The 57671-nt window shown below is 61.6% G+C and carries 51 protein-coding genes and 1 pseudogene (2 of these 52 cut by a window edge); 31 read left to right on the top strand and 21 right to left on the bottom strand.

Going from position 1 to position 57671, the window contains the following annotated elements:
• Positions 1 to 413, bottom strand: the start of a protein-coding gene (locus BBD46_RS02255; protein WP_071400136.1) for a helix-turn-helix domain-containing protein. Its footprint begins 427 nt before the window's first position; 413 of the gene's 840 nt are visible here — the first part of the coding sequence; its start codon is at positions 411 to 413; its stop codon lies beyond the left edge, outside the window.
• A 127-nt stretch (positions 414 to 540) separates the two neighbouring features.
• Here BBD46_RS02255 and BBD46_RS22495 point away from each other — a divergent pair, with 127 nt between their 5' ends.
• Positions 541 to 696 carry a DUF7560 family zinc ribbon protein gene (locus tag BBD46_RS22495; RefSeq protein ID WP_169331423.1) on the top strand — a complete coding sequence of 52 codons (156 nt, stop codon included), beginning with the start codon at positions 541 to 543 and terminating at the stop codon, positions 694 to 696.
• Between the two features lie 188 nt (positions 697 to 884).
• The gene (locus tag BBD46_RS02250) at positions 885 to 1253 is read left to right on the top strand and encodes a winged helix-turn-helix domain-containing protein (RefSeq protein WP_071400135.1); all 369 of its coding nucleotides are present in this window, start codon (positions 885 to 887) and stop codon (positions 1251 to 1253) included.
• Positions 1254 to 1303: 50 nt separating this feature from the next.
• Here the strand turns inward: BBD46_RS02250 and BBD46_RS02245 are convergent.
• Positions 1304 to 2639 (bottom strand): annotated as a pseudogene (locus BBD46_RS02245) (RNA-guided endonuclease InsQ/TnpB family protein).
• Positions 2640 to 2890: 251 nt separating this feature from the next.
• Here BBD46_RS02245 and BBD46_RS02240 point away from each other — a divergent pair.
• The 8 genes from BBD46_RS02240 (at position 2891) to BBD46_RS02205 (ending at position 12408) form a co-directional block, all read left to right on the top strand.
• Complete coding sequence (locus BBD46_RS02240) at positions 2891 to 4522, top strand: bacterio-opsin activator domain-containing protein (RefSeq protein ID WP_071400134.1); 1632 nt, start codon at positions 2891 to 2893, stop codon at positions 4520 to 4522.
• Between the two features lie 110 nt (positions 4523 to 4632).
• Positions 4633 to 5601 (top strand): phytoene/squalene synthase family protein, encoded by a 969-nt coding sequence (locus BBD46_RS02235; RefSeq protein ID WP_071400168.1) that lies wholly within the window; start codon positions 4633 to 4635, stop codon positions 5599 to 5601.
• Between the two features lie 157 nt (positions 5602 to 5758).
• Positions 5759 to 7468, top strand: coding sequence for a thiamine pyrophosphate-binding protein (locus BBD46_RS02230; protein WP_071400133.1), 1710 nt, complete (start codon positions 5759 to 5761; stop codon positions 7466 to 7468).
• A gap of 152 nt (positions 7469 to 7620) precedes the next feature.
• A complete protein-coding gene (locus tag BBD46_RS02225) occupies positions 7621 to 8040 on the top strand; it encodes a hypothetical protein (RefSeq protein WP_071400167.1) in 420 nt (139 codons plus the stop codon).
• Between the two features lie 128 nt (positions 8041 to 8168).
• Positions 8169 to 9329, top strand: a complete 1161-nt coding sequence (locus BBD46_RS02220) for an MFS transporter (protein WP_071400132.1) — start codon at positions 8169 to 8171, stop codon at positions 9327 to 9329.
• A gap of 83 nt (positions 9330 to 9412) precedes the next feature.
• A complete protein-coding gene (locus tag BBD46_RS02215; RefSeq protein ID WP_071400131.1) occupies positions 9413 to 10687 on the top strand; it encodes a M24 family metallopeptidase in 1275 nt (424 codons plus the stop codon).
• Between the two features lie 107 nt (positions 10688 to 10794).
• Complete coding sequence (locus BBD46_RS02210) at positions 10795 to 11199, top strand: plastocyanin/azurin family copper-binding protein (protein ID WP_253184472.1); 405 nt, start codon at positions 10795 to 10797, stop codon at positions 11197 to 11199.
• Positions 11200 to 11400: 201 nt separating this feature from the next.
• On the top strand, positions 11401 to 12408 hold the full coding sequence (locus BBD46_RS02205) for an LLM class flavin-dependent oxidoreductase (RefSeq protein WP_071400129.1): 1008 nt from the start codon (positions 11401 to 11403) through the stop codon (positions 12406 to 12408).
• A gap of 38 nt (positions 12409 to 12446) precedes the next feature.
• On the opposite strand, the gene BBD46_RS02200 is transcribed toward BBD46_RS02205, so the two are convergent.
• From BBD46_RS02200 to BBD46_RS02185, 4 genes are all read right to left on the bottom strand, one after another.
• Positions 12447 to 12836: a hypothetical protein gene (locus BBD46_RS02200; RefSeq protein ID WP_071400128.1), complete on the bottom strand. Its 390-nt coding sequence runs from the start codon at positions 12834 to 12836 to the stop codon at positions 12447 to 12449.
• A gap of 106 nt (positions 12837 to 12942) precedes the next feature.
• Positions 12943 to 14001, bottom strand: coding sequence for an alpha-ketoacid dehydrogenase subunit beta (locus BBD46_RS02195; RefSeq protein WP_071400127.1), 1059 nt, complete (start codon positions 13999 to 14001; stop codon positions 12943 to 12945).
• A complete protein-coding gene (gene pdhA / locus BBD46_RS02190) occupies positions 13998 to 15146 on the bottom strand; it encodes a pyruvate dehydrogenase (acetyl-transferring) E1 component subunit alpha (protein ID WP_071400126.1) in 1149 nt (382 codons plus the stop codon). Before pdhA ends, BBD46_RS02195 begins: the two co-directional genes overlap by 4 nt.
• 629 nt (positions 15147 to 15775) lie before the next feature.
• Positions 15776 to 17224, bottom strand: coding sequence for a sodium-dependent transporter (locus BBD46_RS02185; RefSeq protein ID WP_071400125.1), 1449 nt, complete (start codon positions 17222 to 17224; stop codon positions 15776 to 15778).
• A 375-nt stretch (positions 17225 to 17599) separates the two neighbouring features.
• On the opposite strand from BBD46_RS02185, the gene BBD46_RS02180 reads away from it, so the two are divergent.
• Entirely contained in the window at positions 17600 to 17983 is a 384-nt protein-coding gene (locus BBD46_RS02180; RefSeq protein WP_071400124.1) for a hypothetical protein, read from the top strand.
• Between the two features lie 38 nt (positions 17984 to 18021).
• On the opposite strand, the gene BBD46_RS02175 is transcribed toward BBD46_RS02180, so the two are convergent.
• On the bottom strand, positions 18022 to 19155 hold the full coding sequence (locus tag BBD46_RS02175) for an MFS transporter (RefSeq protein ID WP_253184473.1): 1134 nt from the start codon (positions 19153 to 19155) through the stop codon (positions 18022 to 18024).
• Positions 19156 to 19343: 188 nt separating this feature from the next.
• Positions 19344 to 20102, bottom strand: a complete 759-nt coding sequence (locus tag BBD46_RS02170) for a hypothetical protein (protein ID WP_071400123.1) — start codon at positions 20100 to 20102, stop codon at positions 19344 to 19346.
• Between the two features lie 298 nt (positions 20103 to 20400).
• On the opposite strand from BBD46_RS02170, the gene BBD46_RS02165 reads away from it, so the two are divergent.
• The 3 genes from BBD46_RS02165 (at position 20401) to BBD46_RS02155 (ending at position 22243) form a co-directional block, all read left to right on the top strand.
• Positions 20401 to 21027 (top strand): DUF502 domain-containing protein, encoded by a 627-nt coding sequence (locus BBD46_RS02165; protein WP_071400122.1) that lies wholly within the window; start codon positions 20401 to 20403, stop codon positions 21025 to 21027.
• Positions 21028 to 21131: 104 nt separating this feature from the next.
• Positions 21132 to 21761, top strand: coding sequence for a TetR/AcrR family transcriptional regulator (locus BBD46_RS02160; protein WP_071400121.1), 630 nt, complete (start codon positions 21132 to 21134; stop codon positions 21759 to 21761).
• A 74-nt stretch (positions 21762 to 21835) separates the two neighbouring features.
• A complete protein-coding gene (locus BBD46_RS02155; protein ID WP_071400120.1) occupies positions 21836 to 22243 on the top strand; it encodes a DUF7575 domain-containing protein in 408 nt (135 codons plus the stop codon).
• Positions 22244 to 22493: 250 nt separating this feature from the next.
• Here BBD46_RS02155 and BBD46_RS02150 read toward each other — a convergent pair whose 3' ends face one another.
• Positions 22494 to 23939: an MATE family efflux transporter gene (locus BBD46_RS02150; protein ID WP_071400119.1), complete on the bottom strand. Its 1446-nt coding sequence runs from the start codon at positions 23937 to 23939 to the stop codon at positions 22494 to 22496.
• Positions 23940 to 25088: 1149 nt separating this feature from the next.
• Between BBD46_RS02150 and BBD46_RS02145 the strand changes: the two genes are divergently transcribed.
• Both BBD46_RS02145 and BBD46_RS02140 read left to right on the top strand, forming a co-directional pair.
• Entirely contained in the window at positions 25089 to 25931 is an 843-nt protein-coding gene (locus BBD46_RS02145) for a ParA family protein (protein WP_071400118.1), read from the top strand.
• Positions 25928 to 26575 carry a hypothetical protein gene (locus tag BBD46_RS02140; RefSeq protein WP_071400117.1) on the top strand — a complete coding sequence of 216 codons (648 nt, stop codon included), beginning with the start codon at positions 25928 to 25930 and terminating at the stop codon, positions 26573 to 26575. The genes BBD46_RS02145 and BBD46_RS02140 overlap by 4 nt, the downstream gene beginning before the upstream one ends.
• An 11-nt stretch (positions 26576 to 26586) precedes the next feature.
• Here BBD46_RS02140 and BBD46_RS02135 read toward each other — a convergent pair whose 3' ends face one another.
• Positions 26587 to 26895 (bottom strand): hypothetical protein, encoded by a 309-nt coding sequence (locus BBD46_RS02135; protein WP_071400116.1) that lies wholly within the window; start codon positions 26893 to 26895, stop codon positions 26587 to 26589.
• A gap of 243 nt (positions 26896 to 27138) precedes the next feature.
• On the opposite strand from BBD46_RS02135, the gene BBD46_RS02130 reads away from it, so the two are divergent.
• Both BBD46_RS02130 and BBD46_RS02125 read left to right on the top strand, forming a co-directional pair.
• Positions 27139 to 28329, top strand: a complete 1191-nt coding sequence (locus BBD46_RS02130; protein WP_071400115.1) for a CaiB/BaiF CoA transferase family protein — start codon at positions 27139 to 27141, stop codon at positions 28327 to 28329.
• 175 nt (positions 28330 to 28504) lie between these two features.
• Positions 28505 to 29725, top strand: a complete 1221-nt coding sequence (locus tag BBD46_RS02125) for an acyl-CoA dehydrogenase family protein (RefSeq protein WP_071400114.1) — start codon at positions 28505 to 28507, stop codon at positions 29723 to 29725.
• 37 nt (positions 29726 to 29762) lie between these two features.
• Here BBD46_RS02125 and BBD46_RS02120 read toward each other — a convergent pair whose 3' ends face one another.
• Positions 29763 to 30911, bottom strand: coding sequence for an ABC transporter ATP-binding protein (locus BBD46_RS02120; protein ID WP_071400113.1), 1149 nt, complete (start codon positions 30909 to 30911; stop codon positions 29763 to 29765).
• A 5-nt stretch (positions 30912 to 30916) separates the two neighbouring features.
• Complete coding sequence (locus BBD46_RS02115; RefSeq protein WP_171908137.1) at positions 30917 to 31582, bottom strand: RraA family protein; 666 nt, start codon at positions 31580 to 31582, stop codon at positions 30917 to 30919.
• Between the two features lie 90 nt (positions 31583 to 31672).
• Between BBD46_RS02115 and BBD46_RS02110 the strand changes: the two genes are divergently transcribed.
• The 7 genes from BBD46_RS02110 (at position 31673) to BBD46_RS02080 (ending at position 39395) form a co-directional block, all read left to right on the top strand.
• Positions 31673 to 32488, top strand: a complete 816-nt coding sequence (locus BBD46_RS02110) for a carbon-nitrogen hydrolase family protein (RefSeq protein WP_084777644.1) — start codon at positions 31673 to 31675, stop codon at positions 32486 to 32488.
• Between the two features lie 200 nt (positions 32489 to 32688).
• Positions 32689 to 33483, top strand: coding sequence for a TrmB family transcriptional regulator (locus tag BBD46_RS02105; protein ID WP_253184469.1), 795 nt, complete (start codon positions 32689 to 32691; stop codon positions 33481 to 33483).
• Positions 33484 to 33761: 278 nt separating this feature from the next.
• A complete protein-coding gene (locus BBD46_RS02100; protein WP_071400111.1) occupies positions 33762 to 35153 on the top strand; it encodes an ABC transporter substrate-binding protein in 1392 nt (463 codons plus the stop codon).
• Between the two features lie 2 nt (positions 35154 to 35155).
• Positions 35156 to 36103 (top strand): carbohydrate ABC transporter permease, encoded by a 948-nt coding sequence (locus BBD46_RS02095; protein WP_071400110.1) that lies wholly within the window; start codon positions 35156 to 35158, stop codon positions 36101 to 36103.
• Complete coding sequence (locus BBD46_RS02090; RefSeq protein WP_071400109.1) at positions 36100 to 36954, top strand: carbohydrate ABC transporter permease; 855 nt, start codon at positions 36100 to 36102, stop codon at positions 36952 to 36954. The genes BBD46_RS02095 and BBD46_RS02090 overlap by 4 nt, the downstream gene beginning before the upstream one ends.
• Before the next feature lie 148 nt (positions 36955 to 37102).
• Complete coding sequence (locus BBD46_RS02085) at positions 37103 to 38068, top strand: agmatinase family protein (protein ID WP_071400108.1); 966 nt, start codon at positions 37103 to 37105, stop codon at positions 38066 to 38068.
• A 118-nt stretch (positions 38069 to 38186) separates the two neighbouring features.
• Positions 38187 to 39395 (top strand): NAD(P)/FAD-dependent oxidoreductase, encoded by a 1209-nt coding sequence (locus tag BBD46_RS02080; protein WP_071400107.1) that lies wholly within the window; start codon positions 38187 to 38189, stop codon positions 39393 to 39395.
• A gap of 48 nt (positions 39396 to 39443) precedes the next feature.
• On the opposite strand, the gene BBD46_RS02075 is transcribed toward BBD46_RS02080, so the two are convergent.
• Positions 39444 to 41303, bottom strand: a complete 1860-nt coding sequence (locus tag BBD46_RS02075) for an aldehyde ferredoxin oxidoreductase family protein (RefSeq protein ID WP_071400106.1) — start codon at positions 41301 to 41303, stop codon at positions 39444 to 39446.
• A 140-nt stretch (positions 41304 to 41443) separates the two neighbouring features.
• On the opposite strand from BBD46_RS02075, the gene BBD46_RS02070 reads away from it, so the two are divergent.
• Both BBD46_RS02070 and BBD46_RS02065 read left to right on the top strand, forming a co-directional pair.
• Positions 41444 to 42886 (top strand): amidase, encoded by a 1443-nt coding sequence (locus BBD46_RS02070; protein WP_084777643.1) that lies wholly within the window; start codon positions 41444 to 41446, stop codon positions 42884 to 42886.
• 55 nt (positions 42887 to 42941) lie between these two features.
• Positions 42942 to 44243 (top strand): ArgE/DapE family deacylase, encoded by a 1302-nt coding sequence (locus BBD46_RS02065; protein ID WP_071400105.1) that lies wholly within the window; start codon positions 42942 to 42944, stop codon positions 44241 to 44243.
• Positions 44244 to 44409: 166 nt separating this feature from the next.
• Here BBD46_RS02065 and BBD46_RS02060 read toward each other — a convergent pair whose 3' ends face one another.
• From BBD46_RS02060 to BBD46_RS02045, 4 genes are read right to left on the bottom strand one after another with little or no spacing between them, the layout of a single operon-like run.
• Positions 44410 to 45249: an ABC transporter permease gene (locus tag BBD46_RS02060; RefSeq protein WP_071400104.1), complete on the bottom strand. Its 840-nt coding sequence runs from the start codon at positions 45247 to 45249 to the stop codon at positions 44410 to 44412.
• Positions 45246 to 46166, bottom strand: coding sequence for an ABC transporter permease (locus tag BBD46_RS02055; RefSeq protein WP_071400103.1), 921 nt, complete (start codon positions 46164 to 46166; stop codon positions 45246 to 45248). Before BBD46_RS02055 ends, BBD46_RS02060 begins: the two co-directional genes overlap by 4 nt.
• Positions 46163 to 47245: an ABC transporter ATP-binding protein gene (locus tag BBD46_RS02050; RefSeq protein WP_071400102.1), complete on the bottom strand. Its 1083-nt coding sequence runs from the start codon at positions 47243 to 47245 to the stop codon at positions 46163 to 46165. Before BBD46_RS02050 ends, BBD46_RS02055 begins: the two co-directional genes overlap by 4 nt.
• 9 nt (positions 47246 to 47254) lie before the next feature.
• Positions 47255 to 48406, bottom strand: a complete 1152-nt coding sequence (locus BBD46_RS02045; RefSeq protein WP_071400101.1) for an ABC transporter substrate-binding protein — start codon at positions 48404 to 48406, stop codon at positions 47255 to 47257.
• Positions 48407 to 48692: 286 nt separating this feature from the next.
• Between BBD46_RS02045 and BBD46_RS02040 the strand changes: the two genes are divergently transcribed.
• The gene (locus BBD46_RS02040; RefSeq protein WP_071400100.1) at positions 48693 to 49811 is read left to right on the top strand and encodes a class II histone deacetylase; all 1119 of its coding nucleotides are present in this window, start codon (positions 48693 to 48695) and stop codon (positions 49809 to 49811) included.
• A gap of 146 nt (positions 49812 to 49957) precedes the next feature.
• On the opposite strand, the gene BBD46_RS02035 is transcribed toward BBD46_RS02040, so the two are convergent.
• The gene (locus tag BBD46_RS02035; RefSeq protein WP_071400099.1) at positions 49958 to 51307 is read right to left on the bottom strand and encodes an aspartate aminotransferase family protein; all 1350 of its coding nucleotides are present in this window, start codon (positions 51305 to 51307) and stop codon (positions 49958 to 49960) included.
• A 173-nt stretch (positions 51308 to 51480) separates the two neighbouring features.
• The gene (locus tag BBD46_RS02030) at positions 51481 to 51972 is read right to left on the bottom strand and encodes an SAM-dependent methyltransferase (RefSeq protein WP_071400098.1); all 492 of its coding nucleotides are present in this window, start codon (positions 51970 to 51972) and stop codon (positions 51481 to 51483) included.
• A gap of 130 nt (positions 51973 to 52102) precedes the next feature.
• Here BBD46_RS02030 and BBD46_RS02025 point away from each other — a divergent pair, with 130 nt between their 5' ends.
• Together BBD46_RS02025 and BBD46_RS02020 are read left to right on the top strand one after the other, a co-directional pair.
• The gene (locus tag BBD46_RS02025) at positions 52103 to 52657 is read left to right on the top strand and encodes a pyridoxamine 5'-phosphate oxidase family protein (RefSeq protein WP_071400097.1); all 555 of its coding nucleotides are present in this window, start codon (positions 52103 to 52105) and stop codon (positions 52655 to 52657) included.
• 243 nt (positions 52658 to 52900) lie between these two features.
• Complete coding sequence (locus BBD46_RS02020; RefSeq protein WP_071400096.1) at positions 52901 to 54286, top strand: glutamine synthetase family protein; 1386 nt, start codon at positions 52901 to 52903, stop codon at positions 54284 to 54286.
• A 9-nt stretch (positions 54287 to 54295) separates the two neighbouring features.
• Here BBD46_RS02020 and BBD46_RS02015 read toward each other — a convergent pair whose 3' ends face one another.
• Positions 54296 to 55549, bottom strand: coding sequence for a methyl-accepting chemotaxis protein (locus BBD46_RS02015; protein ID WP_071400095.1), 1254 nt, complete (start codon positions 55547 to 55549; stop codon positions 54296 to 54298).
• Positions 55550 to 55653: 104 nt separating this feature from the next.
• On the opposite strand from BBD46_RS02015, the gene BBD46_RS02010 reads away from it, so the two are divergent.
• Entirely contained in the window at positions 55654 to 57654 is a 2001-nt protein-coding gene (locus BBD46_RS02010; protein WP_071400094.1) for an FAD-dependent oxidoreductase, read from the top strand.
• Between the two features lie 14 nt (positions 57655 to 57668).
• Here the strand turns inward: BBD46_RS02010 and BBD46_RS02005 are convergent, their stop codons facing one another.
• On the bottom strand, positions 57669 to 57671 hold the final stretch of the coding sequence (locus tag BBD46_RS02005; protein WP_071400093.1) for an ABC transporter permease. 819 nt of this gene lie beyond the right edge of the window; 3 of the gene's 822 nt are visible here — the last part of the coding sequence; its start codon lies off the right edge, out of view — the gene reads right to left on this strand; it ends in the stop codon at positions 57669 to 57671.

The following is a 57671-nucleotide window of genomic DNA, read 5'->3' as shown; positions in this document are numbered from 1 at the left end:
CGGTAGAGGTTTGTCTCGCCGTAGGAGAACACCGGGCCGAACACTGATTCAGTAGCGAGGGGGTCGTCCGCTGGTGTGGTTGACTGTGATTGCTGCGTGTCGACATCGGTGGTGGCGTTTCCGTCGGTGTTGTCTTCGTCTGTCTCGCGGTGTCCACTTTGTTCGGGCGCATGAGGTCCACTTCGTTCGGATCCGTGGTGTCCACTTCGCTCGGACTGGTGGTGTTCATCGACGAGTGCCGCAACCGATACGTTGGTCTTCGCCAGAAACTCGGTCGTACTCTGGTCGTCTGCTGGTTGCGTGGCGGTCGTCGAGAGCTGATCGATCGTCGTCTCCGTGCGTCTCGAGAAGGCTGCAATCGGGCATCCGACCGGCGTCTCGAACGACACGGTCGCACGGATTCCAGACGACATGCGTGTTGGCAGTGGTTTGTCCTCCGGTATCTTGAACGTACGGTTCGGTCTCGCCTGTCCGGAGGCTTCTCAATGAGCAGTACAAGAGATGGGAACTTATTAGCACACGGCGTCTCAGCAACTACCAATGAGCACCTGTGAGGACTACACCTTCGTCTGCCCGGAGTGTACGCAGTCCATTACAGTCAACGCTTCCATGCGGGAGGCTCTCGTCGAAAATGGGTGCGTTATCTGTGGGGCGTCAGTCACGCAGAGCGCGTTCGATACTGCGTGTGACGAGTAGTTGCATTGCAGCGGGAGCCACACCGACCTGTAGCGTTGTGGACTGTTCGTACACGTCTTTTCGGTAGTGTTCCAGTCAGTTCTGTCCCCTTCGATCAGTCGCGCGTTCACCGATTCCCGGCATTGCTTATAAAGGTCCCACCATATCTGTGGATCACACTGGTTGGCTCCCCGCGACTATCCAGTAGTATGAGCCACTCGATGCAGGCGACGTCGCACCGAACCGCACCTACCGACCACAGCGATGACCAGCTCGCCGCCGACGGCGACGCCGACAAACTCCTCTCGATCCTTACTGACACTGACTGCCGAACGATTCTCGAAACGATCAGCGACACCGACGACTACCTCTCGGCGAGCGAGGTGTCCGACCGCTGTGACGTTCCGCTCTCGACGACCTACCGCAAGCTCGATCTTCTCACCGAGGCAGGCGTCCTCGAGGAACAACTTCGGATTCGGCGCTCCGGTCAGCACGTCAGCGAGTACACGCAGCGACTCGGCGCGGTCAATATCGCCATCGAGATGGACGACGGGATTGCGGTCGAACTCATGCATTGACATCCTCCACACGGCTGAAGCCGTGGGATTCCTCATTGGGATATTGTGGTTTACGACGTGATCTGTTCTTGAGGTGCAAACGCACCAGTTTCCTTGTCAAACAGGAACGTCGATGGCTGTGCCAACCAGCCGTTACTCCTATCACCACCATCCGTGGCGAGACTCGGAGATACTTTCTGGCGAATGTTCTCAGCACCGTTCACATCAGCGTTCGTCACCGCCCCGCACTCGTCGCAAACGTACAACCCGTGTTCAACACGGTTCGCCTTGCGCTCCCGACCACAGCACGAGCACGATTTTGATGTATCACGCTCGGATACCTGATCAACCGTGATGCCGTCCATCTCGGCTTTGTATTCGAGCAGGTTGGTGAAGCGGTCGAACGCCCACGAATGCAGGTCGAGGTTCCCGTGCTTACCCCAGTCCTTTGATTCGCTGTTCTCCTCATCCTCGCGGATATCGGAGAGGTTACCAACCACGATCGTTCCAACTCCCTCGTCAACACACCGCTGGACGATGTGTTTCGAGAGGGTGTGGAAGTAGTGGGTGCGGCGAGCCGATTTCTTCTGATTCAGGCGTGTGGCTTGCTCGGAGTCCGAATCGTCACACCGAGCGATGCGCTTGCTGAAGTAGTAGTCATCTTGCTTCAGGCAGTTGAGCGGGTACAGCTCGGCATGGCCATCTTCGTAGGCGAGGGCGGCGAAGTTGCTGATGCCGAGGTCAACACCCACGGTCTTCTCACCCGGTGCTTCGGACACTTCAACCTCGACGTTGCACACGAAGTGCAGTTCCCACTCGTCATCCGTCCAGACCGCTCGTACTTGTTGGACGCTCTCGACTGTAGAGAGGTCAACGTCGGGGCGAGTCTGGTATTCGCAGAGGATGAAGTCCGACCAGTACTCCTTCAGATTCGACCCTTTTGAGAGTCGAACGCGGTCGTACTGGGTGTCGAGTTTAAAGCCAGCGGCTTTGAACGTGACCGTGCTTCGTGGGTGGTCGTCGCCGTGTTTGCGGTAGCCGGGTGGGTTCGCTCTCGTATCTCCGTTGCGTCGTTTGCCGTACCAGCCGTTGAACGCCTCAGCGAGTTCTTGTAGGACTCGCTGTGCTCAATGAGCTTCGCTCATTGGCATCACGAGACGGCTTCGCCGTCTCGAACGAGCTTGACTGAGAATGGAGGTCATCGTAGCGTTCGTGGCTCTTGAGGTAGGCGGTGAGTTCGTCGTGTTCAGGGATGTAGTCGATTTCGTCCCTGACGCGACTGATCGTCCACCGGCCGACATTCCAGAGTTTACTGGCGGCGAACCCGAGCGAGTCAAGGTCGTCAGACACCTGTTGCTGGTTCCTGACGGAAGCAGTGTAGGTGCGAGTGACGACCTGTTTCGCCATACGTAATCTATGTAGAAAAACCTACTTGAAGGTATGGATCGTGCAACGTGGAATATCCGGCTTGTTGTGAAGCGTGGAACGGTGCAGCAGTGACGGCTTCATCCGCACGGCTAAAGCCGTGGGCTTTCGCCTGCAAATTCTGTAATCAACGGCCAAGACAGCACACAATTCGTTTCCGTTGGAAACAGACTGTAGTTACGAATCCACGACTTTCGCGCTCGTTAAGGGGGCGCTCTTCCTACCTCTCACCGATGGCAACCAGGAACGAACTTGCGGCAGCGACACTCGAGACGTTGCCGGTTACGGTCGCTGTTCTTGGGGGCGATGGCGAGATCCTGTTGACGAACGAGGAGTGGCGAACGTTCGGTCCGAACGAACAGCCGTCGGATCACGTCGGCGTCGATTACCTTGCCGCTGCGTCGACCACTGACGACGAACACGCAGCGCGCGCAGTCGACGGACTCGAGAGCCTTCTCGCGGGCGAGCAGCAGACGTTTGTGATGGAGTATCCGTGTCACTCGCCCGAGGAGAAGCGATGGTTCTCGATGTGGGCGCGGCAGTTCACCGTCGACGGCGAACGCCACGTCGTCGTCGTTCACCTCGATATTACGGAGCGGAAACTGGCCGAAATCGACGCCGAGGAGTCGGCGGCCCGCGTTCGCGCCGAACGGCAGGCACTCGCGGACGTCCTCGAACGAGTCGACGGACTGATCAGAGACGTCACCGACGCAGCCGTCACCGCAGGCACTCGCACCGAGATCGAACGACGCGTCTGCAGGCGACTCGCCGAAGAATCGTCCTACGAACTCGCCTGGATCGGCCGCGTCGACGTAACGAATCGCAAGATCACGCCCAGCGAGTGGGCCAGCCGAGACGAGGTGCCACTCGAGAACGACCGGCTCACGCTCGGTCAGGACGAGAGCCATCCGGCGGTCGAGGCACTCGAGACGGGTGACTCTCGCATTATTAGTGATCTCGACTCCTTCGAGGCGGCCGAGCAGTGGTGGCCGATCGCAGCGGGCGAGTACGTCGACGCCGTCGCTGCGGTCCCCATCGCCTACGGCGAGGTTACCTACGGCGTGCTCGTCGTCTTCGCCGCGGAGGCGGACGCGTTCGCAGACCGTGACGTGCTCGTCCTCGAGTCGCTGGCCGGAACGATCGCGACCGCGATCAACGCACTCGAGACCCGTCGGATGCTGACCACCGAGGCTGTCGTCGAACTCGAGTTGGCCATCGAGGACTCCTCGCTGTTCGTCACTGCGCTGGCTGCCGACCTCGCGGCGACGGTTACCTTCCGCGGAATCGCCTACGACGGCGACGGGACGCCGCTCGCGTTCGTCCACGTCGACCGACCGGAGGAAGTCGCGGTGACGGCAGCCGATACTGACGGGATCACTGCTGCGACGGTGCTCTCGACGACCGACGACGGGACGCTACTCGAGTTGACCCTCGACAGCGACGGCGGCTTCGTGTCGACGCTCGCCGAGCACGGGGCGGTGATTCGTCATCTCGAGACGGGGAGCGGCGTCGCCGACATGGCGCTCGAACTACCCAACGCGCAGTCGGGCCGGTCGATGTACGACTACCTGGTCGAGCACTTCGAGCAGGTCGAACTGATCAGCTACCAGGAAGTCGAGCGACCAGCCCAGACGGCACAGGATCTCATGTCCACACTCGAGTCGTCGCTCACCGAACGACAGCGAATGGCGCTTCGGAAGGCCTACTACGCGGAGTACTTCGAGTGGCCGCGCAGCATTTCCGGCGAGGAACTCGCCGAGTCGATGGATATCTCGCGGTCGACCTACCACCAGCACCTGCGACTGGCCCAGCAGAAACTTCTCGACGAACTGTTCGAGGGCGACACGGAGCCAGAAGCACACTAGAGGGCGAGCCGGAGCCGGGACCACACTAGTGTGGGTCAGCTGTTTTATCTCTCTCTCGGCTAGACCTGTCACCTGACGACCACCGTTGCGTCAGCGGAGAGAGAATGCACCTGCACCAGGGCCACATCGACTCGGACAAGGCGAAGGCGATCCAGAAGCGAACCGGGAAGACGTTCTACCTCGCGACCAGGTTCCTCCCCTCACGTGTTCGCCACGCAACGCACGTCCTCTACGGATTCTTTCGCATCGCGGACGAAGTCGTCGACGACGCCGCCGGGATGCCGCCGGCCGAGCAGCGCGCCGAACTCGAGTCCCTCCGCGCTCAGGCGCTCGGCGAGGTCGATGCCGACGATCCAGTTCTTGCGGCCTTTGCCGAGTTGAAAGATGCAGCTGAAATCGCGGACGAGGAGGTCGACGTCTTCATCGACGCGATGGCGTCGGACATCACGACGAGCCGGTACGAAACGTACGAGCAACTCGAGTCGTACATGCGCGGCTCGGCGGCGGCAGTCGGCGTGATGATGACCGCGATCATGGACATGGAACCCGAACTGGAGGACGCCGCGCTCCCGCATGCCATCGCGCTCGGCGAGGCGTTCCAGTTGACGAACTTTCTGCGCGACGTTCGCGAGGACATCGTCGAGCGTGACCGGATCTATCTGCCACAGCGGACACTCGACACGTATGGTGTCTCCGAGGCGCAAATCGAGCGCCTCGAGCACAGCCACTCGTTCGAGTCGGTGATGCGCGAGGAACTCCAGCGTGCAGAGAAACGATACCGTGAGGGCGTTGCCGGCATCCAGTATCTCCCCGCCGATTGCCAGTTACCGGTGTTACTCGCTGCAGTCCTCTACGCGGAACATCACGCGATTATTCGCGGCCAAGAGTACGACGTACTCACGTCGCCTCCATCGCTGTCGACGGCTCGCAAACTGCGGTGTCTCGCCAAAACGCGGTGGCACTGGCACTGGAATCGAGACCCGGAAGCGGTGTTCCGACGGGTGTCTGCGGTCCCGGTTGCGGACGGCGAGACGGAGTCACGGGGGTCTGGTCACGGTGGCGGTGTGCCGACGCAGTGACAATCGTTTTCGCCTGATATGGGCCGCTTATGGCCTTTATTCGACGTATTCACCGGAAACTTGGTGTGGTGCCAACTAGCCGAACTGTCACCTGTTACTGTGGTACGAGCTACCGCACCGGTAGAACAAAGAGCGGTGGAATGGACAACCGTTCTAGATGACGTCCACAGCAGCCACACTCGTCGAGACACTCGAGGACCTCGGCGTCGAGTACGTCTTCGGCTACCCCGGCGGCCGCGTGATCGAACTGTTCGAGGCGGTTCCCGACGCCGATATCGACCTCGTCCGACCGCGAGACGAGCGCGAGGCGAGCGTGATGGCCGAGATGTACGGCCGGCTAACCGGCGCTCCCGGCGTCCTCACCGGGCAGGGGCCGTGGATTGGCAGTATCGGCATGATCGGCCAGATGGAGGCCCGACTCGCCTCCTCGCCGATGGTCGTCCTCACCGAAGCCTCCGAGCGCGGCGAGTACTCGACGCTTGCGCCGTACCAGCAGGCTCGCGGCGATTACGGCGGCTTCAGCCTCCCGGATATTCTCGACGGTGTGAGCAAGGAGTGGTGGTTCCCGCGGACGCCGGTCGAAACGATCCGCTCGACGCAACTGGCGTTCAAACACGCCGTCGCCGGTCGTCCTGGCCCGACAGCGGTCGTGCTCGACGGGAACGCGATCACCGCTGACGTCCCACAAGAGCAGACGCCGCCGTTCTGGGACGCAGCGGCGCAGGCACGAACGTGGAACGCCGCGCCGACCGCGTCCGATGTCGCGTCGGCAGTGGAGGTACTCGAGTCCGCCGAGCGTCCGGTGATCATTGCGGGCAACGGCGTCCACGCCGCACAGGCGTACGACGAACTCGCAGCGGTCGCCGAGGCGTACGACTGTGCGGTCGTCACGTCCTACCTCGGCAAGTCGACGTACCCCGAAACCGACGAGCGTGCGGCGGGCGTTATCGGTTCCTTCGGTCACGAAGGTGCGAATCGCGTCGTCAGCGAGGCCGACACGCTGCTGGTCGTCGGCTGCCGGCTGAATCCGATGGACACCAACTGGCAGGCCCCCGAGTTCATCCGCCCCGACGAGCAAACGATCGTTCACGCCGATATCGACACGCGCAACGCTGGCTGGGTCTACCCCGCAGACGTCGGCCTGATCGGCGACGCCGCTGAGAGCCTCGCGGTGCTCGCCGAGGCAGGTTCGGGAGGCTCGTCGAACGGGTGGGCACTCGAGCGCGCCGCCGAGGCTCGCGAGTGGTTCGACGCACCCGAGTGTGCGGACGACTCGGCACCGATCAAGCCCCAGCGCGCCGCGAAGGCCATCCAGTCAGTCGTCGACGAGGACACCATCGTCACCGCCGACTCGGGGAACAACCGCTTCTGGCTGCTGTACTACCTCCAGACGCCCGCTGTCCGCACCTACTTCGGCAGTGGCGGCGTCGGTGGCATGGGCTGGGCCAACCCCGCTGCGGTGTCTGCGGCGCTCGCAACCGACGACGAAACGGACGTGATCGCCGTCGCCGGCGACGGCGGTTTCTCGATGACGATGAACAGCGTCGAAACCGCCGTCGAGTACGGCGTCGCGCCCACGTTCGTCATCCTGAACGACACCAGCCTCGGGATGGTTCGCCAGATGCAACACGCAGACGGCGATATTGCGGGAGTCGAGTTCCACGACACCGATTTCGTCGGCATCGCCGAGGCCTTCGGTGCGGTCGGCAAGCGGGTGACCGAGCCTGGTGAATTGGCGGGGGTACTCGAGTCCGCCAAGGCGGCGGACGTGCCGCACGTGATCGACGTGCGGATCGACCGCGAGGAAGATATGGCGGCGACGCTGTCGTCGTCGTTCTACGAGTCGGTTGGTGGCTTACACGAGTGAGCGGCTTCTTCCAACGGTGCCGACTGCGGCGATCGTCCGTCTCGCGGGCGTCCATCTCGGCGAGCGGACGAATCGGGCAGTGGAGACGGGGAGACACCGGACTGACTCACCAGGAACTTATGTGCCACGTCGGCGTACTCACACGTGAGGACATGGCGCTCTCACGACTCTCATCGAGCAGCGTTATAGCGGACGTAGGTGATTTAGTTCTTCTCGCCTCGATCCCGTTCCTCGTGGCGATCTCGCTGCTCGGTGTGTTTGGCTTCACCGCCATCGCTGCGGTGTTCTCGATCGTCTTCTTTGTCGGAGTAGTCCCGCTTCTGGTGTTGTTCGGTGACTCGCTGCTGACGGACGCGACCGACGACGAGAACGACCCGGTAGCGGATCTCCGTGACCAGTACGTCGATGGAGAACTCTCAGAAGCGGAGTTGGAACGTGCAGTTGGGCGTGAGCTCTCGAGCGACGATGGCGACGCCGATACTGATGGCGATACCACCGACAGTGATGATGGCGATCAGGGTGTCGTTTCTTCATCCGAAACAGAACGAACTCCGGAGTACGAGCGGCGGTAGTTCGACCGATTGTTCGAGACATACTCTGGCTACTACGGCGATGTGACGAGCGACTCGTGTGTGAAACACGTTCAGGCAAACGAGAACTGTTCCGGAAGCCTTGAGATTCACGGTCTGAAATACGGGCTATGGCCAGGGCCCGTCTCTTCACCTCGCTGTGCGTTCTCGTCTTCTTCATCAACCTCGCCAGGATCGTCTTTGCGCCCCTTCTCAATGTCTTTATCAGCGAGTTCGGTATCGGCGAGGCGACCGCAGGGCTCATCGTCACGCTCGCCTGGATCGGGAGTGCGGCCCCGCGCTTGCCCACCGGCTGGATTCTCACGAAGGTCCCCAGACACTACGTCGTGATTAGTTCCGGCTCGATTCTCGCGGTGTCGTCCGCAATCGCTGCAACGGCGACGACCGTCGAGCACCTGATGGTCGGTGCGTTCTTCATGGGAATCGCCTCGGGCGTCTACTTCGTCTCGGCGAATCCACTGCTGAGCGAACTGTATCCGGAGCGGATCGGCCGCGTGATGGGTATCCACGGCGCTGCGAACCAGATCGCGGCCGTCGTCGCTGCGCCGTTCGTCGCACTTACGTTGTTCGTCGACTGGCGACTCTCGCTGTGGGCGATTGCTGCCGGTGCTGCCGTCATCACGATCTACACGTGGTTCGTCGCCCGAGAGACCGAAATGCCGAGTGCGGGACAGGCGGATCGCAACTTCGTCGCTGGCGCGCTCTCGGAGTGGCGGCTCATCGCCACCGCGCTCGCCATCGTCGGCTTCGCGGTGTTCGTCTGGCAAGGCCTGTTCAACTTCTACGAACTGTACATGATACAGTCGAAGGGCCTCTCGGACCGTGCAGCCGGGCTGATGCTCACAATCGTCTTTGCCACCGGCGTTCCCGCCTTCTACTTCGGCGGTGACTTCGCCGACAGGCTTCCGCAGATTCCGTACCTGCTCGGTATCGTCGGCGTCTTCGCCGTGAGCGTGGTCGTCCTGACGATGGTCGAGAGTCTGGTCGGGTTGATCCTCATCTCCGTGATCGTCGGCTTCGTCATCCACTCGCTGTTTCCCGCGGTGGATACGTTTATGCTCGATACCCTTCCCGACTCGACGCGCGGGAGCGCCTATGCCGTATTCAGTTCCCTCTGGATGGCGACACAGGCGCTTGGCTCCTCAGCTGTGGGGACGCTCATCGAGCAGGGCTACACCTACGACGCGGTGTTCACCGGCGGTGCGCTCCTGTTGGGTGCGCTGATCGTCGTTCTCACCGTTCTCGAGCGGATGGGACGACTGCCGACGTAACTCTAGTTTGGACACCGCAATACGATAGCACCGCAAACTGGCGCTGGGATTTATGTCGCTCAGCGTGAATGCGATACCTATCCATGTCGTTCTACGACCGGCAGTTTATGGAGGGTACTCGAGGAACGCAGGCGGTCGACTGGGAGCAGCGCATCGACACCCAGCGCCTCCGCGAGGAGCGCAAAGCGAAGGCGCTCGAACGCCTTCAGGAGACCGACCTCGGGGCCATGCTCCTCGTCTCTGATCCGAACATCCGCTACGTGACTGGGCTGGCGATGACCGGCGGCAGCGGCGCAGATCACTACACCCTCCTTACCGAAAACGGCGATATCGTCCACTGGGATACCGCGGATCACGCGAGTAACCAGCGGTTCAACTGCCCGTGGCTTCACGACATCCGCTACGCCTGTCCGGGGCTCGGAAACGTCCCGCGGGCGTCCGGTAGTGCTTCGGCCCGCGAGTTCCTGCGCTCGAAGATGGCCGAAACGGTTCACGACGCGATGGAAGAGTACGGCGTCGCCGACGAGACGCTTGGAATCGACATCGGCAACGGGAGTCTCGTCTCGGCGTTCGAGGACCGCGGCGTCGATGTCGACGTCGGCACCGCACAGGCGGTAATGGAGGACGCTCGGAAGATCAAGACCGAAGACGAGATCGAGTGTTTGCGGATGGTTGCCGCGATCTGTGAAGCGGGCTTCCAGACCATCAAAGACACCGCGAAACCGGGAATGCGCGAGACGGATGTCTGGGGCGAAGCCGTCCGCGAACTCTGGCGTCACGGTGCATTCGTCGGCGGCGGCTACGTCACCTCGGGGCCGAACACGTGGCCCAAACATCAGGCGAACACCACGGACCGGGCAATCCGACCGGGCGACCTCGTCTACGCCGACTTCTACAACATCGGCTACCTCGGCTATCGATCGTGTTACTACCGCACCTTCTCGATCGGCCAGCCAACGCAGGCACAGCAGGACGCCTACGAGAAAGCACGGGACGATCTGTACAACGTACTCGAGCGCATCGAGCCCGGCGCGACGACCGATGAGATTTGCCAGGCGTTCCCGGACGAGGAGGGGGAGCATATGGACTGGTACGACGCCGACGAGTTCTGGGAGATGACGACGAATCACTGGGCGCACGGCCTTGGCCTCCAGCTCTACGAGGTGCCGCTGATCTGGCGCGGCCTCTCGCCGGATCACCCGATCGAGATCGAGGAGGGGATGACGATGGCCGTCGAGACGATGCAGCCGGCGGACAGACAGGGCGTCCGCGTCGAGGAGATGGTCGTCGTCCGCGAGAACGGCGTCGAAATCCTGAGCCAGTGGCCGGTTGAGGAGATTACGGTCATCGACCACTGATCGGAGCATGTCAGGACGTCTGATTAGTACGACAAATCTGATGAATTAGTTAAGTTCTCTCGGGTAGCCAGAGAACGGTGATGATCCGAGAGAGTACACGGCGAAGAATGTTGCAACTGACCGGTGGAACGCTCGCTATCGGGTTCCTCGGCACTACTGTGAGCGCACAGGACGACGAACCCATCGAAGCAGAGACGGAGATCATGTTCGACGGACTGACCGAGGGCTGGGTCGGCGTCGAACCCGAGGAGATCGAAGACGAAGAGAACCCAACCCTGATTCTCACCGAGGGTGATGCCTATGAGATTACCTTCGAGAACATCGATGGGGCGGAGCACAACATCGAAATCGTCGACGAAGATGACGAGGTCGTCGACGAGTACGAAACCGACACGAACTCGGAGGAAGGAGAAACCGAGACGCTCGAGATCGACGAGGTAACTGACGAGATGGCCGAGTACGTCTGCCGACCGCACCAGGAAACGATGCGTGGCGAGATCGACGTCCAATAACCCCACTTTTCCGACGTTCCCGACCTTTGTTTTGCCCGGCGGACGATCTACTCGACAAAAATCACAACTCGAGTGTGTGACTGACTTCGTGGTGTGCCACTGTCTCGTGTTGCGCTCACCAAATCCCACGGTTCCTGCGGCACGACCCATATCGTTGCAGTTCGTGTCAACGGTTAAGTTAGTCCACGTACACGGTGGCGTATGAAACTCGGCACCGGCCTCTTCACCGGCCAACGGCGACCGGACGACGACCGCGAGATGGCCGCGCTGTACGACGAACTCCGGACGGTTACACGCGAAGCCGAAGCCGCCGGACTCGACAGCGCGTGGGTCTCCGAACACCACTTCGCCGAGGACGGCTACCTCTCCGGGACGATGCCGACACTCGGCGCGATGGCCGCCGACACCGAGGAAATCGAAATCGGAAGCTGTGTCGCCCTCGGACCGCTGTACGACCCGATCCACCTCGCGGAAGACGCCGCAACGGTCGACCTGCTCTCGGACGGCCGACTCACCCTCGGCCTCGCAATCGGCTCGAACCCCGACGAGTTCGACATCTTCGGTGTCCCTCGTGAAGAGCGCGCGGAACGCCTCGCCGACCTCGTTTCGTTTCTCGACGGTGCCTGGAGTGCGGGGGAACTCGAGTACACCTCGAATTTCCACGACATCCCGACAGATGTCTCGATCACGCCGAAGCCGACCGGCGACTCGGTTCCGATCATGCTCGGCGGGGCAGCCAAACCGGCCGTGCGGCGCGCTGCTCGCACTGGGGAGGGCTGGTGTGCGCCCTCCTCGCTGTCCGTCGAGGGCGTGCGAAAGCGCGTCGAGGACATCCGCCGAGTCCGCGACGAAGAAGGTATCGACGGCGAGTTCACGGTCTACGTCCTTCAGCACGGCTGGGTTGGCGACTCCCGCGAGGATGCCTGGGTGACCATGCGCGACGGCTACTTCTACATCCAGCGCCGCTACGCAGAGATTTTCTCGGGCGAGTCCGTCGACGAACTCGACGACGAGCGAAAACAGGAACTGAAGGAGCAGGCCATCTTCGGCACCCCCGAACAGGTGACGGCGGAACTCGAGTCCTACCGTGATGCGCTCGGCGACGACATCCATGTCATCTTCCGGACGGCGCACCCGGGTGTCGGAACCGACGAAATGGTCGACTGTGTCCGCCGACTCGGCGAGGAGGTCGCGCCGCAGTTCCGGTAGCGCCGGCCACGACGGACGAGAACTGGAGATTCAGTTGCTCATCCCTGACGGGAGGCACGATACCCAGACACGGACTCGGTGACCAGATAGGCGGCCAGCGTGACGACGAGCACGATGTAGCCAAGGGACTCGAGTGGGATTGTCGCGATAGCGCGACCGCCACCGTAGAAGATCGCCGCTCCGGCGGCGAGGAGGACGACGAGCGTCGCGACGTAGCGCCACCGTGCCTCGACCGGGATCAGTCCGTCTTCGCCCCGGAGTGCGAGGTAGAAGTGTGCACCGCCGAGGACGAGTCCGTAAAAGAGGAGGAACACTGCGACTGGCGCGGGACCCGTTTCGGGGCCGATTCCGGTGTATTCGACCAGTGCGAGGACGAGGAGACCGATCGTGACGGAGACGATGTGGACGAGTGTATCGCGGGAGACCATAGGTCGAGTTCGCAACCAACATCTATAGCTTTTATGACGTGTTCCGAGTCGGATGACGTGTTTCGAGCCGGATGTGACGTGTTCCGACTTGGACGAGCGGTGGCCGTCAAAATGAAAGCGTCTCGCGAATGCCCTCTTGGATCCGGAGCGCCTGTGGCAGGTAGTAGTCCTCGAGTTCGTGCAGCGGCATCGGCACGTCGTAGCCGGCGACGCGGGTGATCGGTGCCTCCTGATGCAACAGCGCTTCCTCCTGAATCGTCGCTGCGATTTCCGCGCCCAGCCCGGCCGTCTTCGGCGCTTCGTGGACGACGACGGCGCGACCGGTCTTCTCGAACGAGTCGACGAGGGTCTCCACGTCGAGCGGGGAGAGCGTCCGCAGGTCGACGACCTCGACGTCGATCCCGTCCTCGTCGGCGACGTTATCCGCCGCGATGAGCGTCGGGTGAACCATTGCACCCCAGGTGTATACCGTCAGGTCCGAGCCTTCTCGCCTGATAGACGCCTCGCCGAGCGGCGTCTCGTACGTATCCGTCGGCACGTCCTCACGGAAGGCGCGATAGACCAATTTCGGCTCGAGAAAGACGACTGGATCCGGATCGCGAATCGACGCGATGAGCAATCCCTTCGCGTCGGCGGGCGTGCTCGGAACGACGACCTTCAGTCCCGGCTCGTGGACGAAGAACGCCTCCTTGGACTCGGAGTGGTGTTCCGGTGCCCGGATGCCGCCGCCGTAGGGCGCGCGAACGACCATCGGCACCGTGTACTGGCCGTGACTCCGGCTTCGCATCCGCGCCGCGTGACTGACGAGTTGGTCGAACGCCGGGTAGGCAAACCCCATGAACTGTAGCTCCGCAACCGGTCGCATGTCCGTCATAGCGAGTCCGATCGCCGTACCCACGATTCCTGACTCCGCAAGCGGCGTGTCGACGACGCGCTCGCCGCCGAAGGACTCGAGTAACCCCTCCGTTGCGCGGAAGACGCCGCCGTTTTCGGCGACGTCTTCGCCGAGGACCATGACGCGTTCGTTACGGGCCATTTCGGTGTGGAGGGCGTGGCGGACGGCCTCGACGAGGTTCATGGTCTCGGTCGCGGATTCGGTCTGCGAATCGCCAGCAGTCCGGGACTCGTCAGGCGGTCTCGACTCGTCGGGACTCGTCGAACTCATTCTAACACCTCGTGGAACGCCTCGTCGCCGTACTTCTCGCGGAGGGACTCGAGTTCGGCTCGCTGCTCGCGAAGGCGAGGTGGAAGCTCGTCGTAGACGTGGTCGAACATCGTCGTCGGGTCTGTCGTTGCTGCTTCGACGGACTCGACGGCCTCGGTGAGCTGTGCCTCGATTCGCTCGTCGATTTCGGCCTCGAGGTCGTCGTCGAGCAGTCCCCTGTTGGTGAGGAAGTTCCGCATGCGGTCGAGGGGGTCCTTTTCGCGCCAGTCCTCGGCTTCGTCCTCCTCGCGGTACGTCGAGGGGTCGTCGGCGGTCGTGTGTGCGCCGTAGCGGTACTGGACGGCCTCGATGAGCGTGGGCCGCCGTTCGCCGTCGGCCGGGTTCTTCGCCTTCTGGAGGGCTGCACGCGTTACCGCGTAGACGGCGAGCGGGTCGAGTCCGTCAACTCTGACCCCCTCGATTCCGTACGCTGCGGCCTTCTGGGCGATGGTTTCACTGGCAGTCTGGTGTTCGCGAGGGACCGAAATCGCCCACTGGTTGTTGTTACAGACGAAGACGGCGGGGACGTCGAAGACGCCGGCGAAGTTGAGCCCTTCGTGGAAGTCGCCTTCGGAGGTCGCGCCGTCGCCGAAGTGACAGAGGACTGCGGTGTCCGTCCGTCCCTGGAGTTGTTCGCCCCAGGCCATGCCGGTCGCCTGTGGTACCTGCGTCGCGATCGGAATGTATTCCGGCATGACGTTTACGCCGTCGGGGACCGCGTACCCCTCTCGAAGACCACAGAGGGGTTTCAACAGCGACGCGAGGTCCATCCCGTGGACGTACTTCGCGGCGTGCTCGCGGTACGTTGGGAGCAGCCAGTCCTGTTGGTCGAGCGCGTAGCCGGTCGCGACCTGTGCTCCCTCCTGTCCTGTCATCGGGGCGTACGTCGCGATCCGCCCCTGTCGCTGGAGGCTAATTGCCCGCTGATCGAATCGTCGGGCGAGCTTGATGTCTTCGTACATCGCGACCAGATCGTCGTCCGAAAGCTCCGGCAGCTCCGCGTTCGACAGCACGGCTCCGTCCGCGTCCAGAATCTGGATTGGGTCAGTCGTACCGTGTACCGGTGCACTGTCTGGGTGGTGGTCCGCTTCGTTTTGCGTACTCATTGTTGGGCGTCGGGTGTCTCGCGTACCGCAACTGCACTGCGCTGGCTGGGACGCTGCTGTTGCTGTTGCTGTTGCTACCGATATGTCCTCGACCAGAACCGAGATCGAGAACGTCGGTGATCGGTCCGTCGCTGTGAGTTGCCGTTACCGGCCGGCGATGCCATCGGTTACTCCCTGCGACACCGTCTCTGGCTGCTGTCGCAGTGGTGTGTCGACACAATCTTGCAGCGACTGCAGTGTCCGCGCTATTCGCGTCGGTTGCATCGGTCGCATCGGTCGAATCAGCCGCAGTGATCGCAGTGACCGCATTACTCGCACTTCCTGCGCGTGCCGCATCGAACGTGAAATCGAACGCCCCGCCAGCGCTGTGTGGCGTGTCCAACGTGTCCAGAGGAACCGTGTCACCCAGTCCGCACCGACTCGCTGAAACTGGTCACTGGCGCCACATTCCTCCGGTATGCTGGCGGGTACCATATGAAAACTAGTCATCAATCGTCTACTTAATAGTACCGTGGTACTAAGTCGCAATAATGCGTCCAAACACCCTTACACGGGTGACTGTCCGCAAAAGACGGGTATACACAACGGGTCTGTGCAAGACTGTACTCGAGTCCCCACTCGTGGTCGCACTAGTCGGCAGATTCGGTGTCGGGTTCGGCCGTTGCTGGCTGGGCAGTTTCGCCTTTGGAATCAGACCAGCGGATCACTCCGATCACCGAAATGGCAGTGGTGAGCGTGAGCGCGACGAGCAGTTCGGTCGGCGGCGTGTAACCGAGCAGTCGGAGACTGTCGCTGTAGAACGTAAACAGCAGGAACGTCGGGAAAATCGTTCCGAGGGCGTATCGCCACGGGACCGCGATCGAGCGGGCGATCGTTCCGGCACCGTTTCGGAACTCTTCGACCGCGTCCGGGCCGAGCACCCAGGCGACGTAGAACATGAAGCCGGTCAGTCCGATCGTCAGCAGGAGGTCGACGAGTTGATCGGCGACGAGCGTGAACACGGCTGCGCTGAAGGCGTTGAACGCGCCGGTTACCACGACGACGCCAAGGAGTGAGCCCGTTGCAACCGACCGGTCGATATCGAATTCGTCGACGAGGAACGAGACGGGAATCTCGAGCATACTGATCAGGCTGGTGATCGCGGCGAGTAACACGACGAAGAAGAAGACGGCCCCGAAGAGCCAGCCGACCGGCAACTGTGCGAACGCACCGGCAATACCGACGAACAGCGCGCCGGCACCGCCAGTAGTGGGGCCGTCAGCGAACGAGAACAGCAGCGGGAACAGCAGGAGTCCCGAGAGGATGCCGATGCCGAGGTTGAGGCTGGCGATCGCGGAGGCATCGAACGGAAGTGAGCGGTCGTCGTCGATGTAGGACGCGTACGTGATCATCGTTCCGCCGCCGACCGAGAGGGTGAACAGTGCTTGCCCGGCAGCAGCGCCGAGTACCGAGAAGAAGTTGTTCGAGAGGTACTCCGCGTCGAAGTCGAGGAAGAACTCGTACCCTGCAGCCGCGTTCGGCTGCTGGGAGGCCCAGATCGTGAGCCCTACGAGCAAGAGGACGATTCCGACCATCATAGACTTCGCTGCGGCCTCGATCCCTCGGCGGACGCCGGCCATGACGATGGCGGCGGTGATCCCGAGAATGACTAGCTGGTAGACGAACGCCTCGAGCCCGTAGCTAATAGTCTCGAAGTGTGCACCCGGATCGGCGAAGTACGCGCCGGTGAAGCTCTCGACGAAGTAGCGAAGAATCCACCCGCCAACGACGCTGTAGAACGAGAGCAGCGCAATCGCCGTCACGACACAGAGCAATCCGAGTGCAGTCCATGCACGAGATCCCTTCAGTGTCTTGAACGCGCCGACCGGGTTTCGATTCGATCGACGGCCGATAACGAACGCAGCCATCAGACCGGGTACTCCCACACCGAGAACGATGAGAACGTACAGCAACAAGAACGCGCTCCCGCCGTTTTCCGCAGTCATCCAGGGGAACCGCCAGATGTTCCCGAGCCCAACCGCGCTGCCGACGGCGGCCAGAATAAACCCGAGGCGGGTACCCCATGTTTCTCGTGCCATCCTGTCTCATGGGATCGGCTGAACGGCCTAAAGCGCTTCTATCGATTTGGTATGATGATATATTATGATTATCGACGATTGTGTTCTTTACTCGGAAGAACATACCAACTAAGGGGGTTTGTTCAGACCGCTCTTTACCGCTATAAGCGTATGAATTGGCTGATATTGTATTCTTTTTGCTACCTTTCTGTAGGTCCATCGACCAAATCCGGCAGCTGATTACCGTGTGTTACCACTACTTAGTCAAACACTTCACCGAAGGTATCAGAAATACACCATAGCGGAAAGGATGACGCTGTCGACTGCAGGTGAGCAGAAGGCCCAGTTCGTGGGAGTACTCCCTCCTTTCTTATCCCTGCCAACACAACAGTTTGTATGGACGAATCCGCCTCAGTCGCACGAACCGGATCGCTCGCAGTCGGTGCTAGCTTGCTCATCCTCGGTGTCGGTGCCTACGTGGTCTCGAGTTTCGAAAGCGTCACCGCCCTCATTCCGGCGCTGTTCGGCGCACTTGTCATTGCCCTTCGACTGGCCGGTGACGCACTCGGTCGAGAACGCCTCGCAACGTACGGAATCGGGGCGCTCGCGCTCGCGGGCATTTTCGGCTCCGCCCGCGGCGTTCCGGACCTCATCGCGTTACTCACAGGTGAGACGGTTGACTCTGCCATCGCAGCCGTCTCGCAGGGACTTATGATCGTGTTCTGTCTCGTACTACTCGGTATCGTCGCACAAACCGTTCGAACGGCACAAACTGGATAGTTGGACTCGGATTACGGACTCGGATTACGGATTCAGACTCAGTCAGACGGCGTTGAGACGGACCCCGTCGTCCCAACGACGACCGCCCAGAAGGATACGACCGTCACGCCGAGTGTCAGCAGAATCGCAACCGTATAGCTCTCCGTGTAGGCAACGCTCGCCGTTCCAAGCGGCGGCATCGCGAGTGCGCCGATCCCACCAGCGACGTTGAAGATACCGATAATCGCGGTGTCCTTTTCCGGGTTATAGATCTCCATCAACAGCGGGATGTACAGGGTCGCACAGCCACCAAGCCCCAGTCCGATGATGAACACGGCAACAGTGAGTATCGCGTACTGCGGCGCGAGCAACAGTGCAATACCGACTGCAGCGCAGCCAAGTGATGCGAGAAACGCCCGTCGGGAGCCGACGATATCGGCAATGTAGCCGCCACCGATGCGCGAAATGATGCTCACGCCTCCGATCAGGCCGAACAACGCCGATGCACCCGCCTCAGTCAAGCCGCGCGCAGCGAACAAATCGATCGCGTACGCGGCGAGCAGCTGATACCAGGCAAACGCCAGCGACATCCCCACGAACAGCACCTGGAAGGTGCGCGTTCTGATCAGTCCACCGAGCCACGAGAACAGCGCGGTACTCGAGTCCGTCGACTGTGTGGCCCAGGGTGGACGGCGACAGAGGAGGGTCGCGAGGAGGAACGCGCCCGCCGTCGCCGCCATAATGATCAGAAAGCCTTCGCGAACGCCTGCGGTGCTGAGTGCGTACTGCCACAGGGGTGGCAACAGGAACAGTCCGAGTCCGTTGCCGACGAAGATCAGGCCGGTAGCTGCGCCGCGGCGCTCGTCGAACCAGCGGGGGACGACGGAGGCGACCAGGACGAAGACGGTTCCGAGTGCAAGGCCGAGGCCTGCAAACACGAGGGTGAGTCCGAGATAGGACTCGACGGCGTACAGAGAGGGAGCAAGGAGTGCCGTTGTGACCGTGCAGACGAGCAGGACTCCGCGGACGGGAAGCCGTGCGGCGAAGATGCCGACGAGGCCGGAGCCGATGAAGAACGTAAACAGCATGATCGAGAAGACGCCCGAGAGTGCGACCGGGGAGACGGCGAACGCCTCACTGAACGGCTGCTGAAAGATGCCGTAGGAGAGTGGCGTACCGAACGTAAACACCATCGCGATTGCGCCGGCAAGTGCAACGCCCCAGCTACGGCGGCTATCGGCTTCGGGCGGAGGGTCGGAGACACTACTCACGATATCGTGTAGGGAGACGGTGTGCGAAAAGATTCCCTTTCCAGAAAATACCCCTCCTATCAGGTACGTTCTCGCGCTCTGGCGGTCACACGCTGGCTGTTCAAAATCGATCAGAGTGAGAGCAGGATCAACGCGTAGACGAGCGATCCAAGCGCAAACGCCCAGAATCGACTCTCGCGCGTTCGCGGGAGTTCGTCCTTGATCGCGTTGAAGATCACACCGCCGGTGAGAAAGCCGAGCAAAATCGCAAACGCGGCGTCGGAGAGTGTGTAGACGAGCGCTCCGAGACCACCCACGATGACCGCGGCGGCGAGAATCCACTGCCCCACATCGCTGTAGAGTTCGTGATAGTGCTGTTCCATCGCTTCGTCGTTCCCGAAGAGGTGAAATCCCATCGCGAACGCGAACAGAAGACTGCTCTCCGTTCCAGTTCGTCCCTGCACGAGTACGTAGCCGATAAACGCGTTGTAGACGACGAAGCCGCCGATGTGGACCCAGAACACCGACTGGTCGCTGAACCGTCCGAGCGAGGACGGCAGTTCGGTTGCCTCGGAAAGCGTTGCAATCCGTTCGAGCCCGTAGAACAGCGCAATCCCGATGAACACGAGAATGTAGATGTGCTCCGCGGTAAGCGTCGCGACGATCAGATCGACGCCCTCGAGTGCGTTCCGATGTGCGTCGAGCTCCGGAAAGAGATGCAGGAAGGCGTAGACGATCGAAATCCCACCAGCAGCGGAGAGGATACTGCGCCGCGAGACGAACGGGATACTGGGAAGGTATTCCGGAAGGAAATGGACGACCGCGATTCCGAGGACGAGCATCGCCACCAACAGGTCGTCTCCGACCGCCGTTCCTGCGAGCACGTCCATTGTCGTCTTGTCGACGGCCGCTCATTGGCACCTTTGCGCTGCGAATGCTGGCCTCTCACCTGCTGCTGATGGTGACGGTCTCCGAAGACCGATCTGCGACGGCAGTAGCAACGTTTATCTCTGTGCTGACTAACCGTTCAGTCTATACGGTAGTGGGCGGAGACAAATGGATTCCCGAAATCGAGCAGCACCGATACGATACTGGCGGTGGTATACCCACCTCCAGCGGACGTTCGGAAAGGTTGATAGCACGGCACCCAGTACTGAACGTCACCATCACGTAGGGAGGAGTGAGTAAATGTCGGCCTGGAAACGCGACTTCGTTAGCGGACTCATCGTTATCGGCCCGATACTCGTTACGCTGTTCGTTCTCTATTTCGTCTATAGCTTTGTCGAGGGACTCACTCCCGAGTTTCTGATTCCTGCCGAACTACTGGATCACCTCATCGAGAACCCCGCTGTTCGCGATCAGGCTATCGAATTCTTACGCGTCGTTCTCTCATTGGCCACACTGCTCGCCGTTATCGCCATTGTCGGCTTTCTCATGCGGACGACCATCGGTACGGTCTCAGAACGACTCCTCGATGCAGGTGCAAATCGGTTACCCGTGATCAGAGTCGTCTACAACGCCTCCAAAACAGCCTCTGAAACGGCCTTCGGCGAACAGGACCAGCTCCAGCAACCGGTAAAGCTCGAAGTCTGGGATGGGCTTCGAATGACGGCGTTCAAAACCGGTCGTACTACGTCAGACGGCAAGGAAGTGCTTTTCTTGCCAACCTCGCCGAATATCACGACCGGATTCCTCCTCGAGGTCCACCAGTCAGAACTCACCGAACTCGAGGAGTCGACCGGCGAAGCACTGACACGCGTGTTGAGTGCCGGCTTCGGTGAGGCCGATGCCAACGACCGGAGCTCGAGTCACTGACATCTTGTTTTCAACCTGATAAATCAATCCAGGGTGTGACAGGCGTCTCGTCGCGACACAACGGGAACCTGAAGTATTTACGTCTCATTGCCGAGCATAGTTACATGGCCGATACATCGGACACGGATCACACAGCAACCATCGCCGAGGAGCGAGACGAGACGACCGAGGCGATCATGGAAGCCGTCTATCTCGCACTTTCGAAACACGGCTATCCCGAGACGACGATGTCCCGAATCGCTGCCGAGTTCGAGAAGAGCAAATCCCTGCTGTACTATCACTACGACGGGAAAGAGGAGATTCTCAACGATTTCTTTGCGTTCGTCTGTGCGGAACTCGAAACCTCATTTGCGGAGGAATCGGACGACGACCCGTACGATCAACTCATCGCGCTTCTCAACCGTGTGCTGCCGACCGACCTGGACGACGAGGCACTCCAGTTTCGGCAGGCGTTCTTCGAAATTCGCTCCCAGGCACCACACAACCAATCCTACTACGACCAGATCAAACGGACCGACGAGATTTTCATCGCGGAACTAACCGAGATACTCGAGCGCGGGATCGAGTCAGGCCGATTTGTTGCTGTCGATCCGGACCGACAGGCGGAGTACATTTTCTCGACGGTGTATGGAATTATGGAACGCGGTGTGACGCTCGAGGACCGAGCCCTCATCGAGCAAAATCGGGCAGTGTTGGTCGAACAGCTCGAACGGACGCTCCTTGCTGACGAGTAGCGCCGGTTGCCGTTACCGGAATCTGTAGCGGAAGTACAAGAAGACTTACGACTGACCAGCCATTCAGCCTTCGTATGGACCAGGCGCAGTCTCAAACAGAGACACAGACGCAGTCGGACTCCCGGAAACGGCCCTGGTTTGCGGCCGTTCTCGGACTGCTCATCACCGGCCTCGGTCAGATCTACTTGCGACGCTGGCTTCGAGCCCTCGGCTGGCTCACACTCGCGTTCCTCGTCGGTGGTCTGTTCGTTCCCGAAACAGTGCTCATGGACCCAATGCAGGCATCGTTTTGGGATGCAGCACCGCTTCTCGCTGTCGGTGCTGCGAGCGTCCTCGACGCCTACGTTCTGGCACGACAGCACAACCGCCAGATCGAGATCCAGGAAGCGACTCTCTGTGCATCCTGTCACCGAGAACTCGAGGAGGACGTCTCGTTCTGCCCGTGGTGTGCAACTGAGACACCGAGGAAGCTCGACGAATAAAACTGCACGCGGTGCGACGGTTTCGGTGACTCTGTTCTGCGCGGACTACCCGACACACGTAGCCGACCGTGGATCGGGTGAGGTGTGGCGCGATTGCTGCGTTGGTCGATCTGTACTCGAGTCCGAGTGGGATTTGGAGTCGAACTGACTGGGCAACTGGTTGAGTAGCGTCCCGGATACGGGTCGGTGGGGGTTTTCGGCGATTACCTCCATCGGAGTACTCACCGATACCTACCGGTACCGAACCGTCTCAGTCGTCGGCGACCGCAGCATCCGGACGATACGTTTCGCTAATCGACTTCCACTTGTCAGTCCGGAAGCGCCAGTAGTTGATTGCTGCGGGAATCGTCGTCTCGGCGACAAAGGCGAGGTACAGTCCCCAGTAGCCGAGCGACGTCGTCGCCCCGAGATATGCGAGCGGAATCGAGCCGAGGAACATTCCGATGAACTGGCTGGCGAAGGGGACGCGCGTGTCGCCACTCGCGTCAAGCGGTCCTGCAGCGGCACCGGCGACGCCCTGGAAGACGACGGCGACGCACGCCGCGTAGACGAGGTCGGTGGCGATTGGAATTTCGGCGCTCGTCGGATCGTCCGCGAACAGGACCACGATCTGTTCGGCAAACAGCGCGATCACGATCGCTGAGACGATGTACGTCGCAACCGCGAACCGGATGATATCGCGGCCGTAGGCTTCCGCTTGGCGCTCGTTGTTCTGGCCGAGTTCCTGGCCGACCAGACTCGAGGAGGCGAGACCAAAGCCCCATCCGGGCGTGTTCATGATGCCCCAGATCCGCCGGGCGATGACGAACGCGGCAACCGTGTTTTCACCGAAGATATCCAGGATGCCGAGCATGGGGAACTCGGCGACGACCCAGACGAGATTTCGGCCACCGACGGGGAGGCCGATTTCGACGATATCTCGAATCGTTCCTGGGTCGAGATACGAGCCGAACGGATCGATTTTGACCGGGAACTCACCGACACCGGGGAGCGACCCGTGACTGAGGCCGATCGCGAACCCTGCTGTCACCGCGACGTTTGCCAGTACGGTTCCGGCCGCTGCTCCGGCGACACCCTGGTCCAGTCCGAAGATCAACACGGCACTCAGGATAATGTTGAGGACCGCACCGCCGGCTCGAACCTGCATTGCCGTATAGGAGTCGTCCGCACCGACGAGCACGCGGCTCCCGACGAGGTTGAGTCCGGCGAACGGGATGCCGAGTGCGACATATTGGAGATACGTCGCTCCGTAGCCAATCGCGTCCTCGTTGTCGGTGATTAGCGAGATGAACTCTTCTGGAAACGTCCAGAACAGTCCCAGTACGGGAAGACTGATCGCGAGGACGAGCAGGGTGCTCGACCGGACAGCGAGTCCGAGTTCCTCGTAGGCCTCAGCGCCGTATCGCTGAGAGACCAGCGCGATTGTTCCGCCGGCGACACCGCCACCGATCGCGAATGCGAGTCCCCAGAAGGGGCCGGCGAAGCCAACACCTGCAACGGCCGAGGTGCCGACCGCGACGCCGACCAGTGCGACGTCGACCGCGCTTTTCGACATGCGAGCGATACCAGTGATGATGCGCGGCCAGGCGAGAACCGTTGTCCGGATGGCTCGTTCGCGATCTATGAGACCAAGACGTGCGAGAGCGAGACCGATATAGAGGATCGTCAGCCGCAGCGGGTTCGGGAACCGAGTCACGGATGCGTACCAGTTCCTTATCCTATTTGTTCAAAGAAGTTCGTTAGCCGGCAACCCGCGAACCCTAGTTTTGAAGGGTGTTTCCCGGTAACATAGCACATTAACAGAAGTCAACGTTCGATTCTGTCATATCATACAGGATCCACTTACCGCTACAAGACTTGGCTTCCTGCTCATCACGCCGACCATCGGTCAGTCGCGAATCGATCAGGCTAGTTGCATCGTCTTCCGAACAACTGACGATTGGTCGAGTGTAGAACGGGTTCGTGGTCTTCCTAGTCCTTCCTGTGGTGAACTGTCCCATCCACCTCCTAGCTGGTCTATCCGATTGGTCTAACCAGTTACCCTTCACGAGCCAGTGTTTACCAGCCTCAATTCTGCCTCTCAGAGGGACGTTTCCTACAACCTAGTTCGATATTCTATTCAGTTAGGCTAATTAGTTATGCTCTCTGGACAACCTTCTTTGATAGTCTGGAGTGTATTGGCGGGGCCTTGTGCTGGAAAACGGTACTCGAGTTCCGTCCTTCGACAGCAGATTGCCGACCCGGGGATCCTGTCGGCTGGGGTTCCTGTACGGGCTACTTGGATGGCCTATTGAAATAGCCTAACTACTAGCCCTAACTAATGTTGGGTAGTCGATGAGGACTCTCTGTTGGATTTGACTATCGCGCCTGTGCGTCTATACCTCCTGCGGGGTGTGTTTCTCGAATGTCCTGCTCGGTTATACTAACTGGTTAGACCTCCATAGTAGCTATATTCCCTGTTTGACTGAGAGCTACTACAGTCTGTTGAAATGGCCCTTCTAGTCAGCCTACTCGATTGGCATACCTCTATAGCCTAACCGAAAAGCCCTCGCACAAAGGACAGTCGATCATTCGCTAGCCACAGCTCTCGCCCATTCTATGCTATTCTATCGGACTAACCAGCTAGGCTATTCGAATGGGCTAATTGATTTTCTCAGACAAAGGCCCTACTCGAAATGGCTATCCAGTACTCTCTGCGGGTGTTTGCGGCTAACTCCTCCATCGAAAGCGCTAGCGAATAGTCATCAAAGCAGCCCCTCTGGTTAGCATATTTGGTTAGGCTAATTCATTAGATCGTGAATCTCGTATGACGGAGTATTATATTCGAGGAGACTAACTGGTGGGTATGCTCACGTACACGACCTACTCGGAGGCGGGCGGCGTCGGCAAGACGACCGTCGGCGCAGCGCTGCTCGAAGCCCACGCCGATCACGGACTCGACGTGCTCGCGATCGATATGGATCAGCAAAACGGTTCGCTGACCTACCTGCTCGACGTGGACGCGCCGCGGGACGACAGCCAGGCCGACAACATCGTCCGACACATGATCGACCGACCGAAGGGCGACCTCGCGGACCTCATCCACGAAACCGAGCAGGGGTTCGATCTGCTCCCGAGCCACAACATGCTCGAGAACCTCGAGGACCTCCTGAACCGCGCCCAGCAGATGGCCGACGACCTCGGCGAGGGTGACGACTTCGATCCGTACGACCGACTCCGGCAGGTGCTCATGGACGCCGGCATTCCACAGGAGTACGACGTGATCGTCGTCGACCCGCCGGCAACGGCTGGCCCGCACCTCTACAATGCGGTGTCTGCCACCCGCAGTCTGGTCATCCCGGTCGAGCCGACCGGGAAGGGAATGCAGAGCGTCATCGGTCTGGAAGAACTCGTCGACGGACTCGAGGAACGGCTCGAAGCCGAGATCGGTGTTCTCGCGGCCGTCCCGAACGGTATCGGACGGACGACCGACCAAGAGCGCTACCTCGACGAAATCCACGACCGCGGCTATCCCGCACCCGTCGCGCTTCGCGAGCGTTCATCCCTGTTCGAGGGGTGTTGGGACCAGCAGTGTACGCCGGCGTACTACGTCGAAGAGTACCGCGACCGCACGCGCGACCACGAGATGGAGACACTCGAGAAGATCGATGATCTGGCGACACAGGTCGAAGAGGTGGGCGGGCTATGAAGAAAGGCTCCGGCAGCGATCCGTTCGCAGATCACGAAGCCGAGACTGACGACGGGGCGGATCACGAGGGGGACGAAGGTGAACCCGAGATAACGGATGGGGCCGCAGAGGAACCATCAGATGGTGCAGCAGAGGCAACGACAGAGACAGTGACAGAAACAGAAGCGGAAACCGACACAGCGGAGACGACCGCCAACTCGAGTACACCCCACTCAGATTCGGCGACGAGCACCGAAACGACAACGACGTTCGACGAAGCCGCTGCAACCGAGGGGGACTCGAGTGCGGTCGGCGACGAGGCGGCAGCAGCAGCAGGTGCGACAGAAGCAGCCGATAGCGATACGGCAGCAACCAGCGGAACGGACGCCGTCGTCCCGGAGCCGCCACAGGCTGGCGCTGAGGATGGTGGGATCCCGTGGGTGTACGTTCGCGACAACGTCAAGCAGGACCGCGGCATGGTGCAGTTCTACCTTCGGGATTACCTCGTCGACGCCGAAGACGAGTTTGTTGCCGCGGTGAGTGACGAACTCGGTACTGAAGTGTCGAAGACGGACGTCCGTGAGGCGGCGTACGAGGCTGCGATGCACAACGTCGACGACGTTGTCGAGCGCCTCGAAGCGTGGGGATTCGAGTCGGCTGAGTAACGACTGGCTTTCTACTCGCTCTCTTCGAAAACGTGCGTCTCGAGTTCCTGCCGGCGAGTCTGTGCGGCAGTCAGCCGTGCGGTTTGTTCTGCGAGCACGGCTGTCACCACGCAACTGACGACGAGGACGGTCGGCGCGAGCGCGGCGATCAAGTGTGGCTCGACACCGGCGAGCGAGGGGGTTGTGGTTTCGATCCAGCGCTGTGTCGCGGGCGACGGCGTCCCGAGAAGAAGGTGGTACGCCCAGCCCGCAGCGAGGAGGCTGGCAATCGGCGAGCAGATGGCAATCAGTGTTTGTCTGATGCGTGTGGAGGGGATCATCGGCGAACGGGTCGTCTGATCGCAGCGACGATCGAAGAATAAGCCTTCTGTTTTCGCGACCAGTGGTGGTGTACCGATCCCGGACCCGGCTGTGTTGCGTACGTGCGCACCGTTCTGAATCCTGAACCTGCAGAACGAGTATACAACAACCGATGTGCCCACGGTATCGGTGCTGGAAGTACTCATGTGATACTATGCGAACAACCCCCAACCTGATAGTCGTACTCGAGTAACACTGCGGACATGAATCTGGACGGTATCCGTGTACTCGATCTCAGTCGATTGCTGCCTGGCCCCTACGCCACACAGCTTCTGGCGGAGATGGGTGCCGAGGTGATTCGGATCGAACGGCCGGGTGATGCACAAGCGGGGCCGACACTCGAGTCGATCAATCGCGGCAAGCGCCGCGTCGCGCTGAATCTCAAGACAGAGGGCGGGCGCGAGGCGTTTCTCGAGCTCGCTGCGACCGCAGATGTCGTCCTCGAGCAGTTTCGCCCCGGCGTGGTCGATCGGCTGGGTGTCGACTACGACGCGATTCGCGAGGTCAACCCGGGGATCGTCTACTGCTCGCTCTCGGGGTACGGACAGACGGGTCCGTACAGCGACCGGGTCGGCCACGATCTAAACTATATCGGGCTGGCTGGCCTGCTCGATATGACTCGGCAGTCCGACGACGAGATGCCCCGAGTTCCCGGCTATCAGGTCGCAGATATCGGGGGCGGACTGTTCGCGGCCCTCTCAATCGTGGGTGCGCTGCTCTCTCGGGAACTCGGTGCTGGGGATCGAAATGGCGCAGGCGACCGGGCTGGTGCGGACAACGACGCAACCGGCGAGTACATCGACGTCTCGCTAACCGACGCTGCTGTTTCGTTCTCACAGGCAGTCGCACCCCGCGCACTCGCGGGCGGTGACCCTCGCCCCGGCGAGACGCCGCTAACCGGTCAGTTCCCCTGGTACGACGTCTACCCCGCTGCCGAGGGGTACGTTACGCTCGCCGCGCTGGAACCGCACTTCTGGCGGGCCTTCTGCGAGGCGGTCGACCGCGAGGAGTGGATCGAGTACCACATGACGACCGATTCCGCCGAACTAGAGACGCTTCGGGAGGCACTCGAGTCCCTCTTCGAAACACGAACCCGTGACGAGTGGGTGTCGTTCTTCGAGGGCGTCGATGCGGCGGTCGGCGGGGTCTATACGCCGGCCGAGATGGTCGACCACCCACAGATTGCGGCACGTGGGTACGTCAGTGGCGGACCAGCAGCCGAGGAAGACAAAACGTCGACGGTCGGCTTCCCCGCTCGCGGAACCGACATCGACCACGACGGACCGACGGCGGTTGCCGAGCACGGGGACGATACGGAATCGGTTCTGCAGGAGATCGGCTACGAGACGGCTGCACTCGAGCAGTTGCGTGTGTCGGGAGCGATTCCAGAGTGAAGGCAATAGCGGAGATGGCATCCGCTGCGACAGTCGCATACCACTATAGTGGCCACTGCGAGTCATTGCACACCTGATCGTCAGATAGCTCGGCGATCAGTGTGTAAATTGTTGCAGTTGTGACTATACGACCACCACCGAGAGTTAAGTATCGTAACAGGGAACACTGTTCACAATGAACACATCCGAGACGGGAACTGGTGTATCCTTCGAACAGACCGAAGAACAGGAACTCATTTTGGACAGCCTCGTCGAATTCGTCGAGCAGGAAGTCGAGCCAATCGTCGAGGAACTCGGCGAGACGCTGTCGAACCCGCGCCTTGGGCACGACCCCGACGGCCGGCTGAGTGACGAGGTACTCGAGGCCGAAGCGCAGATCAGGACGGCGAGCGCGGAGGCCGGGTTCTACGCGATGAACATGCCGGCCGAAGTCGGCGGCGACGGCGTTTCGGCGGTGACGTGGTACCTGGCGAAAAAGCAACTCGCGGAACTTGGCGTTCCGCTGACGAGTGCGGTGCTGGCGGGTCCCGGCGGTCCGAAGCCGTTGTTGGCACAGGCCGAGGGCGACCAGATCGACCGCTATCTCGAGCCAGCGATGGCCGGCGAGAAGACGACGGCGTTCGCACAGACGGAGCCGGGTGTCGGCTCCGACTCGCCGAACATGGCGACTCGCGCGGAGCGAGACGGCGATGAGTGGGTGCTCAACGGAACTAAGCAATGGATCACGAACGCACCCTACGCGGACTTCGTGCAGGTGTTCGCCCGGACGAGCCCACAGGACGAGGTCGGCCGTTACGGCGGCGTCACCTGCTTCATCGTCGAAGCCGACGAGTACGAAATCGGCTCGCTCAACAACGCTGTCGGCGCTGTCGGCCGACAGGCAGAGGTAAAACTCGACGATGTCCGAATTCCATCCGACCGCGTGTTGGGAGAGGAGGGGACCGCCTTCTACGACGCGATGGACTTCCTCGGGCTCGGTCGGATCGAAATCGCGGCGGAGTCGGTCGGCCGAACGAACTGGCTACTTGAGAAAGCCACGGAATTCGCAAACGACCGGGAGGCGTTCGGGCGGACGATCGGTAACTTCCAGGGAATCTCCCACAAGATCGCTCGCGGCCGAGCGAACGCCTTCGCCGCGGATGCTGCCGGCCTGCGCTGTGCGTGGCAGCTCGATCAGGGTGCGGCCGCAATCGCGGAGTCGTCGATCTGCAAGTGGCTCGCGACGAATACGTTCTGGGAGGTTGCAGACGACGTGGTCCAGATCCACGGTAGCGACGGTCTCGCCGAGGAGAATCCGTTCATGGACAACATCCATCGAGCACGAATTATGCGGATCGTCGAGGGAACGGACGAGATTCAGTTAAATACGATCGCGAAACAGTACGGCGTCGAGTGATCGACTACAGGGTGGGTCTCCGATTCTCCTCGTCGCCTCAGCTCTTATTTTCGATTTCCTGCTGGGCGCGTTTCGAATCGATCGACGAGCGGTAATAGAGGCGGTCTCCCGACTCGGAATCGTACAGGTAGACGTTCTCGGGTGGGAATCGAACGGTGGCCTCGTCGCCGCTCTGTACGTTCGTCGACTCGGGAACCAGCGCCGTGAAGTCGCGGTCGTCGATCGAGAGGTGAACGATCTTGTTCGCTCCCGTGTGCTCGACGATTCGAACCTGTGCGGGAGCCGTGTTCGTCCCCGTCGGCTCTTCAGTGGTCGAAAGCTCCAGGTGTTCCGGTCGGATTCCGAGCGTTGCGTCTCTGTCGAGGAGTTCCGGCGAGCCGTCGATCGGCCGCTCGAGATCGACCTGTACCGACCCGAAGTCGGCCGTCAGCGAATCGCTCGGCGCGGAAAGCTGTGCGTCGACGAAGTTCATCGACGGCGTTCCGATGAAGTGTGAAACGAACCTGTTTGCGGGTTCGTTGTAGATCTCCTCCGGTGTCGCGAACTGTTGTACTTCGCCGTCGTTGATGACGATCACCCGATCGCTCATCGTCATCGCCTGCTCCTGGTCGTGGGTCACGTAGATCGTTGTCACGCCGATCTCCTTCTGGAGTTCCTGTAACTCCTCGCGGATCTCGACGCGCAGTTTCGCGTCCAGACTCGCGAGTGGCTCGTCCAGCAAGAAGACGTTCGGCTCGAGTACCATCGTTCGTCCGATCGCGACGCGTTGCTGTTGGCCACCCGAGAGCTCGCTGGGTTCGCGGTCGAGCAACTCCGCGATGTCGAGCATCTCGGCGATCTTGACGATCCGATCGTCTTGCTCCTCTTGTGGGACATCCGCGACGGAGAGTCCGAACTCCATGTTCTCGCGGACGCTCATGTGCGGGTAGAGCGCGAGATTCTGAAACACCATGCCGATTCCGCGCTTTTTCGCGGGCGTGTTGCTCACGTCCGTGTCGCCGAAGAAGATGCGCCCGCTCGTGAGCTGTTCGAGACCGGCAACTAGCCGCAGCGTCGTCGTCTTCCCACACCCACTCGGTCCCACGATCGAGATGAACTCGCCGTCCTCGATCTCCAGATCGACGTCCTCGACTGCGACGACGTCACCGAACTGCTTGCGAACCGTGTCCAGTGTGATAGACGCCATCGTTGCTAGTCCCCCGCTTGATCGAGCAACTCGTTTGCCGCCGTCAGATCGGCGAGCGACGCGCCGTTTTCGAGTTTCTCGATTGTTTCTTCTTCCTGTGATTTGACCTCCTTGCAGTACTCGATCGCCTCGTCGACTTTCTCCCGTCGAAGGAAGAGGACGCCGTCCTCGTTCCCGATCGCGATATCGCCCGGGTTCACGACGGAGCCGCCGACTTGTACCGGCGAATTGATCTCGCCGCCGCGGCCGTGTAACCGGGTCGTTCGCGCGCTCTTCCCGCGAGCATACACGGGGAACTCGAGGTCGTCGATCTCGCGTGAGTCCGTGATGCTGCCGTCGATCACTGCGCCGGTGACGCCGCTTTCGATCGCCGCTCGCGTCGTCATTTCGCCCCACGGTGCGTTCGTCGTGTGGCCCTGCATGTCGACGACGATGACGTCGCCCGGTTCGGCGATTTCGGTCGCCTTGTGAACCATCGTCGAGTCTTCTGGTGGAATGCGGACTGTAACGACCTGGCCGACCATCTCGACCGGATCGGTTGTCTCCATGAACTGAATCTCGGGTGTCGTGAATCCGAAGTGGAAGTGGTGTCCGAGGTCGTTTGGATCGAGGGTCGCCGCAGCCTCGATGGTATCCGAGTCGACTCGATCGATTGTGTTCATGCTCATCATGGATGGCATTATCACACATATATTTGTAGCTTCTTTACCACTGACCGTGAGTAAATCAGTTACTTGGTAGTGGCTCCAGACCTGTGTGTCATGAGCACATTCACCATTGCGGCGTGCCAGATGGACTCACAGGACGACAAAGAGGCGAACCTCACGCAGGCCCTCGATTTCATCGACGAGGCAGCTCAGAAGGGAGCGGACGTGGTTTCGCTTCCCGAGATGTTCTCGTTCATGGGCGAAAAGGAAGCGTACTCGACGCACGCAGAGCCGGTTCCTGGCAAGACGACCGAGGCACTCGCGGACAAAGCAGCAACCCACGGACTACACGTTCACTCGGGTAGCTTCTTCGAAGAAGCCGACGACGGCGACCGCGTCTACAACACGAGCGTCGTAATCGACCCGGACGGTGAAATCCAGGCACAGTATCGGAAGGCCCACCTGTTCGACGTAACGATCGGCGATGAGGTCGTCACCCAGGAGTCAAAGTACGTGGCTCCCGGCGACGACGTTACCGTCGTGGAAACGGACCTCGCGACGTTCGGACTCTCGGTCTGTTACGACCTCCGGTTCTCCGAACTGTACAGGACGATGGCGATGCAGGGTGCGGAGGTACTGTTCGTTCCCGCTGCGTTCACGCTGTTCACCGGGAAAGATCACTGGCTCCCACTGCTGAAGGCTCGTGCGATCGAAACGCAGTGTTACGTCGTCGCCGCCGGCCAGATTGGCGACAAACCGAGTTCCGTTCCGTCGTTCGGCAAGTCGGTGATCATCGACCCCTGGGGCAACGTCATCAGAATGGCGAGCGACCGAGAAGAGGTCGTCACCGCGGAGGTCGACCTCGACTATCTGGCCGACGTCCGCCAGAACATCCCGTGTCTCGAGCACAAACGAGACGAGATCTACTGACCGTCTTTACCGCCGAGACCGCTCTCGATGTTGCTATTCGTATTTGTCGTCTCCCGCTTACTAAACCCTGCCTGCAGCGACCGGCTACCTCCACCGCCTTTGCCGTCGTTTTTCCAGCAACCTCTGTGATAAATTCTAACGAGGGCAAGTATTTCATCGCTCCCGAACACATTTGAGGGGGTGTGTGGTCATAGGTGACAATGGACGACGAGAATCGAGACATGACATCATACCTGCAGGATGTCGGCCTCTCGGAGTACGAATCGAGTGCCTACCTTTCGCTACTCGAGCACGGCGTCTCGACCGCAAAACAGGTCGGCTCCGCCGCCGACATTCCCTACTCACGTGTCTACGACGTACTCGAGTCCCTCCAGAGTTCGGGGCTGGTGAAAGTCCAACCGGGGCGGCCGAAGAAGTACGGGCCGGTGCCGCCGGAGACGGCACTCGACAACGTCAAGCAACGAAAGCAGGCGGAACTCGAGAGCGAACTCGCCTCAATTGAGAAGGCGGGTGACCTGTTTCTAGACGCGTACAACGACGATACCGGTGGCTATCCGATCTACGACGAGATCGACATTTTCTGGTCGTACATAGGGAAAAGCGACATTCTGAATCGAGGTGGGGAGATGATGGAGAAAGCGGACGACCGGATCTACAAAGTTACGACGGAAAACAGCCTCCAGCGGATCGTGACGCAGCACAACGACGTGCTTCGCCGAAAAAGTGAGGAAGGTGTTTCAATCAAGATCATCAGCACGGTTTCAGATCTTCCGGAAACGTATATTGAGGCCATCTCCGAATGGGGCGAGCTCCGTCACCTTTCTGACGTTGAGGGGCGGCTGTATACCTACGACGACGACCGGTTGGTTTTGGCGTTCAAGAACGATAGTCGAGAACGGTACGTTGCGATTTCGATCGAGAACCAGCAGATGGTCCAGACGGCGTATCTGGTTTTCAATCACCTGTGGGACGTGGCTGAACCGGTGTCGGTATGACTGTCGATGGCGACACGGTTTCCAGATCAGGCATCGATGCCGGTATCAGTAATTCCGAACTCGTTCGTTCACAGGCGGTTGCTCTGCTCGCTGCTAGGCGACGCTCCCTCCGAGTGCGTCGCGACTGGACAGATGCGTGTGCGGTCGGCACTGCGAATTCGCCGGGGTACCATCGATTGTACAAACCGACTCGTCACTGATCCACACTGGCACGATTCGCCTACCACTCCCGAGTAGTGAATCACACTTAAGCTCTAATGTGAGAGTCATACTCAACCATGGGTAATGATACGAGTGGTCATGGAACCGGTGCAAAACAGCGCGCAACGTCTCGGGACACGTACCGCCGACGGACTGTCCTGAAGGGTGCAACGACTGGGGCGACGATTGGTACGCTATCGGTGGCTGGCTGTCTGGGCGGCGGGAACGGCGGTCCGGTGCTGCGAGTGATCAATTCGGCGTACCAGCAACAAGAGGACGAGTACCGCGCAATCTTCGACGAGTTCGAGGAGGAACACGACTGTGAAGTGGAGTACACCCGATCCGACTTCGCATCCGCACCGTCAGAAGCCGCACAGGCGCAGGCCGGTGGCAACCCGTACGACCTGCTGATGCTTGCCTCGCCGGGGAACAACGTGTTTGGCGTGCAGGAAGGGCTGTACCAGCCGATCAACGACGTCATCGAGGACATGGGTGCAGAGGACCACTGGCGAGAGGAGTTCCTCGTCCAGATGGACGGCGATTACTACTTCGCGCCGAACACGGGGACGGTTTCGACGCTCATCTACCGCGAGGACCTGTTCAACGAGTACGATGCACCGATGCCGCCGTTTGACTCGTGGGACGAATACCATACCGCGGCCGAGACGATGACCGACGAGGACGAGAACCTGTATGGAAGTCCGGTCTTCCTCGGGAGCAACCACTTCCACGGAATCCTGCCCCTGTCTCTGCTTCACGGCCGGGGCGGTTCGGTCATCAACACCGACGACGAGGTCGTCTACGACTCCGAGGAAACGGTCGAGATGCTCGAGTTCATGCAAGACCTGAACGAGTTCAGTCCGCAGGCAGCCCACGGCGCCGACATTCCGGAGATGCGCCCACCGCTGTACCAGGGAACGTACGCGATGACGTGGTACTCGACGAACGTGATCCCGTACGACATCGAACAGTACAATCCGGACCTCACCGGCGACGTGCAAGTCGCGCCGATTCCAGCGTACGACTCGAGTTACGAGCCGGTTGCGCGGCTGACCGGTCTGGGTCACGGACTCGGTGCCGAGACCGAACATCCGGAGCTAGCGAAGGATCTGTTGCGAGAGATCACCTCGTTCGAGGGCGTCATGCGACTCATGACCGCCCAGCCGGCGAGTCACGTTCCGGCGATTCACGGCATACTCGAGGAGGACGACCTGTGGGAGACCGATGTCATGCAGGACTACGAAGAGCACTACCGGGATCTCGTCGATATCGCAGACGAGTACGGTCGGGTCGTCGCCGTCGAGGAGAACGAGGGTCACATCAACCCGGTGACGGGGCAGGCCGTTGCCGAAACGCACGTTATCAGTTCCGTCCAGGACGTGATCTTGGAGGACGAAGATCCGCAAGATGCGGCTGAACATTGGGCGGACGAAATCCGCGATGACTACGCAGATCAACTGAACGACTAGCAATGAGCTACGCGAGCGATTTCATCACAACTGCAAAACGAGAATTTCGGTATCTTGCGCGCCGGGAGTTCGACGAGCTCCAGGAGAATACGGTCGGTATTTTACTGGTGTTACCGCTGGTCGCGACGCTCGTCGCGCTCTACCTGTACCCGACCGTCCAGGCGATCATTTACAGCCTGCAGGACATCAGCATCTTCCTGGGCGATTCGGAGGTCGTCGGACTCGCGAACTACATCGATCTCCTTCGGTCCGGAACGTTCTACAATGCGCTCTGGAACGGGATCATCTACACGGCCGGTTCGGTGTTCCTCACCGTCGTTATCGGCGTTGCAACCGGACTCCTGCTCAACCGAACGTTTACGGGTGAGCGGATCGCGACGGGGTTGATCCTCGTCCCGTACATGGTTCCGACGGTTGCGGCGGTCATCCTCTTTCGCTGGATGCTCGACGGCCTGTACGGCGTCGGCAACTACGCGCTCGTCGTCTCGACGCTGATCGACGAGCCGATCGCCTGGCTCGCGAGCACGCGGTACGCGATGCCCGCGCTGATTCTGATCAGCGGCTGGCGACTGTATCCGTTCGTGACGATGCTGGTGCTCGCAAAGCTCCAGACCATCCCCAAGTCGTACTACGAATCGGCGCGGCTCATGGGCGCGTCACGATGGGAGATGTTCCGCCACATTACGCTGCCACAGCTTCGCGGCGTGCTGTTCGTGGCGATTCTCCTGCGTCTCGTCTGGACGTTCAACCTGTTCGACATCATCTGGCTGGGCACGCAGGGTGGCCCTGGGAACGCAACCGAAACGCTTCCCATCATGGCCTACCGGCTGACGTTCATCGGGAACGACCTCGGTGAGGGAGCAAGCGTCGCAGTCGTGACGTTCCTCGTGCTCGCAGTGATCGTGTACGGCTACTTCAGACTGTACGGAACGACGGAGGAACCACGATGACGTCACTCTCACCGCAACTCACGCAGCAACAACGACATTACCTGGAGCGAATCGCAACGTACACTGCAGTGATCGTCACGACGTTCGTCGTGCTGATCCCGTTGATCTGGGGGTTCCTGTCGACCGTTCGGCCGAGCGAGGAACTGTTCTCGTGGCCGCCCGTGATCGTCCCCTCTGAGGTGACCTTCGAGAACTACCACATTCTCTTCGAGCAGACGAATTTCGCGTTGTACTTCCGGAATAGTCTCATCGTCGCGATAACGACGATCATCCTGACGCTGCTCATCGCGATTCCGGCGGCCTACGCCGTCTCGCGCTACGAGTTCCACGGCCGGCGGTACATCGCGAACCTGGGCGTGCTGATCTACATGTTCCCGCTTATCCTGCTCGGCATTCCGCTGTTCATCATCTTCCAGAACATCGGCCTCACTAACTCGCTGTTCGGGCTCGCGCTCGCTCACACGGCGTTCGCACTGCCGTTCGCGTTGCTGTTACTCAGGGTGTTCTTCCTCGATATCACCCCGGAGATCGAGGAATCCGCGCGGCTCGCCGGGGCGAGCAGGGTGACGATCGTCACGAAGATCATCCTGCCGCTCTCGCTTCCGGGAATCGTCGCGACGTCGATTTTCGCGTTCTTCCTCTCGTGGAACGAGTACTTCTTCGCGCTCATCATCCTCAACGATAGCGCGCTGTACACGCTCCCACTCGGCATTGCGAACCTGATCGACATGGCGACGACCAACTGGGGCATGATCCTCGGCGGCGTGATGATCATGATCCTCCCGCCGGTGTTGTTCGTCTTCCTCGTCTACAAGCACCTGATCAAGGGATTCGGCGTGAGCACCGTCTGACGACGGTCGCCTTCACCGTCTCCCCGTCCACTCGTCTCTGATCCACGTTTTCCCTCTCGAGACGTACCTTGTCCGGAACGATCCGTTGCTGTACCGATTTGGGACAACTATCAGCATATTTATCCCAGCCGCATCCATTGCTCACGATATGGGAGAAGATGACACGCAAAACGACGACCTCTCGCCGAGCTATGTCGGCGCGGACTCGTTCCTGAACGGTGTTCGGAAGCCTCGAGACCAGCTCACTGACGATGTCGATATCGGCGTGCTCGGCGTCCCGTTCGATGGTGCTGCCTCACGACAACCGGGGACGCGATACGGCCCGGAAGCACTCCGTCGCGAATCGGGCTGGTACGGCCGAAGCGAACCGCAGTACAACGCAGGGACGGGTCAGGTCACGGACTACGGCTCGATCCAGATCCAGGACTGTGGCGACGTTCCCGTGGTTACGACCGATGTCGAGCAGACGGGCGACTACATTCGAGACGCCGTCGAAGAGGTCGCCACGCACACGTTCCCCGTCGTCCTCGGCGGTGACCACTACCTTACCTACCCGTCGTTCACCGGCTTCTCGCAGACCGTCGACGGCCGCGTCGGGTTGATCCACCTCGACTCCCACTCCGACGTTTACGGCGAGCGTGACCTCCACGGCGAACACTGGCACGGCTCGCCGATGAACCTCATCGCCGACTCGCCCCACGGCAGCTACGAAACGCACGCGATGATCGGCCTGCGCGCCTTCGAAGATCCCGACTTCCCGTCGTTCGTCGACGAATCCGGCCTCTACGTCGACTACGCGCGAGACGTCCACGACCGCGGGATCGAAGCCTGCCTCGCCGACGCGATCGACCACGTCACAGCCTCCTGTGACGTCGTCTACCTCACCGTCGATATCGACGTCGTCGAACCCACGATCGCCCCCGGAACCGGCACCCCCGAGTTCGGCGGCCTGGATGCGAACCAGTTCCTCACCGCACTCGAGTACCTCGGCACCTGCGACGCCATCGGGGCACTGGACCTCGTTGAAGTTGCGCCGCGACTGGATCCGACGCGGAACACGCAGCGATTAGGTGCGGCGGCGGTGTCGCGGTTTATCGAGTCGAAGTTCATGTAGCGCGGTGGTGCGACGGTGGTACTCGAATTTTTGCCAGTCTCCCACCCCAGCTCGGGTACCCGTCGGAGCGCCGCGGGTCAGTATTTATTGTGCACCAAATACACGGTAGGTGGTAACGATGAACGCAGACCAATCGGTGACACGAGCAGAGATTGTCATCATCGGCGCTGGTGCCTCCGGCCTGTGGAGTGCGATCGAACTCGCGCCGGACCACGACGTAGTCGTCCTCGAGGCCGGCCGCGTGGGTGCGGGTGCGTCAGGGTACGCCGCCGGCTTCGTCGGGCCGTTCGCGGACTGGGCACCGTACCCGGCCGCCGTCGAGCACTCCATCGAGGCGTTTCGATCGCTCGATGGAAGCCACGGCTTCACGTTTCACGACCGGCCGTACGTCGAACTGGCCGAGACGGACGCCGAGCGTGAGTCATTTGTCGAGGACTACCAGCCACTGTTCGATCGCGAGGGGTACGAACTCGAGTACTGGTCCACGTCGGAGCTAGCGGAGCGCTGGCCCGGTCGGTTCGACCTCGACGGGTTCGACGGTGGACTTGTGAAGGTCGAAAGTGGGATCATTGATGTCAGAGAGTACGCGACGGCACTCGCCGAAACGGCGCGCGAACGCGGCGCGGAGATCCGAACGCAGACGCCGGTCGAGCGGATTGTGACTGACGACGACACCGTCGTCGGGGTCGAGACGCCCGACGGCCGTATCGAGGCCGAGACGGTCGTCTGCGCCGCCGGCGCACAGACTGCACCGCTCGTCGAACCGTTCGTGGACGTGCCGACGCGGCAGTTCATCTACTGTAACCTCCGGGTCGACATCGACGGCGAGATAGACGACGCATATCCGATGATGTACGGCCGCGACGTCTGGTGGCGGCCGGAACCCGACCGGTCGCAGACGTTCTTGATCTCCGGCGGTATGTACTTCCTGCCAGAGCGTGACCAGCCGCCCCGAAGCCCACCCGCCGAGTATCTTCGCGAGGTCAAGGCGGTACTCGAGTCCGTCGCGAACGATATCGACGAGGTACGGATCGTGAACGGCAGCTATCACACCTGTTCGAAGGGGTCGGCGATCACACCTGATGGACAGCCGGTTCTCGATGCGCCCGAGAACGCACCGGACGGACTGGTGATCGTCACGGGGGTGACGGCCGGAATTTCGATGTCACCGTTCACGGGCGCTGCAGTCCGCGCGCTCGTGACGGGCGAGGAGCCCCTCGTTTCGCTCGAGCCGTTCGAACTCGATCGGTTCGACGAACCGTCAGCCGACTTTCGCGTCCACGAGATCCAGGAGATGCCGTCGACGTTTCCGACGGGCGAGTACTGAGGCGCTGTAGCGCATACGCCTTGCAAAATCGAAAGCAGAACTGGTGTGCTACACCGACTGCGACTCCGGCGAGAGCGACTCGATATCGAGCCGTGCTAACGTCTCGGGTGTTGGCTCTCCTGCTTCCGTCCAGCCGCGTTGCTCGTAGTACGAATCGAGCATCGTCTCGAACTGCTCTTCCGTGATCGCGTTCCCGTCCGCCGGCCCACCGCGCTCGAGTGGCGTGGTGAATCGCTCCGGTAAGGCGTCGTCGTCTCGCTCGAATCCTTCACGAAGGTTGAACAGCCGTGTGGCGTTCCAGGCGCGCTCGCCGACCGCCTCCAGGTCCTCGACCGTCACGTCGTAGGCGAGTTCGTTGAGCCACTCACAGACCCGCTCGTAGTTGTACGCGGTGAACGAACACGAGACCATGCTGTAGGTCAGTGCGGTCTCGTCTTGCTCGTCGATGACCACTTCGGCGTGGCCGTCTGTATCGTGTGGATCTCGCTCCCCGCCGAGCGCGTCGGAGCCGATCGGGAACGCCCGCTGGTGGCAGGCACCCCTGTCCGCGGTCGCGTACGCGAGCGCCATACTGAACGAGGCACGGGGCTCGTAGGCGGGCAACTCGAGTCCCTTGACCTGGACGGCGGCCTCGCGGGCGTCGGGGTGGCCGTCACAGAGCAGGTCCGCCGCGCGGGCGGTTCCCTCCGCGAGTTCGTCGCCGATGCCGTCGCGGTGGGCGATGTCGCGGATAACCTCGGCGGCGGCTTCGGCGTCGCCCCAGCGCAGGTCGGAGTCGACGAGTCCTGCCTCGGTGACCTCCATCAGCCACGAGAGGACGTTGCCGAGCGAGATCGTGTCCATGCCGAGCGTGTCGGCGAGGTTCGCGAGTTCGGTCACCTCGGTGACGTTCGTGATGTCCGTGTTCGCGCCCATCATGCCGATCGTCTCGTACTCCGGCCCCCAGTCGACGCTGGCTCCCGGGAACGCACCGTCGACATCGGCGTCGCTCTCCTCGAAATCGACGACGTGGCCGCAGGCGACGGGACAGCCGAAACAGGAGTCGGTGCCGACGTGTCCCTCCGAAAAGGCGTCGATGTTCAGGTCGTCGACGTTCTCGACGGTGCCCCGCGACCAGTTGTGCGAGGGCAGCGCGCCGACCTGCTGGGTCCAGTCGACGATGAGCTGTGTGCCGCCGTTTCGCGCCCAGGAAACCTCGTCGTCGGTCCCCAGCCGCTGGGTGTGCTCGACCTTCAACTGTTGAATGTCGGGTGCCCTCGGCGGGGAGTTCCCTGTTGCCACGACCGCCTTCAGATTTTTCGAGCCCATGACGGCACCGACACCGCCGCGGCCCGCGTGGTGAGTACCCTCGTCACTCGAAATCGTCGCGTAGGCGACCTCGTTCTCGCCGGCCGGCCCGATACACGCCGTCTTCGTCTGTTTGCCCTCGAACTGCCGGGCCGTCTCCTTCGTATCCAGGCCCCACAGCTCAGTGGCGTCCTCGAGTGCCAGTTCGCCCTCGGTGATCCGGAGCGTCATCGGGTTCTCCGCGCGACCCTCGACCGCGATCGCGAGCACGTCCGGCAGCGCGTACCGGACCATCGTCGGGAAGTGGCCGCCGGAGTAGGAGTCGACGAACGTGCCGGTTAACGGCGATTTCGTGACAGCGCCGTACCGCGAGGTCCCCGGTGCGAATCCGGTGAGCGGGCCGAACATGAAGTACAGGTTGTTCTCGGGTGAGAGCGGATCGACGCCGGCCTCAACCTCGTCGAGAAGTAGCGCTGCGCCCAGTCCCTTGCCGGCGATGAACCGGTCGCGGTACTCCTGGGGTACCGTCTCGGTCGTAATCTGTTCGTCTGTCAGGTTCACCCTGACGAGCGTCTCGAGTTGTGTCACCTGCTCAGGGGTGTTGACGGTCGCCTGTGCCATTACCAAACACACGTATTCCAGTCTATAAATAAGTTCACAGCGTGGCCAGTCGCCGCCAGTCACCGCCAGTCGCTGCCAGTCGCCGGCGAGGAATGTGAGTTACCCACACACATTTTACCGACGCGAACGAGCTAGCAGCCGTGACTGACGAATTCACACACATGTCTGCTGCGGGAATCGCCCGCCGGATTCGGGACGGCGATGTTTCGCCGACGGCGGTCGTCGACGCACACCTCGATCGGATCGCCGACCGAAACGATCGAACGAACGCCTTCGTTACCGTGACCGAGGAGTTGGCCCGCGAACAGGCTCGCGAAGCAGAACGAGCGATCGAGAACGGCGACTCCCTCGGCCCGCTTCACGGGGTTCCGGTTGCGATCAAGGACCTCGACAACGTCGAGGGAATCCGGACGACGTTCGGCTCGAAGCTGTACGAAGACAACGTCGCCGAGGAAGACGACCTGTTCGTGTCGCGATTAAAGGAGGCCGGTGCGATCATCGTCGGAAAGACGAACACGCCCGAGTTCGGCCTGGGACTCGCAACGGACAATCTGGTCACCGGTCCCACAGGAACGCCGTTCGACCCGGGGAAAATTTCGGGCGGCTCCTCCGGCGGCGCGGGTGCCGCCCTCGGTGACTCGCTCGTCCCCATCGCACAGGGGTCAGATACCGGCGGTTCCATCCGCGTCCCGGCGGCCTGCTGTGGCGTATTCGGTCACAAACCAACGTTCGGACTCATTCCTGAAGCCGGCCGACCGAACGGGTTCAGCCACCATACACCCTTTAGCCACCTTGGACCGATGAGCCGCACCGTCGAGGACGCCGCGCTCATGCTCGACGTGATGGCCGGCCCCGACGGGCGCGACCCCTTCTCGCTTCCCGACGACGGAACCACCTACGCAGACGCGCCTGACCGTCCCATCGACGACATGACGATCGCGTACAGCCCGGACCTCGGCACGTATCCGGTCTCCGAGACGGTGACGAGCGTCCTCGACGAGGCTGTGGGCGCGCTCGAAGACGCGGGCGCGACCGTCGAACACGTCGACCCCGACCTCGGCCACACGAAAGAAGAAATCGTCGACGCCTACTACACCTTCGCGAACGTCCTCTGGGGAATGCTCCTCGAGAACTTGCAGGACGACGGCTTCGACCCCTACGACGCGGACCGCGAGAAACTGCGCCCCTACCTGGTCGACCTGATACTCGAGACCGACGAGCCGACGATGTCGGCCTACCGCGACGCGAGCGTCGTCCGGACGGACGTTCTCGACGGACTCTGCGACCTCTTCGAGGAGTACGACCTGCTCGTCTCGGCGACGATGGCGGTCCCGCCGTTCGACCACGACGAGTATCCCGAGGAGGTCGACGGCACCGAAATCGAGCCGTACCGCGGCTGGATTCTGACGCAGCCGTACAACCTGACCGGCCAGCCGGCAGCCACCGCGCCTGCCGGACTAACCGAGGACGGGCTGCCGATCGGCATGCAGATCGCCGCGCCGCGCCATCGCGACGAAGACGTGCTCGCCGCTGCCGGCGCACTCGAGCGACAGCGACCGTGGCACGACGCGTACCCGCGGTAGCACTGCGGGTGAGCGCAGCGGAAACTATACGTTCTGCCACACGGTATCGAATGTCATGGAATCGGAGGTATGCGCTGAGATAGAGCGAACGCAAGACCGACTGTTCGACTTCCTCGAGGAACTAGTCGCGGCAAAATCACTGTCCGGGAAGGAGCAACCAGGCCAGGAGGTCGTCCTCGACCGCCTGCGTGAGTCCGACGGCGACCTCGAGATCGATACCTGGGAACCATCGGCCTCGAACCTCGAATCACACCCTGGGTTCACCGAGACGGTCACCTACGAGGAGTACGGCTACGAGGGTCGCGAAAACGTCGTCGCCACGCTACCCGGTACTGATCCCGAGAACGGGCGAAGCCTGGCCTTCAGCGGCCACATCGACGTCGTCACGCCGGAACCCGTCGCCGACTGGTCGTACGACCCGTGGGACGCGACGATCGAAGACGGCCGGATGTACGGCCGCGGTACGATGGACATGAAAGGCGGCATCGCCGCGTTCGTCCACGCCTACGAGGTACTCGAGTCCCTCGGCGTCGAGCTCGAGGGCGACCTGCTCTTGCAGACGACGATTGAGGAGGAAGCCGGTGGCGTCGGCGGCGTGCTCTCCGCACTCGAGCGGGGGTACCAGCCAGATGCCGCGATCATTCCGGAACCGTTCCAGCTTCCGAACGTGGGGATTGCCGGCGCAGGTGTCATGTACTTCCGGATCACCGTTCCAGGGAAGGCGGCACACACCGCGCGCAAGTACCGCGGCGTGAACGCGATCGGCAACGCGACGACGATCTATCGTGCACTCGAGAAACTCGACGAAGAGCGCCGGGAACGGATCTCCTACGAGCCGGCGGTCCGGAAGGATCCGGAGGCCGAAGGCAGCGTCACCAATCTCAGCGTCAGCGTCGCGGAGTCCGGCGACTGGGTGTCGAAGGTGCCGGGCGAGGCCGTCCTCACCGGTCGAATTGGCTGGCCACCGGGTGAGCGCAGCGAGGATGTTCGTCAGGAAGTCACCGACGCGGTGATGAGCGCTGCGGAGGACGACCCGTGGCTCGCCGAGCACGAACCGGAGATCGAGTGGTTCGGCTGGGACGCCGACCCGCACGAGATAGACACCGACGAGGAAATCGTCCAGCTCGCGACGACCCACGCCGAACGAACGACCGGTGGTGAGACCTCGTACGTCGGCGGCCTCGGCGGCCTCGACGAGCGGTTTTACGCCCTCTACTACGATATTCCCGCAATCTCCGTCGGCCCGCGTGGGTGGGGTGGACACGGTGCCGACGAGTACGTCGAACTCGACTCCCTCGTCGAGACGGCACAGACGCTGGCACTGACGGCGATGGAGTGGTGCGGGACCGAGGACTGATCCGCAAACGGCACTTCTTTTGTGAGACGGATTTTGAGACTATTTCGAGACGAATCTCGTCGTCGATCTCCCGTAGCGGCCGTACCAGCCCCTCGTGGCGGTTGAGAGGGCAACGCAGAAAACGAGTACCCGAGTCGGAAGGTGCCGCCGAAGCGGCGCGCTTCGTCTAGCCGTCGTGCGTCGTGATCCGCTCGACGTTCGTCAGCGCCACCGCGATGAGCACGGTGGAGATGGCGAAGACGATGAAGACGACGCTGATGACGTTCACTTCGGGTGTCGCGTGCTGTCGGAGCTGATCCCACAGGTACGTCGGCAGCGTTTGCGTTCGCGCGTCCTTGACGAAGTAGGTGTAGACGAACTCGTTGAACGAGATCGTGAACGCGAGCAAGCCGGCCGCGACGACGCCGGGCATGATGTTCGGGACGGTGATCTTCCGGAACGTCGTCAACTCGTTCGCACCGAGGTCGTACGACGCCTCCTCTAACGACCGGTCGAAGGCAACCAGCGTCGGAACGAGGATGAGGACGGTGAACGGGATCACCCGAATAACGTGTGCGGCGACGACCGTCCAGAAGCTCGCCTGGATGCCGACGATGCCGAAGAAGATCGTCATCGCGACACCGACGACGATCAGCGGAACGACGATCGGGAGCACCGCGACGAGCTGCAGGATACTCTTCCCGGGGAAGACGTAGCGGTCGATGGCGTACGCGATGAGCACCGAGAGTGCCACTGCGATCGGCGTCGTAATGAAGCTAATCTGCAGCGACGTAATCGTCGCGCTGATCGCGGCGTCGTTATCCAGGAAGACCAGGTACCAGTCGAGGGTGAGACTCGACGGCGGGAACGTGAGCACCTCTCGCTCGGCGAACGACATGAACGTCACGACGAAGATTGGGAACCAGAGGTAGAGAATCGCGAGCACGAGACAGGTGAGCCCCGCCTTTCGTCCGTGGTTGTAAGCGACCCGCTCGAGCAGGTTCCACGCGGACGAGAGTGCGCTCATTCGTCCTCACCTCCGAGATCGAAGAAGTTCCCGCCGGCCAGCATTCCGAGCACGAGCATAGCAACGACGATGAACGCGACGGTGATACTGAGCGCGGCACCGAACGACCAGTTGAACGCCTCGACGAACTGGTTCTCGATTATCATACCGACCATGGTGTTGTCCGTCCCGCCCAGAAGCTGAGGCGTGATGAACGAGCCGAAGATCGGGATCCCGACCAGAATCACGCCGACCATGATCCCGTTTTTCGTCATCGGGAGCGTAATCGAGAGGAACGTCTTGATCGGCCCCGCCCCGAGGTCCATCGACGCGTCGATGAGGTCCTGATCGAGGTACGAGAGCGAGGCGTAGAAGGGAAGGACCGCAAGCGGCAGGTAGATGTAGATGAATCCGATGAGCACAGCCTCGTGGCTGTAGAGCACGCCGAGCGGCTCGTTTATTACGCCGACGAACAGCAGTGCCGCGTCGAGGACGCCGTTCGTCTGCAGGATGTTAATCCAGGCGTACATTCGGATGATGTAGTTCGTCCAGAACGGCATGATGACCAGCAGCAGGATCATCGTCGTCCGCCGGGAGAATCGGACCATACTGTAGGCGATCGCGTAGCCGATGAGCACCGTCAGTATCGTCGCCTGCGCCGTAATCACGGTCGTCCGCCAGAGGATCGACAGGTAGACCTCCTGCGTGACGAGGCGCATGTAGTTCTCGAACGTCGCCGGTGCCGGGGGCATCCCCTCGAGCAGCGAGAGGTACGCCATGAACACGAGCGGCAGGAGGAAAAAGACCGCGAGCACCAGCGCGGGCGGGAAGACGATCAGGAAAATCTTCAGCCGCGGCCGATCGCGCAGGAAGGACTGCCAGTGTTCGAACCCGTCTGCCACGTTCGCACGAATACCGGGCAGTCTGGCCGAACTCATGCCTCGGACTCCCTCCGCGGGAAGAGGTAGGCGGCATCGTCACTCCACGAGACGCCGACCTCGTCACCGACATCGAACTGACTCGATCCTAACTCTGCCGTGACCGTTCCGACGTCGGTGTCGATGTGGTACGTCGTCGTTCCGCCCTTGTAGATGCGGTTTCGGACCGTTCCTGCGATTGCGTTCGCCTCGGACGCCGTCGACGGCTCGATTCGCATATCGTCCGGCCTGATACAGAGGTCGATTTCGTGATGACCGTTGTCGCGAACTCCCGGATCGACGTACGAGTCGCCAACTGTTCGTGTCGCGTCGTTGATGTCGATCGCGAGATTGCCGTTATCACGCTCGAGTTCCGCCGGCAGCGTGTTGATATCGCCGATGAAGTTCGCGACGAAGCTGTTGTTCGGTTCGTCGTAGAGCTCTTCGGCGGTGCCGATCTGTTCGATCTGACCGTCGTTGAGCACGATCAGCCGGTCGGAGACGGCCATCGCGACCTCCTGGTCGTGGGTGACGTAGAGGAACGTGATGCCGGTCTCGTGTTGGATCTGCTGGAGCTCGATCTGCATGTGCTGGCGTAGCTTTCGGTCGAGCGACGCCAGCGGTTCGTCGAACAACAGTAGCTTTGGCTCGTTGACCAGCGCCCGAGCGAGCGCGACACGCTGTTGCTCGCCGCCCGAGAGCTCGTGGGGTTCGCGGTCGTCGTACCCTTCGAGGTGGACGATCTCGAGCATCTCCTGGACGCGATCCTCGCGCTCGTCGGCTGGAACACCGTCCTGCGCTAACCCGTACGCGATGTTCTCGGCGACGGTCAGGTGTGGGAACAGCGCCAGGTCCTGAAACATCATGTTTACGTCCCGCTCGAACGGGGGGTCCCCGACGACATCGTCGCCGCCGATTCTGATCTCGCCCGCTGTCGGGGACTCGAAACCGGCGATCATCCGCAAGATTGTCGACTTGCCGGAGCCGCTCGGCCCCAGAATCGAGATGAATTCTCCCTCTGTGATGTCGAAATCGACGTCGTCGACCGCCAGCACCGAGCCGAACTCCTTGCGCAAGCCGTGGATTGTAATGTCTGACATCGGTATCGGTCAGTTCTTCACTTCGGTCCAGATTTGGTCGTACGTCTGAAGCAGGTCGTCGCCGAGCGGTTCGGCGAACATCAGGCGGTCCTCGAGTTCCCCCCAGCGGAAGAATTCGATTTCTTCCTCGGTGATCGTTCCTTCCTCGAGATCCTCGGCGTACAGCTCTTCGAAGTCGTCGTGGTCGATCGCCGGCGGGTAGCCGCTCTCGTGGAAGATGTTCTTGAGGTTATCCGGCTGGGTGACCCAGTCCATGAGTAGCGTCGCTGCACGCGGGTTCGGGCAGTCCGTCGGAATGGCCATGTCGTCGAGCTGGTAGAGCCCGCCCTCCTCGGGGATCGTGTAGTTGATCGGCGCTTCGTCCTCGAATCTGGCGAGGTACGTCTGGCCGTCGAGCAGCGGGCCGACCACGACGTCTTCGTTGACGAAGAGGCCGCGGGCGTGGTTGTACTCGTCCCAGAGAGTTTCGTTGAGGTCGATCTGCTGTTCGAGGACCTCCTGAATTTCGTCGAGGTCGTCAGGATCGAACGGGTCCTGATCCGTATACAGCGCCGCGATCTGGCAGGGGTACTGCGCTTCGTCCCACATGCAGATGTCGCCGGCGTACTCCTCGTCCCAGAGAACCCCCCACGAGTCCGGCGGACTCGAGAAGTGGTCCTCGTTGTACGTCAGCGTCGGGTACAGCAACAACGACTGGGGCATCGCGTACACCTCGCCGTCCTTCCCGGCGTAGTCGTGCATAGTCTCTTGCAGGAAGTCGGGAAGCGCCTCCCAGCCCTCGAACTGGTCGACCGGCAACGGTTCGAAGAAGTCGTTCTCGACGGAGCGAACGGTGTAGTTCCCGGTGGAACCGACGTGGTCGATGGCGTGGTTACCGGCTTCTAAGCGGGAGTACCACTCCGCCGCGGAGGAGTAGCCGGTCGACGAGGAGTTCTCGATACCGTACTCTGCGCTGAACTCCTCGACGGTCCAGTCGCGGAAGTCGTAGAACCAGTTCCACATGTTGATCTCGTTTTCCGGTTCCACGTCGTCGAGGTCGACGTCCATCGGCCGCACGTACTCGCGACCGTCGTCACCGCCGAGACAGCCCGCCGCCGCCGCTGCGCCACCGGCAGCCGTCGTTTTCAGAACAGTCCGTCGGCTGATATTTCTCTCAACCATGGCCTTTGTTATCTTCTCACACCATATATAGATTTCGACGAGAACGACAGATGCTGTATTCTGTCCAATAATAATACGCATCGGTGGAGGAAAAACGAGTATGTAGACAACAGCAGTCTGTATATGGATACATACCACAGTTTGCCCCCCAATGCCCCCGATTTTCGGATGTAACAAGGCATTTCGGGGGTAGCACGTCAACTGGAAGTCTCCTCTCGTGGGTAAGTCTCGCCGGATCGGTCACGGAGACAGAAGGTCTTATGTAGAATGACAGAGAGTACCAGGCATGGGCCGAACGATAACCGCGTTCTGGGACGAGAGCTTCATCGCTCACGAACAGCCGGCCGGCGAGTTCGAATCCGAGTGGACTGGTAGACTGGCGTACCGCCAACCACATCCGGACCGACCGGAACGACTCAAAAACATCTACAGCATCGTCCAGGCCGAACTCGCCGATCACGTCACACTGGCCGACGTCGAGCCCGCAACCCGAGAGCAACTCGAGCGCACCCACACTGCCGACCACATCGACGACCTGCAGGCGTTCTGCGCAGACGGCGGCGGGCGGATCACCGCCGAAACCGGCGCGAACGAACACACGTTCCGCGCCGCCACCCACGCCGCGGGTGCGACCTGCCTCGCCGCCGAGCACGCACTCGAGACGCCCGCGGACGACATCCCGTACGCGATGGTCAGACCGAGCGGCCACCACGCCCAGCCGGAACAGGTCGACGGCTTCTGTTACTTCAACAACGTCGCCGTCGCGGCGGACCACGTCCTCGAGACGACTGACACCGAACGCGTCGCCATCGTCGACTGGGACGTTCACCACGGCAACGGCACGCAGGAGTGCTTCGAGGACCGCGACGACGTGCTCGTGATCGGCATCCACAACGACCACTGGTCGTGGGATCCCGAGGCCCACCCGCAGACGGGCGACCTCGACGAGGTCGGCACCGGCGACGGTGAGGGCTACAACGTCAACGTCCCGCTCCCGCCGGGAACCGGTGACGAGGGCTACGAACACGTCTTCGACCGCATCGTCGAACCCCTCCTGCGCTCGTACGATCCCGGTCTGCTGCTCATCAGCGCCGGCCAGGACGCCGGCACGATGGACCCGCTCGGGCGCAACGTCGTCACGAAGGGCGGCTTCGAGGAACTGGGCCGGCGCGCGCGAGTGCTCGCTGACGAGTACGCCGACGGAAACCTCGCCGTCGTCCAGGAAGGCGGCTATCAGGTCAGTCACCTCGCGTACGCCACACTCGGTGTCCTCGAGGGCGTCCTCGGTGTCGAAACCGGGATCGACGACCCTATGGCCTGGATGGACGAAGATTACGAGTCCGCACAGCGCGCCATTGAAGACATCGCCGCCTATCACAGCGAGTACTGGCCGGTACTCGAGTAGCCGCGGCGACGGGATTCTCGGGTCCCGGTTCTCGTTTTTGTTTCTCGGTTCTCGTCACTCGTTTCTTGTGCCGCAGCTTCAGCTCTCGGTTTCGGCCTTGATCGAGACAGTGTGCGTCGAAAAGCAGGGTGTGAGCGCAGGCTCCGTTAGGACTCTTGTCGGTCGGCGAGCATCGGTGCCACGTCCTTGAACGCCTCTAAGTGGCGGTCGATGTGTTCGTCCTCGTGCTGGACGCTGATGGTCCACTGTTGGGAGGCGTGGTGGGGGTGTGGCAGGACGCCGCGTTCGAGCATGGCGAACCAGTAGTTTTCGTGGAACTCGACGTCGACGTGTTCGTCGAAGTCGCGGTAGTTGGTGATTTCCTCGTCGGTGAAGACGACGATGCCCTGGGAGTTGACCTGTTCAACGTGGCCAGCGAGGCCGACGTCGGCCATAATTTCCTCGTAGCCAGTCGCGAGTCGGTCGCCGAGGGCGTCGACGTGGTCGTAGGCGTCGTCCGTGAGCACCTCGTTCAGCACGGTCGTCACGGCACGCAGGACGAGCGGGTTGCCGTTGTAGGTGCCGTAGTGGGCCGCGCCGTTCTCGATCTCGCGCATGATGTCTTCGCGGCCGCCGAACGCGCCGACGGGCGTGTTTCCGCCGATGCTCTTCGCCATCGTGACCAGATCGGGCTCGACGCCGTAGTATTCAGCCGCACCGCCCGGTGCGACCTTCACGCCGGTCTTGACCTCGTCGAAAATGAGGACGACGTTGTACTCGTCACACAGCTCGCGCAGCCCTTGCAGGTACTCGCCGTGTGGCTGCGTGACGCCGACGTTCATCACGATCGGTTCGACGATGAGCGTCCCGATTTCGGTCGCGTTCTCCTCGAGGATCGACTCGATGGCGTCGAGGTCGTTCCACGGGCCGATTTCGACAGTGTCTGCGATCGCTTCCGGAACCCCCTCGCTCTCGATCACCGTGGTTGGCTGTTTCGGATGACCGAGTTTGTGCGCGGGAACCGACTTGCTCAGCAGAACGTAGTCGTGTGCGCCGTGATACGAGCCCTCGATCTTCAGAACCTTCTCCCGGCCGGAGTAGGCTCTGGCGAGCCGGATCGCGTGCATCGTCGATTCGGTGCCGCTGTTGGTGAACCGAACGAGGTCGATCGGATCCCAGCGGTCTTTGATCGCTTCGGCAGCCTCCCCGAGCAGTTCGTGCGGGTGGGTGAACAGCGTCCCGTTCTCGAGTTGGTCACTCAGCGCGTCGGTGACGGCGGGGTGGTTGTGGCCGACCATGCCCGCGCCGTTGTTCAGGTCGTAGTCGATGTAGCGGTTGCCGTCGACGTCGTAGAGGTACGGCCCGTCCGCTCGGTCGATGACCATCGGGTAGGGCTCGAACGCACGGTACGTGCTGGCGACCCCTGCCGGCACGTGCTCGTAGAGGTCGTCGTATACTTGTTCGCTCGTTGGCGTCCGCTCGCGGTAGGATGCGTCTATCTCGTCCCAGAGATCCATGGTGTGGTAGTTCGAGGCACATCTAATAAAGATTTGTCTCGCCGACGGCTGTCTCCGGTGATAGCCAGTCGAACTGAGGGCAGTCCTCCGAGAATATGGGTCCAGCTACCGTCCCGGACGAACCGTACTCTCCAGACCGCGCCTCCCTCGTACAACCGGATGTGCACTGACTTTCAGTGGCTACAATCGTCGTAATAGGTCGCCATGAGTTCGGCGGCCCACGTCGGTTGTGTTACGTCTCCGTTCGGCCCAAACTCGTTCATGTACGGTTTGATCGCTACGACGGGCGTTCCATCGATTGCATCCAACCCGATTACATCGATCGTTAGCTCGTCCACACTACGGATCTGACAGCGCGAGACGCCGATTCGATTCGGACGTCCTTTGGCGCGCTGTGCGAAGATACCCACTTCCGGCCAGTCGGGATTGTTTCGCGGGTGTCGCGCCCCGTGTTCGATGTTCTCCTCACGAACGCGGTGCATGACGAAGACGACCTCCACGTGCGAAAAGTCGTCGAGTCCCGCTAGCGCAGCGGGAGTGAACCGCGTCGAATCGAGTTCGATGCTCGACTTGACGTCACCCCACCCGTCGTCCTGCTTCGTCTCCCGTGGTGAGTGGACGATGCCGATCGGATCAAGTTCGATCGGTGGTGAATTGCATGTCATACCCGGAGATTGTCGTCAACAGATACATACTCGTCGCTTAGCGCAATACCCCCGCGTCGACTCGCCTTGATCTGTGCTAAGTGTTGACGATGGCCTGCAACGTTATATCCTATGAGACCGACCGACCGGTATGGAAGATTCCCCGAGCGTCGCATCCGATGACATACGATACCAGGGAAAGGCAGTCGAGGACGAAGACTGGATCCGGGAGTTCCTAGCCGGCCAGGAAACCGGTGTTCTCGGACTCGCCGACGACGAGGAACCACACCTCGTCACACAACTGTTCGTCTGTGAGGACGACTCGATCTACGTCCACGGTGCCAGCGACGGTCGCGCCTACGACCTCGTCTCGAGTACCGACGAGCCACAGGCGTGTTTCACGACGAGCGAGATGGGCCGGTTCATCCCTGCGGCGGAGCCGGTGAACTTCACCGTCGAATACGCGAGCGTCGTCGCCTACGGTCCGATCTCGCTTCTCACGGAGCGAGCGGAGAAACGGGATGTACTCGAGTCCTTCATGGACAAGTTCGCCCCACAGCTCACGCCCGGCGAGGACTACGAGCCGATGAGCGACGAGTCGATCGACCGAACGGCCGTCTACCGGCTCGCGGTCGACCGCTGGAGCGCCAAACGCGGCGAGAAGCCGGCCGACGAGCCGGGTGCGTACGACTCACCGCTCCGATGAGAGCGACGAGAGACAGTCCCGACGGCCAGCAGTGACCCGTGTCAACGGGTGACTTAATACGGTCGAGTGAGACGGAAGACGGTACGAACAGACAATGGGACCATGTTCCACCGAGAACCGACGAGCACCGACGCGGCTCCGGCACAGCGACAGGACGCCGGCGACCGACCGAATCGCGACCGAACACATCGACAGTGATCGCCTCCGACCATCATACTGGCGGCAACTATACTGGAGGAACCAATGACTGACGCAAGTGAGCCTACTCCGAGTGATCACGCGGACGACCACATCGAGCAGATGCTCGACCTGCTTTCGGACCCAGAGATCGACCACGTCTTCGTTGAATTTCCCGACATCAACGGCATCTCGCGCACCAAACAGCTACGCACCGACTACTTCCTCGACTCCTGGGAGACCGGGTTTCCGGTGAATCTCCTTATTCTCGCACAGACGCCGCGCAACGCCGTCCCCGAGGGCTCCGGCGTCGGCGAGGAGATCGACTACGGCGACGGGACACTTCGCCCGCTCCCGCACACGGCGTGTCGCCTCCCCTGGCGTGACGACGCAGCCCGCGTCCTCTGTGACGTCGTCGACGGCGGCAACCTCGTCGGCGCTGCCCCCCGAACTGCGCTCGCGCGGGTACTCGAGTCCGTCCCCGACGAGCTCGATTTCGAGTTCACTGTGGGAAGCGAACTCGAGTTCTATCTGCTTGCCGAGGCGGAGTCCGGGTCGGGCTACGAGCCGGTCACCTCCGACAAACACGAGTGTGTCTCCTGGGCGACCGAGGAGGTCTCGGCGTTCTACAACGATCTGGCGGCCTGGAGCGAGGAGTACGGCGCGACGGTAACCTCGCTCATGCACGAACACGGAGCCGGCCAGCTCGAGGTCCTGTTCGAGTACGGCGACCCGATGGGGCAGGCCGACGATACGTTCGATTTCAAGCGCCTGGTCAAGCAGACCGGTCGCTGTCACGACCTGTGGGCGACGTTCATGGCCAAGCCGTTCGGCGGGCGCGCAGGGAGTGGGTATCACCTCCACATTGGGGCGTTCCAGGACGGGGAGAACGTGTTCGAGGCGGACGGCGGAGAGACGAGCGAGAGTCCCACCACCGACGGCGAGGGCACCCTCTCACGAACCGGCCGCCAGTTCGTCGCCGGCGTCGTCGACCACGCGGACGCCATCGCGGCCCTCGGCACGCCCACTATCAACGGCTTCAAGCGCTACGAACGCGGCTCGTTCGCGCCCTACACCGCCTCCTGGGGCTACGACAACCGCATGACGGGCATCCGAATCCCCTCCGGAACCACCCGCATCGAGAACCGAATTCCGAGCGCCGACGCGAACCCCTACCTCGTCATCGCGGCCACCATCGCGGCCGGCCTCGACGGCATCGAGCGCGACCTCGAACCCGACCCTCCCGTCTCCGGCGACCCCGCCGGCGACCGGCCGCCGCTTCCGCAGTCGCCCGAACTCGCACTCGCCGCACTCGAGTCCGACGAGACGCTGACCACCGCTCTCGGCGAGGACCTGATCCAGGCGTTCGTCGCCGCCAAGCGAGCGGAACTCGAGTCGTTCCGCGACACGGTGACCGACTGGGAGCGAGAACAGTACGTCGAGACGCTCTGAGACGGTTCTCTACTCTGCGCCGACCGTCGAGGACCGGTCGCGCTCGCGCGCTGGCTCCGGCTCACCGTCGCGCGCTGCCGACCGTTTCGGTGCGATCTGTTTGTACCCGTCGTCGACGCGCCAGACGTAACCCTCGATGGCGACGACCTCGCCGTTCTCGTCGTACCGACCCCGACCCTGCTCGCGAACGCGAATGACATCCCCGTCGGCCGTGTTCATCCGGTACTCGAGTGCGAACGAGTCGCGCCGGTCGAGGTGCTCCTGGACGGTGTCCCAGATCGCAGCCTGGTCGTCGTCGTGGACGATATCGTCGCCGACAGAAACCTCGCCGCTGACGAGTTGTGCCGACGTGTAGCCGGTGAGTTCGGCAATACCCTCGGAGGCGAACCGCACCGGCCAGCCCTTCTCGTTCTCGTTGCGGTAGGCGTAGCCGGGGAGGTTGTCCACGAAGGACGTGATGTGCCGGATCCGCTGGCGCTGTGCGTCGGCGTCGGCGTCGACCGCTGCCATCTCCTCCTGGACCGTCTGAGCTTGCTCCGAGACCGTGTTGAGTCGCGTCGCCAGTTCGGAGACGCTGACGGCCTGATCGTCGTTCGCGTCTGCGATCTCGCGGACGCCGTCGCTTGAGCGTTCGACGGCACGCTGAATCTCGCCCAGCGCGTCGGCCATCTGGTCGACCTGCGCGACCATCTCCTCGACGGATGTCTTCGTCTCGGTACCGCGTTCGAGGCCGGTCTCGATGTCGGTCGTCAACGTGTCGAGAACCGAGCGGATCTCGGTCGCGTTCGACTCCGTCTCCTCGGCGAGCGCTTTGACCTCGTCTGCAACGATGGCGAAGCCGGCACCCGACTCGCCGGCGTGTGCGGCCTGAATGCTCGCGTTGAGTGCCAGCACGTGCGTCTGCGTGGCAATATCGACGATGATGTCGACGATTTCGTGGACGCGGTCGGTCTGTTCGCCAACGGATTCGACGGCTTCCAGGAGTCGTTCAACGTCGGCAGACGCCTGATCGGCGTGCTCGCTCACCGCTTCGCTCCGTTCGACGCCGCTCGAAGCGGTGTCGGATGCCTCCTCAGTTAGCGTCTCGACCTCGGTCGCACTCGAGGCGACCTCCTCCATCGTCGCGCTCAGCGTGTCGACCTCGCGGCGCAGCGCCGCGAGCTCCGTCGACTGCGTTTCGGTTACTGCAACCGTCTCGCCGATGCGCTCGTGGACGGTCTCGGTGTGTTCGACCACGTTTTGCAGTTCGCCACGTTCACTCATGTCTGTAGGTTATCTGATATTGGCATAGCAGTTGTGGCCGTGATTCGTTGTCTGTCTGTCACGGCCGTCGATACATTTGTGATGTATGATACCAAGAAACAGGTATGGGATACGAGAGTCTCTTCGACCCCCTCGAAATCGGTGATGTGACGCTGCGAAATCGAATCATGTCCTCGGGCCACCAGACGACGCTGGTCTCGGACCACCTCCCGACTGAAGACTTCACCGCGTATCACCGTGCTCGCGCACAGGGTGGGGCTGGCCTGATCGTCCTCGAAGCCCACGCGGTCGACGAGAGCGGCCTGCTGACTTCGCACACGATCGACGCGAGTCGGGACGCCATCGTCGACGCCTACGAACCGGTCGCGGAGCAGCTTCACGACGACGGCGCGGCCGTCTTCGCCCAGCTCTTTCACGGCGGCCGCGAGCGCTACACGGGCGACTACGCACCGCCGGCCCCCGCGCCGTCAGATACGCCGACTGACCGGCTGAAGGTCGTCCCGAGACCGCTGACGACCGCGGAGGTCCGCGAACTGATCGACTCCTTCGCCGCCGCAGCCGAGCGGATGGATCGGGCCGGACTCGACGGCGTCGAGATCGTCGGCTCGCACAGCTACCTCCCAGCGCAGTTCTGGAGCCCACACTTGAACGACCGCACCGACGAGTACGGCGGCGACCTCGAGAGCCGCTGTCGGTTTACCGTCGACATCGCCACCCAGATCAACGAGCGAACCAGCGACGGCTTCGTCGTTGGCGTCCGCCTGAGTGCCGAAGAACGCCACCGCCGCGGGCTCGACTTTTCGGAGACGGTTCCGATCATCGAGCACATCGACGCCGCCTGCGACCTCGACTACTGGAGTGTCGTCGTGGGCAGCTCGAGTACCCACCGAAGCTGTAGCTACATCGTCCCGCCGGCGACGAAAGATCATAGCGTGGTCGAACAGCCCGGTGAAGCCGTGAAGGAACTCGTCGACGCGCCCGTGATCGTCACCTCGCGGATCAACGAACCCGAAACCGGCGACCGGCTGATCCGGGAGGGCGCTGCCGATGTGGTCGGGATGACGCGAGCACTCATCGCCGATCCGGCGATGCCGCAGAAGGTGACGAACGGCAACCGCGAGGACATCACTCCCTGCGTTGCCTGTAACCAGGGCTGTATCGGCAGGTACCAGGAAGGGCTGCCGATCCGCTGTACGGTCAACCCCGAGACGGGACGCGAGCGCGAGTTTGCGGACGACGACACCGTCGAGACGGCTTCAGCGGTGACCGTCGTTGGCGGCGGCCCCGCGGGACTCGTCTGTGCGACGGCAGCGGCCGAGCGCGGCCACGACGTGACCCTCCTCGAGCAGGCGGATCGACTCGGCGGCCAGGTCCGTCACTACGCCGACCTCTCGCATCGTGGTGCGTTCGACGACTGGATCGACACGCTCGCAACCCGCGCGGCCAACGCGGGTGTCGACGTCCAACTCGAGACGCGGTTCGAGCCAGCCGATCTCGCAGGTACGGACGCCGGTGACTCGACGGACGCGGTCGTACTAGCGACGGGCGCGTCGGGCCGCGTCCCGGACATTCCGATCAGCGACGAGTCGCGGACGCGAGTACTGACGCCCGGCGAACTACTCGCAGACCCCGACAGCGTCCGCGGCGACACCGTGCTCGTCTCGGACTGGGACGGCAACGAGGCCGCACTTGACGTGGCTATGGCGTGTTCCGAGTCTGGTCGCGCAGCGAGCGTCGAACTCGCGACGGCGACCTACTCACCGGGCGAGAACGTCCAGCAGTACGTCCAGAATCAGCTCCTCGGCACGCTCTCGGAGCGAAACGTCACGTTCACGCCGCACACGCGAGTCGCCGAAATCGGTGCTGCGAGTGGCACGGGTGACGGTACAAACGTTGTACTCGAGAACATCCACAGCGAGAGCCGCGAGCGACGGGACGATATCGACGTGGTCGTCTTCGCCCACCGCGGGAAAGTAGCCTACGAGCCGTTCCGTGAGGCGGCGGCGCAGACGGACGTGTCGGTCCATCGGGTCGGTGATGCCTGGGCCCCGCGGTCGCTCGACGAAGCGGTTCGAGAAGGGGACGAACTGGGACGGGAACTGTAGCGGTCCCGTTTTCGCTA

The organism is Natrialba sp. SSL1, assembly GCF_001861355.1.
Classification (GTDB): domain Archaea; phylum Halobacteriota; class Halobacteria; order Halobacteriales; family Natrialbaceae; genus Natrialba.
This window is presented reverse-complemented; position numbering and strand designations above follow the sequence as displayed.

Excerpts from the sequence above, each read along its gene's own strand:
- BBD46_RS02165 (WP_071400122.1), top strand. The coding sequence starts at position 20,401 with ATGTCGGCCTGGAAACGCGACTTCGTTAGCGGACTCATCGTTATCGGC.
- BBD46_RS02225 (WP_071400167.1), top strand. The coding sequence starts at position 7,621 with ATGGCGCTCTCACGACTCTCATCGAGCAGCGTTATAGCGGACGTAGGT.
- BBD46_RS02205 (WP_071400129.1), top strand. The coding sequence starts at position 11,401 with ATGAAACTCGGCACCGGCCTCTTCACCGGCCAACGGCGACCGGACGAC.
- BBD46_RS02135 (WP_071400116.1), bottom strand. The coding sequence starts at position 26,895 with ATGATCCCCTCCACACGCATCAGACAAACACTGATTGCCATCTGCTCG.
- pdhA (WP_071400126.1), bottom strand. The coding sequence starts at position 15,146 with ATGAGTACGCAAAACGAAGCGGACCACCACCCAGACAGTGCACCGGTA.
- BBD46_RS02010 (WP_071400094.1), top strand. The coding sequence starts at position 55,654 with ATGGGATACGAGAGTCTCTTCGACCCCCTCGAAATCGGTGATGTGACG.
- BBD46_RS02060 (WP_071400104.1), bottom strand. The coding sequence starts at position 45,249 with ATGAGCGCACTCTCGTCCGCGTGGAACCTGCTCGAGCGGGTCGCTTAC.
- BBD46_RS02200 (WP_071400128.1), bottom strand. The coding sequence starts at position 12,836 with ATGGTCTCCCGCGATACACTCGTCCACATCGTCTCCGTCACGATCGGT.
- BBD46_RS02050 (WP_071400102.1), bottom strand. The coding sequence starts at position 47,245 with ATGTCAGACATTACAATCCACGGCTTGCGCAAGGAGTTCGGCTCGGTG.
- BBD46_RS02095 (WP_071400110.1), top strand. The coding sequence starts at position 35,156 with ATGAGCTACGCGAGCGATTTCATCACAACTGCAAAACGAGAATTTCGG.
- BBD46_RS02030 (WP_071400098.1), bottom strand. The coding sequence starts at position 51,972 with ATGACATGCAATTCACCACCGATCGAACTTGATCCGATCGGCATCGTC.
- BBD46_RS02080 (WP_071400107.1), top strand. The coding sequence starts at position 38,187 with ATGAACGCAGACCAATCGGTGACACGAGCAGAGATTGTCATCATCGGC.
- BBD46_RS02085 (WP_071400108.1), top strand. The coding sequence starts at position 37,103 with ATGGGAGAAGATGACACGCAAAACGACGACCTCTCGCCGAGCTATGTC.
- BBD46_RS02115 (WP_171908137.1), bottom strand. The coding sequence starts at position 31,582 with ATGATGAGCATGAACACAATCGATCGAGTCGACTCGGATACCATCGAG.
- BBD46_RS02230 (WP_071400133.1), top strand. The coding sequence starts at position 5,759 with ATGACGTCCACAGCAGCCACACTCGTCGAGACACTCGAGGACCTCGGC.
- BBD46_RS02130 (WP_071400115.1), top strand. The coding sequence starts at position 27,139 with ATGAATCTGGACGGTATCCGTGTACTCGATCTCAGTCGATTGCTGCCT.
- BBD46_RS02125 (WP_071400114.1), top strand. The coding sequence starts at position 28,505 with ATGAACACATCCGAGACGGGAACTGGTGTATCCTTCGAACAGACCGAA.
- BBD46_RS02100 (WP_071400111.1), top strand. The coding sequence starts at position 33,762 with ATGGGTAATGATACGAGTGGTCATGGAACCGGTGCAAAACAGCGCGCA.
- BBD46_RS02170 (WP_071400123.1), bottom strand. The coding sequence starts at position 20,102 with ATGGACGTGCTCGCAGGAACGGCGGTCGGAGACGACCTGTTGGTGGCG.
- BBD46_RS02250 (WP_071400135.1), top strand. The coding sequence starts at position 885 with ATGAGCCACTCGATGCAGGCGACGTCGCACCGAACCGCACCTACCGAC.
- BBD46_RS02175 (WP_253184473.1), bottom strand. The coding sequence starts at position 19,155 with ATGGTGTTTACGTTCGGTACGCCACTCTCCTACGGCATCTTTCAGCAG.
- BBD46_RS22495 (WP_169331423.1), top strand. The coding sequence starts at position 541 with ATGAGCACCTGTGAGGACTACACCTTCGTCTGCCCGGAGTGTACGCAG.
- BBD46_RS02025 (WP_071400097.1), top strand. The coding sequence starts at position 52,103 with ATGGAAGATTCCCCGAGCGTCGCATCCGATGACATACGATACCAGGGA.
- BBD46_RS02065 (WP_071400105.1), top strand. The coding sequence starts at position 42,942 with ATGGAATCGGAGGTATGCGCTGAGATAGAGCGAACGCAAGACCGACTG.
- BBD46_RS02195 (WP_071400127.1), bottom strand. The coding sequence starts at position 14,001 with ATGAGTTCGACGAGTCCCGACGAGTCGAGACCGCCTGACGAGTCCCGG.
- BBD46_RS02020 (WP_071400096.1), top strand. The coding sequence starts at position 52,901 with ATGACTGACGCAAGTGAGCCTACTCCGAGTGATCACGCGGACGACCAC.
- BBD46_RS02015 (WP_071400095.1), bottom strand. The coding sequence starts at position 55,549 with ATGAGTGAACGTGGCGAACTGCAAAACGTGGTCGAACACACCGAGACC.
- BBD46_RS02090 (WP_071400109.1), top strand. The coding sequence starts at position 36,100 with ATGACGTCACTCTCACCGCAACTCACGCAGCAACAACGACATTACCTG.
- BBD46_RS02140 (WP_071400117.1), top strand. The coding sequence starts at position 25,928 with ATGAAGAAAGGCTCCGGCAGCGATCCGTTCGCAGATCACGAAGCCGAG.
- BBD46_RS02240 (WP_071400134.1), top strand. The coding sequence starts at position 2,891 with ATGGCAACCAGGAACGAACTTGCGGCAGCGACACTCGAGACGTTGCCG.
- BBD46_RS02145 (WP_071400118.1), top strand. The coding sequence starts at position 25,089 with ATGCTCACGTACACGACCTACTCGGAGGCGGGCGGCGTCGGCAAGACG.
- BBD46_RS02035 (WP_071400099.1), bottom strand. The coding sequence starts at position 51,307 with ATGGATCTCTGGGACGAGATAGACGCATCCTACCGCGAGCGGACGCCA.
- BBD46_RS02040 (WP_071400100.1), top strand. The coding sequence starts at position 48,693 with ATGGGCCGAACGATAACCGCGTTCTGGGACGAGAGCTTCATCGCTCAC.
- BBD46_RS02215 (WP_071400131.1), top strand. The coding sequence starts at position 9,413 with ATGTCGTTCTACGACCGGCAGTTTATGGAGGGTACTCGAGGAACGCAG.
- BBD46_RS02210 (WP_253184472.1), top strand. The coding sequence starts at position 10,795 with ATGTTGCAACTGACCGGTGGAACGCTCGCTATCGGGTTCCTCGGCACT.
- BBD46_RS02180 (WP_071400124.1), top strand. The coding sequence starts at position 17,600 with ATGGACGAATCCGCCTCAGTCGCACGAACCGGATCGCTCGCAGTCGGT.
- BBD46_RS02155 (WP_071400120.1), top strand. The coding sequence starts at position 21,836 with ATGGACCAGGCGCAGTCTCAAACAGAGACACAGACGCAGTCGGACTCC.
- BBD46_RS02045 (WP_071400101.1), bottom strand. The coding sequence starts at position 48,406 with ATGGTTGAGAGAAATATCAGCCGACGGACTGTTCTGAAAACGACGGCT.
- BBD46_RS02055 (WP_071400103.1), bottom strand. The coding sequence starts at position 46,166 with ATGAGTTCGGCCAGACTGCCCGGTATTCGTGCGAACGTGGCAGACGGG.
- BBD46_RS02110 (WP_084777644.1), top strand. The coding sequence starts at position 31,673 with ATGAGCACATTCACCATTGCGGCGTGCCAGATGGACTCACAGGACGAC.
- BBD46_RS02105 (WP_253184469.1), top strand. The coding sequence starts at position 32,689 with ATGGACGACGAGAATCGAGACATGACATCATACCTGCAGGATGTCGGC.
- BBD46_RS02160 (WP_071400121.1), top strand. The coding sequence starts at position 21,132 with ATGGCCGATACATCGGACACGGATCACACAGCAACCATCGCCGAGGAG.
- BBD46_RS02075 (WP_071400106.1), bottom strand. The coding sequence starts at position 41,303 with ATGGCACAGGCGACCGTCAACACCCCTGAGCAGGTGACACAACTCGAG.
- BBD46_RS02120 (WP_071400113.1), bottom strand. The coding sequence starts at position 30,911 with ATGGCGTCTATCACACTGGACACGGTTCGCAAGCAGTTCGGTGACGTC.
- BBD46_RS02220 (WP_071400132.1), top strand. The coding sequence starts at position 8,169 with ATGGCCAGGGCCCGTCTCTTCACCTCGCTGTGCGTTCTCGTCTTCTTC.
- BBD46_RS02185 (WP_071400125.1), bottom strand. The coding sequence starts at position 17,224 with ATGGCACGAGAAACATGGGGTACCCGCCTCGGGTTTATTCTGGCCGCC.